Raw genomic sequence first — 57,671 nt, forward strand, 5'->3', positions numbered from 1 at the left:
CTGGTACAGCATTGTTAAGCTCGTGTATATGCTCCAAATAATTGCGACCAACACAAACGACCTTGGTTGGATACACCAATTCTTCATCAAGCTTAATCGAGTACATACTTTCTTCCTTGAACAACGAGAACATAAGGGGATGATTCTAGTCTAAGTATGTTAAAAATAAACGAAATTAAGCGCGAAAACCGGACCAAATACCCATTATTGTTTAAACAAAAAGCGCCTGCACATACGTACAAGCGCTCAATTATCATTAGCGTTACGTTAGGAAGGTTTAACCTATAGGAAGTAACGTGCACCTACCGTCCACAAGTCATCCTCGTCCTCATTAATGTCGTTACCTGCGTCAACCTGATAACCTGCAAATCCAACAAACTTAGGCGTGATAGTGTATTCCAACTGAATAGCTGCCTGACTGAATATGGTGTCACTAGTCTCTGAATTTTCTAGCTGTTCATAGTTCGCTATCAAGTTCATGCCGTACCCTAATCCATACGCCACCAACACCTCGAGGGCTTCAGATTCTTTAACACCATCCACATAATCATTCATGGCAAACACTGCTGCACCATAAAAACCGCTGCCATAGTCACCCGCGCTAACCGACACGGCGTGAGATTCTGCTTCAACCGTATCAGCAACAGTCACATCACCTACACTGTACGCATACCCTAACGTGAACATGTCCGTTGCTAGACCCAGAGCCACTTGAACTCTATCATCGTAGTTTTCTGTTACTCCATCATCATCGTAATCGTCTTCATTGTTACCTTGCCAGCCTAAGCCCACATTTAAATCACCAAGGCCGCCTAACGCTAGGGCTTTACGATAACTCACCATTTTTTCCGCACGTGCGGTACCTAAGTTGTAGTGATTTTCATAAAGAAAGTCAGTTGCAAACGCGATCGGTAAGTCTGTTACACCTGCCACGTCGTAATATGGTGACCATTGAGTGCCGACAACCAAACGACCATACTGATCATGAGTCGCACCAATGTAGCCTAAACGTGTCGAGAAGGATTGCTCACCACCATTTAGGTAGTTAAGTGCCCATTCACCTTTTGCATCGACAGTAACGCCATTGCCAAGGTCTTGAACACCGGCAACATTAATACGAGGTGATACTTGGTGGACTTTAACCTCACCGCTTGAGTCGTATTCGCCAACACCTACATCGACATACCCACCAATGGCGAGCGTCGTATCACCACTACGGTAAACTTCAGCTGCAAACGCGTTGGTACCACATGCTGTTGCCATCACTGCTATGGCTAATAATTTCATTTTCATAATATTGTGTCCGTAAAAAGGTTAAACCTCGTCCGAATAAGGCAAACGCCAAAACAACGTGAACACTAAAAAGCTAGTCGGTAAAAAGCGTTTGTGAAAAGCTTACCCCGTCAAATTTTCGTTAATTTATGAAGGTTCTCAAACAATATTCGTCACAACCATGAATAAGCAACTGATTTAACAGTCTAATTTTGTCCAAGCAACAATTCGAAGCTTTAAGTGATTTAACTCACAATTTTCATAATTTGCTATGAACTTTATTCTGGTTTGATAAAGAAAGTCCGCAATCACACAATAGGAAAAATTATTGTCTAGAAAGGAAAAAGAGAGTAGGCGATATCATATAAGCGCACGATTAACGGTCTTAAATAAACGAAAAAGCCGCCACTCTTATATAGATGGAGCGACGGCATAAAAATGTGTTTTCAATTATCGATATTGGCTATTTGTTGTTTTTAACCGCTGTGTAGCCATACTCTTCGATCAGCTGCGATGCTTCTTTGCTGCTTAGGTACTTAATAAAAGTTCTGATTTCATCATCTGCCTTGCCCTCTTTGTAAACAACAAGGAATGGACGTGCTAACTCGTATTTTCCGTTAGCGATCATTGCATTATCGGGTTTTACGCCTTCAAACGTAATCGGCTTAACAGATTGGTCGATTGACCCCGTAGAAATAAAACCAATCGCTTGTTTGTTATGGTTTACGATGGTTTTGACCATACTGTTGCTATTTACCACTAAGTTGTTTGGGCTGATGTCTGACACTAAGCGATTGTTAATTATCTTAGTTAACCCCATCAGACTTTCAAAGCTGTAACGAGAACCGGATGATGCTTCACGCGTGACAACCGCGATTGCCTGATCGTTGCCACCGATCTCTTTCCAATTGGTGATTTTACCTTTGTAAATATCAAACAACTGCTCTCTCGTGATATTTTCAACCGAATTCGACTTGTTTACGACAACCGCTAAGCCATCATACGCTATCAAGTTAACGGCTAGATCTTCATCCTTCTCACTTTCTGTCAAATAGCGAGAACTCATACCAATGTCAGCAACACCTTTTTTTACTAGTGTAATACCGGCTGTTGAACCAACCCCTTGCACAGCAATGTAACTTTCAGGATGAGTAGAGTTATAGGTTTCAGCCAATACATCCATCACACGTGCCACAGACGTTGAGCCAGATACATTGACCTCGCTAGCCAACGCAGGTTGAACCGCTAGGGTACAGGATAAGAGTGCAGCAGCCACAGTGCGAAACATAATTTTCTCCATTCAAATTCAAGTAGGTAACCTTAACCGCAGCCATCATATTGCGATTAGATTACATTTTTGTGAAATGATATACAGACGGCGAAATATCCAAGAAATACTATGCTTAGAGTATCTGTAGTTGGAGCCAATATGAGTGTTGTGAGTTTGCTACAAAGACAAGTTGAAAGTCGTGCTCAGCTCATCTGCAAGCAGCGAAATCAAAGTGTGCCCGCAGAGTTAGGCAAAGCCACCTATGAAACGATAGAAGACGGTGTCGTGTTTATAAAAGAGCACTTTCTGCTCGATTCGACGCATCGTGAATTTATAAACCGAGTGGCGAAAGTCGAGTGGAACGCGGATAAAATCCGGTGGGAGTTATTTATGCCAGATACTATCTATGCAGACCGTTGGCTACCCTACCCATTTTTATCCAGTAGCAGTGATTTGACGGCTATCATGCGCGAAATAGATAAAGATCCGAAGGCAATATTCTGGGAAGATTGAAATAAAAAAGGCACTCAAGGTGCCTTTTTAAAGATTAAATATCGCTTTAATCCGCTGCAACTTCCGGTTGTTCTATTGGTTTGACATCTTCAAACACTTGTACAGGCTTTGCCACAAGGCTGCGATTTTCTTGGTTCACATCGTTGAGAACCACTTCCAGCACATCACCTAATCGGTAAACCACTTCTTTGTCGATTGAGATAGTGCCATTTTCACCGTCACACGCCAGACGTTCTTTGTTTGCAAGAATCAAAGAGCCAGGTATAAATGCCGCCGCACCATTTTCCATCAGACGGATTCGTGCACCCGCACGCGAAATATCAAAGATCTCACCGTTAAATACGGTACCTTTCTCTACTTCATCCGCCAATGTACGAGCGTATAACCAATCACCGACATTGCGTTCTGCAATCTTGTGGTGCTTGCGGTGTAGCGCTAGTTCTTCACCCACGGTTTCGTCAGCCGTTTGCACTGGCTCTTTACCCAATACATGTGCTTTTAGAATACGGTGGTTGATCATGTCGCCGTACTTACGAATTGGGGATGTCCAAGTCGCGTAAAGCTCTAGTCCCATTGCGTAATGTGGCAGTGGCTGATTGCCGATCTCGCTGTAGGTCTGGTACTTACGGATACGGTTATCGAGGTAAGAGGTGTCTTGCTTCGCTAGCCAGCGGCGCAATTCTGCAAACCCTTCAAGCGTTGTAATCGATTCTGTGGTAAATGGCAGCTCACCCTCAGGGTTAATAAGCGCAACCACATCTTCAATCTTTTCAGGTTTAAAACCAGCGTGTGTGTTAAATACGCCTGAACCAAAGCTCGCTTGCAGTGTGCGACCCGCACAAATGTTAGCGGTGATCATGGCTTCTTCAACCAGACGGTTTGCGCAACGACGCATATCGGCATGAATCGCAACAACGTCGTTGTCTTCACTCAACTCAAAGCGATAGTCTGGACGATCTGGGAACACAACCGCATTCTTCTCACGCCACTCGGCACGCGCTTTCGAAAATTCATACAAATCACGAACAATTTCTGCGATATGTTCGTTTGGTTGCCATGCTTCACAGCCACCATTCTCGATCCAATCTGAAACGTTGTCATATACCAGGCGAGCGTGAGACTTGATGTTAGCAGCAAAGAACTGGATATCGTCGCCGATCACGCCGTCTTTACTTACCGTGACGCTACAACATAGTGCTGGGCGCACTTCGTTTTCAATCAGTGAACACAGTTCATCCGCGAGGTCGCGTGGTAGCATTGGGATGTTGCGACCTGGAAGGTAAATCGTGAAACCACGCTCACGTGCTACTTTGTCCATCTCGCTGTCAGGAGTGATGTATGCTGTTGGATCAGCAATGGCAATCGTCAGCTCGAAGTCGCCACTGTCGAGTTTCTTCGCATAAAGGGCATCATCCATATCTTTTGTTGACTCACCATCGATGGTCACAAAAGGAATGTGGGTCATATCTATACGCTCTAAATCAGCGTCGTCTTTCACTTCCCAGTTTTCGATACCCGCAGGTTCACTATTTGGTAGATCATTTTCCGCCAACGTAACCCACCAAGGTGCAATTTTATCGTTCGCATCTGTGATCTTTTCAGAGATTTCTACAAAGAAACCGTTATCACCTTTCAACGGATGACGCGTCAGATGTGCGACAACCCAATCCCCCTCTTTGAAGTCATCACTCTTAAGGCCTTTCTTGACATTAGCCTTTAGAGATAACTTCTTCATCTGCGGATGATCTGGCGCAACATTCAACTTGCCCTTAAACAGCTTTACACGACCAATGAAGCGCGTAAATGTTTGCTCCAATAACTCTTCTGGTTCTGCCACTTCACGCTCTTTTTCAGTGCGGATAATCGCTTTTACTTTGTCGCCATGAAGACACTTTTTCATATACGGTGGTGGAATGAAAAAGCTGGTTTTACTGTCTACTTCAAGGAAGCCAAAGCCCTTCTCAGTCGCTTTGATTGTCCCTTCCTTTTTAGGTAGGTTTTCTTGGATTTGCTGCTTAAGTTGAGCCAGTAGCGGGTTATCTTGGAACATCTCTACAATTTCTTACTGAAAAAATTGCGCACACTATAACATTGCGGCTATGGCCAAGCTACCTTGAGTAGATGACTATCTACAAAAGTGTTTATTTAATAGCCTGTTAAAAACGTAAAAAATGACCGCCATGAAGGTTTTATGAACACTTTTCTCTCATGTGAGAAAAATATGTGATGTATTTCAATTTTTTCTAGCTTTTTTTGTGCTTTTAGGGAATAATTCGCACCCCTTATATATGTCCCAAGCGGCTTGATGCGATTTACGACTTATCCGCATCTGAACGGATTCAGCGATAATCAGGATTGGTATTGGAATTGGTAGAGCTCGTGGGACCTTTTGTTGACATTAATTAGTAGGATCCCAATGACAGATTCTGTAATCCAGTTTAGCGATCTAGCGCTTAACGACTCTATCCTTTCTGCTCTTGACGGAATGGGTTTCGTTTCACCAACTCCAATTCAGGCGGCGGCTATCCCTCACCTGATGGCTGGTTCAGACGCACTAGGTAAAGCTCAAACGGGTACTGGTAAAACAGCAGCGTTCTCTCTGCCACTTCTAAACAAGGTTGATTTCTCTCAACGTAAGCCACAAGCGATCGTGCTTGCTCCGACTCGTGAGCTAGCAATCCAAGTAGCTGCTGAGATGAAGAACCTAGGTAAAAACATCTCTGGCCTTAAAGTGCTAGAAATCTACGGTGGTGCATCTATCGTTGATCAGATGCGTGCTCTTAAAAATGGCGCGCAAATTATCGTAGGTACACCAGGTCGTGTTCAAGACCTAATCAACCGCGATCGCCTTCACCTAGACGAAGTACACACATTCGTTCTGGATGAAGCAGACGAAATGCTAAACATGGGTTTCGTTGATGACGTAACAGCGATCATGGAACACGCGCCATCTTCTGCACAACGTGTTTTGTTCTCTGCGACTATGCCTCCAATGCTGAAAAACATTGTTGAGCGCTTCCTACGTGAACCAGTAACGATTGACGTTGCGGGTAAAAACCACACAGTAGATAAAGTAGAGCAACAATTCTGGGTTGTTAAAGGCGTAGAAAAAGACGAAGCCATGTCTCGTCTACTTGAAACTGAAGAGACTGACGCGTCTATCGTATTCGTACGTACTCGTCAGGATACTGAGCGTCTGGCTGATTGGTTATGTGCACGCGGCTTCAAAGCGTCTGCACTACACGGTGACATTCCTCAGTCTCTACGTGAGCGTACTGTTGATCACATCAAACAAGGTGTTATCGACATTCTTGTTGCAACTGACGTTGTTGCTCGTGGTCTTGACGTTCCTCGTATCACGCACGTATTTAACTACGACATCCCATTCGATGTTGAGTCATACATCCACCGTATCGGCCGTACTGGTCGTGCTGGACGTAAAGGTAAAGCGATCCTTCTAGTTCGCACAAACCAAATGCGTATGCTTCGCACTATCGAGCGCGTAACTAAGTCTTCAATGGAAGAAATCCAACTTCCAATGCGTGACAAAGTTGCTGAAGCTCGTCTAGTTAAACTAGGTGCTGAACTAGAAGCAGACAAAGAACACAAAGCGCTAGAGAAATTCTCTGAGCTAGTTGAAAAACTGCAAGAAACGCTAGAAATCGATGCAACTACACTAGCTGCTATCCTTCTTAAGCGTCAGCAAGGCAAACGCCCGCTATTCTACATTGGCGAAGACCCAATGATTGAAGCAATTGAGCGTGATAAGAAACGTCGTCAAGATCGCCGCGAAGGTGGCCGTGATGGTCGTCGTGAAGGTGGACGTGACTTCAACAGCAACCAAGATTGGGATACTTACCAGTTCCAAGTTGGTCGCGAGCAAGGCGTTCAAGTGAAAGACATCGTTGGTGCACTAGCAAACGAACTAGGCCTAACTAAAGGTTCTATCGGCGCGATCAAACTGGCTCAAGGCGAAACTTACGTTCAGCTGCCAAAAGCAATGTCTTCAGACGCAGCAACTAAGCTAAGCAAGCTTCGTATTCGTCAGAAACAAGTTGACGCTGTTGTTTGTGACTTCAACGATTTCCGTGAACCTCGTGGTCGCCGTGACGGTGGTCGTGATGGTGGTGGTCGTGGTCGCGATGGCGGTCGTCGTGAAGGCGGTTTCCGTAATCGTGATGGTAACCGTGAAGGCAACCGCGAAGGCGGCGGCTACCGTGGTAACCGTGAAGGTGGTCGTGGTAATCGTGAAGGCGGCCGTGATGGCGAACGTCGTTTCGACCGTAACCGTGGTGGTGATCACCGTGGTAACCATCGTGGTGAACGTGGTCATGGACGTGCTCGTCGCAGCGAAGGTTAATCCTTGCTGATACGCACATGAATACAAAAAGCCAGTAGCAATGCTACTGGCTTTTTTTGTTATTTTTTAATTAGCTCGGAAAGGTTAGTTCACGCGTTTCACGGTTTTACGCTCCACCAATGTAGGCTCGAGCTGTACCACTTGCGGTTCAGTTTCTCCGCCGTCCAACTTATTCAGTAACGCTTCTACTGCTGCTTTACCTAAGCGATATTTTGGCTGGTGAATCGTCGTCAACGCTGGGGTCATAAACTTCGCAATATGGATATCATCGTAGCCAATAATTGAAAGATCTTCAGGAATTCGAATTCCCCGCTCATTTGCCGCATTGATGACGCCCAGCGCCATCATATCGTTACAGACAAAAATCGCTTCTGGTAGCGCGCCTTTATCGCACATCTTGTGAAAAGATTCATAACCGCCTTCGCACTCAAAGTCTGACTCAATGATCCAGTTAGGATTGAACTCGAGTCCCGCTTCATTCAATGCGCGTTTATACCCTTCATAACGCATTTGCGCCTGATGTTTCACCAGCGGCCCGGTAATACAACCAATGTGTGTATGCCCTGCATCCACCAAATACTTCGCCGCCATGTAACCACCGCGCAGTGAGTTATCTTGAATTTTGTCACTGGTAAACAGAATGGGTCCCCAGTCCATCACTACGACAGGAATGTCTGGGTACTTCTCAAACACATCAATGCGCTCTCCTTCCAACGACGAACACATCAAAATCAAGCCATCGACGCGCTTTTGCAGCAAGGTATTGATCGATTCACGCATACACTCATTGTCGCCTTCCGTGTTACACAAAATCAGGTTATACCCTTTGTGATAACAGCTGCGCTCAACACCTTTTACCACTTCACCAAAAAACGGGTTGGTTGAGGTCGTGACCAGCATACCAATGGTTTTGGTACGATTGATTTTAAGGCTGCGAGCTAACGCGGAAGGTGCATAATTAAGCTCCTGAGCAGCCTTGTTGACTCGCTCAGAAATCTCTTCACTGACAAATCGCGACTTGTTGATTACATGGCTAACGGTCGAGGTCGATACCCCCGCCAGTCTCGCAATGTCTTTCATTGTTGCCATGTAATATCTTCCCTCTAACTGGCGTTATTAACGATTATTCGTGCTCGGTAAGAAAAGCGTCAACTTCTTCTCTGCTAGGTATTGAGGTTTGCGCGCCAAAGCGAGTTACCGAAATTGCTGCCGCCGCATGAGCAAACTTAATGGCTGATTTTAGAGGCAATTGTTCCAATAAACCAGTGACCAATGCCCCATTAAAGGTATCCCCCGCAGCGGTGGTATCGGTTGCCGCTACTCTAAAACCGGAGATCAGCTCCCCTTTACCATCCATGCTTAACCAAACACCTTTCGCACCAAGTGTAATCAATACGGTGTCGATACCCTTTCTGTGGAGAGCATTCGCAGCTTCTTGCGCAGTCCCATCATCCGTAACTTCGATTCCGGTTAATACTTCTGCTTCGGTTTCATTCGGGGTGATGATGTCGACACAAGATAGGAGCTCATCAGACAACGCTTTCGCTGGCGCTGGGTTAAGTATTACCTTGGTTTGCGCTTGCTTAGCGACTTGTGCCGCTTTTTCGATGCCGCAAAGTGGTGTTTCTAGCTGCATCAACAGATAGTCAGCCTGACGAATACGCTCTAGATCCGGCTCAATCGCCTCTGCAGTCAATTTGTCATTCGCTTCCGCGGATAGACAAATGCTGTTTTCACCACTGTCTGAGACTTGAATCATCGCGATGCCTGTTGGGCAGTTAGGCTGCATTTTGACCGCACCGATATCGATGTTATCCATTTTGAAGTTTTCGCGAATGTTGATGCCAAATGCATCGTCACCAACACAGGCGATAAACCCAGTATCTGCTTTTAGACGGGCGGCTGCGACCGCTTGGTTCGCCCCTTTACCACCTGGGATAACTTGGTAATTGCGACCATGAAGCGTCTCGCCTGGGCGAGGAAAAGAAGGCACTTGAAGAACATGGTCAGCGTTAACACTACCTAAAACCACTAACTTATTCATACGGTTATCCTCGGTTCTCTAGAACCTTTATACAATTTCAACAGTTAATAAGTTTGTGCTCTCGTAAAAGCACAAGCTTATTGGCCCTCCCCCTCTAAACGACAGATAATAACGAGGGAGAGGACGCAATTGGCTTACACCCGTTGATAAGGGTGAGTTCACCCCCTAGAGGGTGTTATTTACTTCGATACGACTTTTAGTGGTACTGGGATGTACTGCTCAACAGATTCGCCCTGTAGAACTTTCACCGCGGTTTCAATCCCTAACGCACCAATCAGATCAGGCTGCTGAGCAACCGTGCCCGCCAACTTGCCACGGTTAACCGCTGCAATACCATCTTCGGTACCATCAAAGCCCACGATCATCACGTCTTTACCCGACGCTTGTACTGCGCAATGCACCCAGTGCCATCTCATCGACCTATATCATTCACGTTTAGACAAACAAGAGCTTTCAAAATCTAGCCATTTTCATACTGACAGAAAACTCATCGAAACGTTTCGATGAATAATAATGCCTAGCTGAAAATTTGCGAACAGATGTACGAAAGAGTGTGAATTTGATCTTTTAAATGTAAAAAGTACGTATTAAAAGATGATCAAGGCCAACAAAACCGTATCCATGCTGGGAGGAGAATGACGAAATTAACGTGACCCAGACACACGTTCACCCACTTTTTGGGTATAGTCGCGCCATAAAGATTTTAGGAAGTAATGATGAAAAAACTGGCTTTTACTCTCTTTACTCTGCTTGCGTTGAGTGCATGTAAAGATGAAGTGGGAACTCAAGACTGGTGTGAGGCTATGGATCAAACACCAAAAACAAAATGGAACGCGCAAACAGCTGTGGATTACGCAAAGCACTGCGTCATTTTGAATCCAGTAGGCAGCGACGCCTGGTGTAACCAACTAGAAAACAAACCAAAAGCAGATTGGTCAACAAACGACGCGGCCAGCTACGCAAAACACTGCATTTTTTAACCTTATTTCGTGCGTCACTACACGTAGAGAAATCCAGAAATAAAAAAGCTGCACCATTTTTGCAGCTTTATTTATCAAGTACGCTCTTCCAGCGCGATATTCTCATTTGCCCACAATAAGGCTTGCAATCGATTTTTGGCGTGAATTTTTTTAAATATATTGTGCAGGTGAGTTTTTACTGTATTTTCACTGACGTATAACTCATCAGCAATCTGCAAGTTCGATGCACCGTGTCCAAGTAGGCGCATGATCTCTTTTTCTCGTTTCGTCAGATTCGCGTACGCCTGCGATGTCGTCACTGTGTTGGCGCCACGAAAGAACTCAATGTACTCCTGCGCAAGTTTACGAGACAGCCACATTTCATCATTCATGATCTTTTCCATGCCCTTGAGCAATAGAGAAAGATCATCATCAACATAAAATACACCGACTAAGTTTCGCCATCTGAACAACTGAGTAGAAGCCACATCTTTCGGACAGTTAATCACTATCTCCTTCACTGGCTTATCGCTCGTAGACTTGAGCTGACTATAAGCGTTGAGCTTTTCGTCATCCAAGTAATGGTAGTCAAATAATAAAAAATCACCGAGTAAACTGTCTACATCATCAGAAGTCTGAAGATCTTCGTCGGTTACTATATTAACCTTTAGCTTAAGTCCACTTTCGAGTGAGTCTTTAAACAAATTAGACTGCATACTCACATCAGACAAAAGAGTTAATCGGTGGGAATCACAATCCATCATGAAAAGAATCTCCAGCTTTTGCGTTTATTCTAAAACTATCGTTTAGTTGGAATTAGTCAACTTAACCAAGCGACTAGCCATTCAAAATACAAAGAAAAGCGCTTAAATTTCATATCATTATGCAACCTTCTTATTTATGAGAATGGGGCATTTTCAACCGTACAAGCGGGATTGACATACGAGAAAATACAACCAAGAGTAGCAAACCGAAAACATTCGCTAATGAAAAAGAACCGCCCGATTTTTGCGTGGCTAGCTGACTAGTCCCAGGAGGAAGCGATGTGGCCAATTGGCTTTTTACGAGTACTCGTTCCCCATTCTGCACATCAACGTAGATTTTGGGCTCGACTTCACCATTAAGCACTTGATTAATCCAACCTTGATAGTCGTATATGTCGGTAAATACTGAGGTAACTCGATACTTTGGATCTCCGCATGTCTCAAGACCAAAGCTGGAAATCCCAACTTGAATATACTCCCCACCATAGTAGTAATAAACCGGTCCTCCTGAGTCACCTGCACAAATAGAGTTTTGTGTCCCCCCTGTAACTTCAGGACTGCCAAAACAAAGTTGCTTATCGCTGATTTTTCCTCCAAATACTGACTCACACTGGGTATTCGACAATATGGACAACTGCGTTTTAAGTAGCTCTGTTCCACCGGGCTCATCAGTATTGATATACCCATGCCCCAAAGCATAAAATTCGCCATTCACTGGAAAGTTATTATTTATGCTTGAGTTAAGCAAATACTGCAAATCGTCAACGGGAAGTGGGGATTCTAGCTCAATGATGGCAATGTCATCACGCCACAACTCGTTTGGCGAATTGACAAAACTAGTCGGATAGTAAAACGCTCCTGCTTTTGCCTGAGCGCTAGAAAGAAAATCGCTTTCATCTTCTAGATTTGGTGAAACAACGGTATGAAGCAAAAATTCATCGTCTTGTTGTAGACAGTGAGCAGAAGTCAGTACAAACCGACTATTTATGATGGTCGCCCCACAGAAACTGCTCGGGGTGTAGTGCGTAGCCGTTCGATAAAAAAGGCTAGCAAATGAAGGATAATTAGAGATATTTACTATTGAGCCATTAACAATATAAGGCGTAACTTCAAGTGCCGAAGCAAAAGCACTTATAAACCACATCATCAGGACACTAGCTTGTTTAAGCATAAGTCCTCTCCTTTTTGTGAGTTATATCCACTAATTTGGAAGTTTAGATCACAAAAAGGAAAGTTATAAATGACAAAAGTATTATTTTATCGGGCGTCTCATAAACGAAAGTATGCCTAACAACGACAGCATGGCAAAACCCAATGAGCCTCCTCCGCCCGAAGACTGAGAACCAGAAGCTGACGTATTACCACTCACCGCGACTGCCGACGCCTGCTGCTCCAAGTGCGCATACCTCTCGCTATCTGTCACAACCACTTTAGGCGTTTCGTTACCGTTCATAACAGATCGAATCCAATCTTCGTATTGTGACACTTCTGTAAATACAGAGTTTGGAGTGACATTTGGGTTTCCGCAAGTGCGGGGGCCAAAGCTTGTAATACCTACTTGCTTACCTTGCCAATATAGCGGACCGCCAGAGTCACCTTGGCAGGTGGCATTGTCATATATGGAGTTACTCGCACTAGTATCCGCACCCGTCATACATAAATTTTTAGACGTACTTGTGCCATAGATATCGCAATATGCGTTAGGCACATAACTTAACTGTGTTTTCTGTACTTCCTGAGAGTTGTCTTGATTGGATTGGGTGTTTCCGTGGCCAACCGCGAAAAACTCTTCTGACGCTTTGCGGTAATCGTCAAAATTCGAATCCGCAAATACCGCATAACTGGTTACCGCAGTGATTGGCGATACCAGTTTTAAAACAGCAATATCATCAAATAGCGTATCGTCATTGTATGTGTCGGGATAGTAATACTCTTCAACCATCACACGCTGCAAAGCGGAATATGGAAAGTCATTTTCATTTTGCAACTGAGGAACCACAGACATAAACAATTGGCTGTCTCTGTCCCCATAGACACAATGCGCAGCTGTTAAAATAAATTGGTCAGAGAGCAGAGTCGCCCCGCAAAATGGGCGGAGACCGTAGACTCCATCGTAATCGATACGGTCATAAAAAAGACTGACAAAAGAAGGAAACTCAGATGAAACCTCAATAATATCTATACCATTTACTATATATGGAGTGACTTCTACCGCTGCCCCGACATTTGCAGTAAAAAACAAACTCGCAGCGAGTATACTTGTTCTCATTGTTTTGACTCTTACCTAACGCTGTTAAACGACCTTGACTATACACATAAAAAAAAACCTCTCAGTCGAGAGGCTTCATTGATATGCGTGATATGTTATCAGAGTTCGATTAACCGCGGTAGTAACGCTGAGGTACAAATGGCATTTTCTCTACCAGCATAGGGAGCTTTTTACCACGGACATCGGCAAACAACTCTGTGCCAATCGCTGCCAAATCGACGCGAACATAAGCCATTGAAACCGGTTTACCTGCATTCGGACCAGCTGTACCACTGGTTACTACGCCAACTTTGTTATCTTCTGCATCAAACAGTTCAGTTCCTTCACGAACAGGAGCCTTAGTTTGACCCACTAGACCAACACGCTTACGTGTTACATCCTTGGTTTCGATTTGGTTAAGGATAATATCTGCACCTGGGAAGCCACCTTCACGCTCACCACCAATGCGACGAACTTTTTGAATGCCCCAAAGTAGGCTTGCTTCAACAGGTGTAGTGGTTGTATCTAGGTCATGACCGTACAAACATAGGCCACACTCAAGACGTAGAGAGTCGCGAGCACCAAGGCCAATCCATTCCACTTCGGCTTCATCAGTCAGTTTGCGTGCTAGTTCTTCAGCATGAGAGCTTGGTACAGAAATTTCATAACCGTCTTCACCTGTGTAACCACTGCGGCTTACGATGCATTCAACGCCAAGAATATCCAGTGTCTTCACGTCCATGAACAGCATGTCGGCAACTTCAGCATTGAAGCGCTTCAGTACGTCAACCGCTTTCGGGCCTTGTAGTGCCAGTAATGCTCGGTCGTCAATGATTTCCAGTTCAACACCTTCAGGAAGGTGTGCTTTAAGATGGTTGATGTCTTGCTCTTTACACGCAGCATTCACTACGACAAACAGATGGTCGCTAAAATTCGCTACCATCAAGTCATCCATAATGCCGCCTTCTTCATTAGTAAAGAATGCATAACGCTGGTTGCCTTGTGGTAGGTCGATGATATCGACAGGTACCAATGACTCAAGGAATGCTGCTGCACCTTCACCACGTAAACGAAGCTGTCCCATATGAGAAACATCAAACAGACCCGCAGCATCACGTGTGTGTAAGTGCTCTTTCTTTACGCCAAGCTTGTATTGAACTGGCATATCGTAGCCTGCGAAAGGAACCATTTTTGCACCCGCTTCGATGTGAAGTGCATGAAGTGGTGTTTTTAGTAGATCTTGAGTCATTGTTGTCTCCATTTAATCAGGTCCGTTTTCCATTCAAGGAAACCTTGTTTCCAATAATAAACACGAGTGAAGCAGTTTTGCACCATTAACAAGTTTGGAACAGTTCAAAATGTGACATTTAACATTAAATTCACATCGAGAAGCATGAAACGGAAGCGCCATCTTGGGCTGCTAGAGCTCAAGACGGCGCTATTGTACTTATATAAAAACCAAAAGCAAACGTTTGCTTTCACTATAGGAAATTAAAGCTTTTCCTCGATTACTTGGCAGTAACCCATAAAATTTGAGCGTCTTCTTTACTGGTTGACACCAGCATATGACCCATATTGGCATCGTAGTAGACGCTATCACCTTCATGCAATTCTACGGGTTCATAAAACTCTGAATAGAATCGAACAGAGCCAGATAAGATCAGTAGAAACTCTTCACCATCATGTCTTACCCAATCACCGTACTCTTCAAATTGGCGTGCATGAATACAGCTCTTAAACGGCATCATCTTTTTGTTCGAGAGCTGTGTGGCGAGTAGTTCGTGCTCGTAAGTCGATGTTGGATGAGGCTTGCCTTGACCTGACAACGTAATGTCACGCCTACCCGCTGCAACTTTTTTCCTAGGTGGTTCAAACAGTTGCGGCATATCTATTTGCAAGCCTGCCGCTAATTTTTGCATTGCCTGAAACGTCGGTGAGATTTGCTCATTCTCTATTTTGCTCAATGTAGAACGAGCAAGCCCTGTTCTTTGACTTGCTTCTTCAAGCGTGATGCCAAGCTTACTACGTATGTCTTTTATACGTTGGCCTAGCTTTAGTGGCTCGATATTTTGATCTGACGACTCTTTAGATAGAGTCAATGACGGATAGTCGTCATAGAAATCTTCGGGCATGCTTCCCTCTTTAAACTGCTTACTTCCTGTTTCATTTTCATTGTGCACGAAGCCGATCAGAGAAAAAAGCGCCAAGGGATAAATAAACCGTGCTCTCGGTAACAAAATTAGAAACCGTGTTTCCAATAGGAAATTTTTGGTTGATTGTTCCTACAACAAACGCTATGTTACCAACTTGTTAGTTGAAGAGATGCTGTTACCGAGTTTATCGTTGATAGAATTAACATTTAAATTCGGTTTTGCCCCGCAGTTTTGGGGACATGGAAATCACGTTGTTTTCTATTATTAGAGAGCAATAAAAAGTAAGGACTAACGAGATAAATACCCTACATATAAATGAATCTCGTTAGCGCGATAGGAAGGTCTTCTACCATGAACAACACTTATCAGAATCACAGCCTAGAGAACTTTTTCTCTACCAACCTTTCTGCTACAGACGATGCGGTTTTTGCAGGTATCCAAGCTGAATTTTCTCGTCAGAATGAACAAATTGAGCTAATTGCTTCAGAGAACATCGTATCTAAAGCAGTTATGCAAGCTCAGGGCACTTGCCTTACAAATAAATATGCAGAAGGCTACCCAGGTCGACGTTACTACGGTGGTTGTGAACACGTTGATACCGTAGAGGCAATCGCGATTGAACGCGCTAAGAAACTTTTTAAGTGTGAATACGCAAACGTTCAACCTCACTCAGGCGCACAAGCAAATGGCGCAGTTAAACTGGCTCTTCTTCAGCCAGGCGACACGATTCTTGGCATGTCTTTAGACGCTGGTGGTCACCTAACTCACGGTGCGCGCCCTGCTCTATCAGGTAAATGGTTTAACGCTGTTCAATATGGTGTTGACCGTGAAACACTAGAAATCAACTACGAAGATGTGCGTGCACTTGCCATTGAGCACAAACCAAAAATGATCATTGCAGGTGGTAGTGCGATTCCACGTACTATCGACTTCGCTAAATTCCGTGAAATTGCAGACGAAGTGGATGCAATCCTAATGGTTGATATGGCACACATCGCGGGTCTTATCGCGACTGGTGCTCACCCTAGCCCACTACCACACGCACACGTTGTAACAACAACAACGCACAAAACACTGCGTGGTCCTCGTGGCGGCATGATCCTGACTAATCACGAAGACATCATCAAAAAGATTAACTCAGCGGTATTCCCTGGCCTTCAAGGTGGCCCACTGATGCACGTTATTGCGGCAAAAGCCGTGGCATTTGGTGAAGCTTTGGGGCCTGAATTTAAAACTTATATTGATTCGGTGATCACCAACGCAAAAGTTCTTGCTGAAGTATTGCAAACTCGCGGTTGCGACATTGTGACTGGCGGTACTGATACTCACCTGATGCTTGTTGACCTACGCCCTAAAGGTTTGAAAGGCAACAAAGCAGAAGAAGCACTAGAGCGTGCGGGGATCACATGTAATAAAAATGGCATCCCATTCGATTCAGAGAAGCCTATGATTACATCGGGTATCCGTTTGGGTACACCAGCTGGCACAAGCCGCGGCTTTGGCGCAGAAGAATTCAAGCTCATCGGTAATTGGATTGGCGATGTACTGGATGGGTTAGTAGAAAACCCAGAAGGCAACGCAGAAGTAGAACAACGCGTTCGCAAAGAAGTGAAAGCGCTGTGTAACCGCTTCCCTCTTTACCAATAAACAATTTAATCAAAGTTATTTTTTGGAGATTAAGCAATGGACAACACTTTGAAGTTTGCAGATAGCCACGAATGGGTACGTGACAACGGTGACGGTACAGCAACTATCGGTATTTCTGAGCACGCGCAAGAAATGCTAGGTGACGTAGTATTCGTTGACCTACCGGAAGTGGAAGCTGAAATCGAAGCAGGCGATAGCTTCTCACTGGTTGAATCAGTAAAAGCAGCTTCAGACATCTACGCACCAATCAGCGGTGAAATCGTAGAAATCAACGAAGAATTAGAAGATAGCCCTGAGCTAATCAACGAAGAACCATACGAAGGCGGCTGGATTGTTAAAGTGAAGATGTCTGACCCATCTGAACTAGACAACCTGAAAGACGCAGAAGAATACCTAAACTCAATTGAAGAAGAGTAATTAGGAAGATTAGGAAAGCTGCCCCCGCTCGGAAGGCAGCTTTTTTTCAATGTTCGGACGTATAATTAACCTTATCAGTAAGGGTGATTTCCGTTACCCGAACGATGGAGTAGGTAAAGGACAATGACTGAATTACTTCAAAGCCTCAGCACACAAAATGAGTTCGTTGCTCGCCACAACGGACCAAACAAATCTGACCAACAAAAAATGTTGGACGCGATCAACGTAGCAAGCCTAGACGCACTTATCGAAGAAACCGTTCCAGCTCAAATTCGCTTAGAGAAGCCTCTGAACATTGCAGAAGCAAAAAGCGAAGCGGATATGCTTGCAGCAATGCGTGAGTTCGCTAATCAAAACCAAATCAAGCGTACATTCATCGGTCAAGGTTACTACAACACCTTCACACCGAATGTCATTCTACGCAACGTATTTGAAAACCCAGGTTGGTACACAGCCTACACGCCTTACCAGCCAGAGATCTCTCAAGGTCGTCTGGAAGCGCTTCTAAACTACCAACAAATGGTCATGGACCTAACTGGTATGGAAATCGCGAACGCTTCTCTACTGGATGAAGCGACTGCAGCAGCAGAAGCGATGACACTGTGTAAGCGCGCAGGTAAGAGTAAAAGTAACGTATTCTTTGTGGCTGACGACGTTCACCCACAAACACTAGAAGTAGTAAAAACTCGTGCGAAATACATCGGCTTTGACGTACAAGTTGGTTCCCTTGAGTCGCTACCAGAACAAGACGTATTCGGCGCACTAGTTCAGTACCCAGGCACAACAGGTGAAGTTCGTGATCTAACGGATATCATCGCTAAAGCACAAGCAAACAAAACGCTAGTGACTGTTGCAACTGACCTACTAGCCTCTACTCTGCTAAAACCAGCAGGTGAGATGGGCGCAGATGTGGTCATCGGCTCGGCTCAGCGTTTCGGCGTACCTATGGGTTACGGCGGTCCACACGCAGCATTCATGGCAACGCGTGATAAGCATAAGCGAACAATGCCAGGCCGCGTTATCGGTGTGTCTATCGACGTAAAAGGCAACCAAGCACTTCGCATGGCAATGCAAACACGTGAGCAGCACATCCGCCGCGAAAAAGCGACATCAAACATCTGTACGGCGCAAGCACTGCTAGCGAACATGGCGTCTTTCTACGCGGTATTCCACGGTGCAGAAGGTTTACGCACGATTGCTCGTCGTACTCATCACATGACTGCAATTCTGGCTGCTGGCCTAACTAAATCTGGCTACGAGCTTGCTCACAACAGCTTCTTCGACACCATCACTATCAACTCTGATAGCAAAACAGAAGAGCTTTACGCGAAAGCACAGGCTGCAGATATCAACTTGCGTAAGCTAGATGGCAAACTAGGTATCAGCTTCGACGAAACAACAACCACTGACGACATCGACACGCTATTTGCCGTGTTTGGCGTAACACAAGACGTGAACGCACTATCTTCAGAAATCGCGAGCAACGAATTTGCAGCGATTCCAGAAGCGCTACGCCGCACATCTGAGTTCCTAACTCACCCAGTGTTCAACACACACCACAGCGAAACGCAAATGATGCGTTACCTAAAACAGCTTGAGAACAAAGACTTCTCACTGACTCACGGTATGATCCCGCTAGGCAGCTGTACCATGAAGTTGAACGCAGCAGCAGAAATGATCCCTGTGACTTGGCCTGAATTTGGCTCAATTCACCCGTTCGCTCCATTAGAGCAAGCGGCAGGTTACGCAGCACTAGCGAAAGACTTGAAACAGAAACTGTGTGAAATCACCGGTTACGACGAGTTCTCTCTACAGCCAAACTCTGGTGCTTCAGGTGAGTACGCAGGTCTTATCGCGATTCAACGCTACCACGAAAGCCGTGGCGAAGGTCACCGCAACGTATGTTTGATCCCAAGCTCTGCGCACGGTACTAACCCTGCGACAGCATCAATGGTGTCAATGAAAGTGGTCGTTGTTAAGTGTGATGAAGAAGGCAACATTGACATGAACGATCTTGCTGCGAAAATCGAGAAGCACAAAGACAACCTTTCAAGCATCATGATCACTTACCCTTCTACGCACGGCGTATACGAAGAGCAAGTGAAAGAAGTATGTGAAATGGTTCATGCTGCTGGCGGTCAGGTTTACCTAGACGGCGCGAACATGAACGCTCAGGTTGCGTTGACATCTCCAGGCTTTATCGGCTCTGACGTGTCTCACTTAAACCTACACAAAACGTTCTGTATCCCTCACGGTGGCGGCGGTCCAGGTATGGGTCCTATCGGTGTTAAATCTCACCTAGCGCCTTTCCTACCAGGTCACATTGAGAACGGTGTTGTAGGTAAAGAGTTTGCGGTTTCTGCAGCGGATATGGGTAGCGCATCTATTCTACCTATCTCTTGGGCTTACATCGCGATGATGGGTGAAGCTGGTCTAAAAGAAGCGACTAAAGTTGCGATTCTGAACGCGAACTACGTGATGGAGCGTCTACGCCCTCACTACCCTGTTCTTTACCGTGGTACAAATGGCCGCGTTGCGCACGAATGTATTATTGATATTCGTCCTCTAAAAGAAGAAACAGGCATCAGTGAAGAAGATATCGCAAAACGCTTGATGGACTACGGTTTCCACGCACCAACCATGTCATTCCCAGTAGCAGGCACGCTAATGGTTGAGCCAACCGAATCTGAAGATTTAGAAGAGCTAAACCGTTTCTGTGATGCAATGATCGCAATCCGTGAAGAGATGGCTAAAGTGAAGAACGGTGAATGGCCACTAGAGAACAACCCTCTGGTTAACGCGCCACACACTCAAGTGGATCTTTACGCTGAAGAGTGGGAGCGTCCATACTCTCGCGAACTTGGCTGCTTCCCATCGAAAGCAACCAAATCTTGGAAATACTGGCCAACAGTAAACCGTGTAGACAACGTTTACGGCGACCGTAACCTAATCTGCACATGCCCAAGCATCGAGAGCTACGAAGACTAATTTCTTATTAGTCTCATAAACTAACGTAAAGGCGAACCAAGTAGTTCGCCTTTTTGTTTTTAGCAATATGCTTGTGTTAGAACCTGAGCTACGTAGTGACTTGGATATGCCCAACAAACAATTCAGAGCAAGCACTTAATTATCTTTCGACCTATGTGCATTTACTCTACTAAAAGTTATTCGATAGAGCGCAGGGCAACGTGACTCACACCGTCACTATGAGCGTTTAACTAGTCAAAGTGATATCTTGAGTGGTGAGCTCAGGGGATAACTAATCTAGGAGTAGCAACATTAAGTACTGTATTTTTTGTGCCAACTGCTTTAACACTTGGTATTTTCGCTGTTAGTGCGTTTATTGTTGGAAATGAAATATCTAAACTAGATGACCGATATAAATTCACTGAACCGATGAAGAAACAAGTAGAGAAAACTATTGATGACTTATAATGAAAAATTTAACCGAAAGTTAAAAAGAAACCGTTGGCTAAAAGTAATAATTAGTTGGCCTCTTATGATTTTTATGGTTTGGTTAAGTTACAGCTCAATTAATGAGTTAGTGAGCATTAACAACTCAATCGGGACAATTCCTAAAGCAAAAATAGCGAGTTTAGTGAACAATGTAGCTTCTTTTGTTGGCCTGCTAATATTTGGTTTTATAGCGATCATTCCCATAGCCATGCTTCACCCCTCAACAGAGCCGTTACTAAAAGTACCATTTTTGACAAAAACAGGGCTATATACTGTAGCGATAATCGTGTTAAGTTGTATTGCCTCTGCCATATGGTTAGACAACGATACTAGGGAAAAAATAAAGCAATATAACTATATCGAATGCGCCTCTGAACGAGAACTTACATTGAAATCCTCAAGTCGAACGTATGTTTTAGACCCTAGCTTGTGTGATTAAATTAGCTTTTAATCTCTTGGCACACACCATCCAGCTAGCGTAAGTATGCATCATGCGCTAGCTTTCAATAACTCGGTTTGCAATACTTAAAGTTATTCATGATTCGCTGATATATCACCTTGCGTAAATGACTTTTATGCATTTTGTTTATTCATCGAACAATCGAATCAGCTACGTGCAATCGCTCCAAGTCAGATGGTAAACTGCTCCTCTATTTTCATTTAGTGTTTAAAGGTAAAGCGATGAACCCAATTATTGCAATGTTGAAAGAGAACAACATCAGCGACCAGCAGATCAGCGAACTTTTTGAAGTACTGACTCAGAACCCTCTTGCTGCCATGATGACAATCAGCCAATTGGGTCTGCCGCAAGACAAACTGCAATTGCTCATGGGTCAAGTGATGCAAAACCCAGCTTTGATTAAAGAAGCGGTTGAAGAGCTAGGTCTTGATTTCTCGAAAGTTGAAGCCGCGAAAGCACAGCTGCAAAAATAGTCGTTTCTGACTTCTAGCATAGATTCAATGCACAACTTCAAAGGTCGTTAAGAGGCATGCAATACGCCGTTTAACGACCTTTCTTACTTCTGGCTTTCATTAAATACCACTCGCTGAATTTTAACCCTTTCGCTAAGTGTGCACGTTACGCACCTTTCTACTACGATCAAAACTCAGGCTGTTCTTTGTAAGCAGTAGGAGCAGATTTGTTAAACACTATTACAGCAATCACAGTCATTCTCGTATCATGACTTTAGGTAAGCATGAGCCGATGATGACTATGATTGGTGTAAATAGCTACGCTAAGTAACACGTTGACTATGGTCGCTCTGAACACTGATTTTGCTTTGCTGAATGTTTACGCGTTCATAGTGAACACGTGAGGCAACTCGTATGAAAAACTTAGAAAAATCCAAAATCGATGGCTTCAAAAACCAGTTTAGCGGTGAAGTCATTTTGCCTACCGACCCATCCTATAACGAAGTTCGACAAATTTGGAACGCGATGATCGACCGTAAACCCGGCATGATTGCTCGCTGTACTTCCGCCGATGATGTCGTAACCGCAGTTAATTTCGCTCGTGATAATGGACTTCTCGTATCTGTTCGCGGAGGTGGACACAATATCGCGGGCAATGCGATGTGTGATGATGGCATTGTCATTGACCTTTCACTCTTAAAACAGGTTCACGTCAATACAGAGACAAAACGAGCCACTGTCCAACCAGGCTGTACATTGGCAGATGTCGATGCCGAAACGCAGAAGCATGCCTTAGCGTTTCCTGTCGGTATAAATTCCACCACTGGGTTACCGGGTCTCACTCTTGGTGGTGGATTTGGCTGGTTGAGTCGGAAATATGGTATGACGATTGATAGCCTACTGTCTGCCAACGTCGTGACAGCAGATGGACGTCAACTGCGCGCCAGCGAAACAGAGAACCCTGATCTTTTCTGGGGGCTACGTGGCGGTGGTGGTAACTTTGGTATTGTCACTCAGTTCGAATTCCAACTTCATCCAGTTGGGCCTGATGTGCTAAGTGGGCTCATTGTATTTCCATTTGATCAAGCAAAATCCATTCTCACACAGTTTGCCAGTTTCACTGAAAGTGCCCCTGAAGAGTTAAGTGTGTGGATGGTCTCTCGACAAGCTCCTCCATTGCCGTTTCTGCCTGAAGAGGTGCATGGTAAGGAAGTAGTGGTTCTAGCGATTTGCTATGTAGGAGACCCAGCCGAAGGTGAAAAACTCATTGAGCCTTTGAGATCATTTGGTACGGCCCATGGTGAACACATTGGCGTTCAACCATTTGTTGCTTGGCAGCAAGCCTTTGATCCTCTCCTCACGCCGGGAGCGCGCAATTACTGGAAGTCACACAACTTCACGCACCTCAGTGAAGACGTGATCGATGCGACGATTGAATACGCAGGCCAACTACCTTCACCACAGTGTGAGATCTTTATTGCCTCACTTGGTGGAGCTACGAGCCGACCTGCACCAGAATCAATGGCGTACTCTAGCCGAGATGCCAATTACGTTCTGAATGTACATGGAAGATGGGATTCAGAAGATGAAGACGAACGTTGCATTACTTGGGCGCGTGAGTTCTTTGCCAAAACTAAGCCGTTTGCCAGTGGTGGTGCGTATATTAACTTCTTAACCAACGATGAAGCTGACCGCACAGAGTCAGCCTTCGGCGCAAGCTATACACGGTTACAAGAGATTAAGAAAAAATTCGACCCAAACAATCTGTTCCGGATGAATCAGAACATCAAACCACTTTGATCGGCTCCTATGGTTCAAATAAAAACGGCTCCAAGGTTACGCCTTGGAGCCGTTTTATTGCCGAATTCTCGCGTTAATACTTTAACGACTCGATGAGGTAGTCCAACGTTGAAGGCGTTTTCTCAGCCGTATCCGTTGCTTCGTATTGCGGGTTGTAAATCGGTTGTTTCAACCAACCACGCTCCACCAGCTCATCCAGCAAATCGTGATAGCGGAAGCTACATTTTCCAAGGTACAAGCTGTCTAACTTACGACTTTTCTCAGTGTGTAGTGCCTTTAAGAAGCCTTTGAGATACAGGTGATCTTTGGTAAAACCGCCACCGCGATACACACGTGTCGTCAGTGAGAACGCCGTTTCTTTCTCTAGCCCCAGCTCATCCATCAGGTAGCTGTAGGTCATGTAGAATTTTTGCTCTTTGAGCATCGAATCGACCGCCAGCACTCGGATCGCAAGCGTATTTAAGCGCTCGTGCGACAAATGCCCTGACTTGTACTCCGCCAGAATCGCCAAGCCTTCTTGGGTTAAGGTGGAACCCGGCAAGCCCATTCTGAAGATGTTGAGCGGCTGGCAACGCGCGTTGTAGTTTGTCGCCATGTGCACACCGAGTTCATGCTCAACCAAGCGTTTAACTTCGGTATCGGTGAAATTCGCCTTCGCGTTCACAAACAGGGTCGGCGGGTTTGCAGACACCATCGCGCGCGCGGCCAGTGAATTCGACACCGTTACCTTACACTTCATCCCCATTTGTTGGGATGCTGCAAGCATACGCTCGCTGGCTTGGGTCGCACTTAGCTGTTCGTTGAACTCTTCTGGCAACACACGGGCGTAAAGCAAAAACTTGGCGTTATCGATGTCAGTCGTATCTGGTCTACCGTGATAGCGAAGCGCGTTGTATAAAAACGCCTCACTGCCCACCGAGGTCAGCAAGTCCATTTTGTCGTTCAGCTTCTGCACCATGTCGCCATACAGGTGGCGCATATCCGGATCGGAGATGTTCTCGATCGGCAGGCGATACAGCTTTTGCTTGAACTCATTCACGTGGATCGGCAACTGACGGTAACGATAGTTCGGTTTATAACGGCTAGGCGCCGCCTGAAAACGCTTGAACTCCGCATTGAGGTTGCTTGGGTTGACGTACTTCAGCGTTTCAACCTTACTCGCCAGCTGATAAAGCTGTTTATCGACCGAAAGGAGATTCGGCTCGATGTTCGAGCTCAGCATGTCCGATTTCACTACGCGGCGCTTTTTGCTGTGTTTACGTTGCAAGAACGCGCTGGTCTGACTGAATGCTTCTTTCAGACCGGACTGCAAGGCTTCCAGTACCAACGGGAATAGCGTGCCAGACTCTTCCTCCATGAACACCTTTTTCACCTCAGTCGGCAGTACTAAGGTACGGTCAAAGTGTGCATTGGTATGAGAGATCAGATACCCGCGACCTTCAAACACCGAGTCAATCTCCGCCGTGGTGGTAATGTTTGGCAGCTCCATCTTACCCAGCTCGCTACAAAAACGGTGCACACTGGTGCCCCAGCGTTCCATATCGATCTGCGACGAGCCGATGTTAAACACGGGCGCATCACTCTTTTGGCGCTTGTAGTTGTATGAGTGCATGTCGAACACCACCACGTTGTCGTGCATGGATTCGAGCTTAGCAATGATGGCTTCGTACACAGTATAAAAGGCCATGTGCTTACGATGGCTTTCAGCGCGGTGTCGAGTGCTGAGTGGCTTTTTCCACACCAAGCGGCTCCACGCAGACTTGTAGTAAGTACTCAGGGTCAACGCGCGGTTAAGGTCGTATTCAAAGCGTGAGTCCAGACCAACCATGGTGATAGGCTGGGAGGCGATCATATCGTCTGTAAACGGGTCTTCTTCGAAGAAGCGTTCACTCTCGTCCAATACGCAGCGATGGATTAGCTCGTCTCTCAGGCGCGAACCGGCGTGAATCGCGGTGCAGACCACAGGCAAGTATTCTTCTATTTTGACAAAGCAGCCCGCGTCGACCAACTCACCCGCAAAAGGTTGCCCTCGCTGGATCAGCGAGAGCATTTCAGCCAATGTGTATTGTTTATGGTTCAATGTGTGCATTCTTAACCGCCATTCGGAATGCACTCTTTCTCTGCTGTAGCAGGTCTTTCGAGTGAACAATGTTTTCGACAAAGTCGATCACAGGTTTTTGCAGTCTCACGCGGTTGAGCTTGTTGATACGCATGATGCCACCCGGGCTCATTACGTTCACTTCCACCAGCTTGTTACCGATCACATCCAGACCGGTGAAGTACAGACCATCACGCACCAATTTAGGACCGATTGCAGCACATAGGCGTTTTTCTTCTTTGGTGATGCTGTGTTTAACCACTGTACCGCCCGCGTGCACGTTAGAGCGGAACTCGCCAGACGCAGGTACACGACGCATCGCACCGATTGGCTCACCGTTCAGCATCAGGATACGTTTGTCGCCCTCTTCTGCCCCTTCAATGTAATCTTGAAGGATCACGTAGTTGCTCTGCTCGCCTTCACCAATGTAGAAATCAAGCAAAGAGCGGAAGTTTTGCTGCGCGTTTTTCTCGATAACGATCACACCGTGACCACCAAAACCGTTTAGCGGCTTAAGGATCATCTTCTCGCTGTCGCTTTCTTCCAGTACGCGCTGCAAGTAATCGCGGTTTTTCGATACGTGCGTAGCAGGAATGAACTCGCTTGCCGCGCCGCCCATGCTGGCCGTGTACAGCTTGTTGTTTGCCAAACGCAAACCTTCCAGATCGTTGATGATCAGAGTGTCATCTTTGATCGAATCAAGGAAGTTCAGTGCTAGGTTGTCTAGCGGTGGATTCGCACGCATGAAGATCACGTCAAAACCCGCCATTGGCAGACGCGCTTTTGAGAACTCGGCTTGACGGTAAAAAGATGGGATCTTGTCCGAAATCTTTTGTCCTTTCTTCAACACCTGACAAAAGCCGTAAACCGTGCTGTCACGGATTGTTAGCCCACTGGTGGTAGTGATTGCTACGGTATGACCACGGCTTGCACACTCATGGACAAGACGCAGTGTCGTATCAGTTTCTGGGCACACGCGCTCCCATGGGTACATTAGAAAGCAGATATTCATTTACGGTCATCCTCAATGCTGTATGCGTTGTCGTCATCCGACAGATTTGGTTTGCTGTTTAGGGTAGAGAAGCTCTTTTTACCTCTGGCAAGGTGCACGTATTTCATCCACGTACGTTCTAGTTTGGTTGAGGCTTCTCTGTTACCTTTCGTCATGTCTACAAAATCCGATTCCGTTTGATTCTCTGGTTCAAGCTGACCGTTTTCTAACGCTAAAAGAGTGGTACCGAAATAAGTGAGTATTTCGTCTTCAGCTAGCGTGAAGTCGCCCGACTTAGAAAAACCGCGGTAAAAATGAACATTGTCATAGAACCGAGCGTCACCTTGTCGAATATCTGTTGCAGACATAGATAAAGTCTCAAAAGTAGTAAATTTTTGGGAGGCGGAAAGATATGTGTTTTTGCCCCACCTATTCAACAAGGATATTTTGTCGTTATGATTGATTTTTGTTATTAACAAATCTGAAGATTGATGAAAACTTCATCAACACAGGCCTTGCGCGTAAAAAACAGCGACCGATGCTCCCGATAACCCAAAGGCAAAAAACACAAAAGCGAACCCGAAGATTCGCTTTTTAGTGGTGGCACTGCCCTTTATTCTTATTCATCGGCTGCCAATGGCGTCACTCCTGCGTATCGAATGCCCGACAGCTTCGCCATCTCCCGATTCCAAGTGGCTAAGTCATAGCGGTTAAACTGACGCAACTCGTTATGTCCGCATGCCCTTGCCATCACCTGCATCAACTCGGTGGAGGCGTCAAAAAAATTCTTTAACTGATGAGATGACTTCTCAATATCCAGCCTTTGACGCAAATCCTCTCTTTGGGTGGCGATACCTGCCGGACAATTGTTGGTGTTGCATATCCTCGCGGCCACACAACCAATCGACTGCATCGCACTGTTGGCAATCGCCACGCCGTCAGCCCCAAGTGCGAGCGCTTTGACAAAATCTATCGGAACACGCAGCCCGCCCGTGATAATCAGCGTCACGCGCCCACTTGCACCAATTTTGTCCAGATAGGCGCGCGCTCTGGCCAGCGCCGGAATGGTCGGCACGCTGATGTGATCGCGGAACATCACCGGAGCCGCGCCTGTCCCGCCTCCGCGTCCATCTAGAATAATGTAGTCAGCACTGGCATCGACCGCGAACTGGATATCCTCTTCAATATGGTTGGCACTCAATTTAAAACCAATCGGGATCCCGCCAGTGATGTCGCGGACATGGTTAGCAAACTGTTTGAAATCGTCCACGGTATGCAAATCGGTAAATGTCGGCGGCGAAATAGCTGGGGTGCCGGGCGTTAAGCCGCGTACCTTGGCAATTTTCCCTACATTCTTCGCTGCGGGTAAGTGGCCACCTGTGCCCGTTTTTGCACCTTGGCCGCCTTTAAAATGGAACGCTTGCACCTTTTTCAACTTCTCTTCGTCGTAGCCAAACTTGGCGCTGGCGAGCTCATAAAAGTAGCGTGAGTTAGCCGCCTGCTCTTCAGGCAGCATGCCGCCTTCACCGGAGCATATCCCCGTTCCCGCCAGCTCTGCGCCTGTGGCAAGAGCGATCTTGGCTTCTTCTGAGAGCGAGCCAAAGCTCATGTCTGACACAAACAACGGAATACTGAGTTTAAGCGGCTTTTTCGCTTGCGGGCCAATCACCAGTTCCGTTTTGACTGGCACGTCTTCAAGCAGTGGCTGCGTCGCCATTTGTGCCACCATGATTTGGATATCGTCCCAGTGTGGCAACAAATGCCGAGGGACGCCCATCGCCGTCATGGGCCCGTGATGACCAATCTGAGAAAGCCCTTCCCGTGCCAATTGATGAATCAACTCAACGGTCGGCTCTTCTTTGGTCGCGCTGGCGACAGGCGCACTGGCGGGTGATTGAGTTTGCACGCCCGGCCCTTCTTGGCCGACTTGTTCATTTGAAAACTGCTTGTGGGTACCATCGCAATACGGCGGATTTTGGGTATGCTTGCAACGACACAAATAGGCGTCACCGCTTTCTTCGGCGACAAAGCGTTTCGGTTTCAAACCTGTGCCCTTATGAGAACCATCACAAAAGGGCTGGTTACTGGAACGCCCGCACGCACAAAAGTAGTATTCCTCTCCTTGCTTGAGTGCCACTTTTATCGGCTTGTTGGCTGCAATGACTGGCTTGCTCATACGTTCCCCCTCCGTTTTGCGCTGCATCATTCAAGTCCTGCTCTTGTAGAGTAAAGGTGATGTCACCCACCATTTCAATTTCAGCCATCAATGACTCTGAATTTGGAGGCCTTGTTTAAAGACCCTTGCTTAAAGACCACAGCTTTCAAGCGATATGCTCAGAATTGACTAAACTTTTTAGATAGCAACCTTTTTAGATAGCAACCAACAAGTTAGAGGTCATGATGAAAAAGCAACTGCAGGTTGTGGTAACTGGAGGCCCAGGGGGCGGCAAAACCACCGCGCTGGATCTCTTTCGCCGAGAGTTATGCCATAAAATAGCGGTCGTCCCTGAAGCCGCAACGATGCTGTTTTCCAGCGGCGTTACCCGCTCAAACAATAAAAAGATCATCAAAATGGTGCAAAAAACCATTTTCCAACTTCAGAAGAATTTAGAAGACATCCATAAAGTCCAGTACCCAGAACGCCTGCTGGTGTGCGATCGCGGCTCGTTAGACGGCCTTGCATATTGGCCAGGCAAAGAGCAAGAGTTCTTTACCGCAGTGGGCTCCAGTTTTGAAGAAGAGATGGCCCGTTATGATGCGGTGATTTTTTTCGAGTCCGCCGCCGCAACAGGACAAGATATCAGCAGCAATAATCCGGTTAGAAAAGAGTCTTCGGAACAAGCGGCAGAACTCGATAAAAAACTGCAAAAGATTTGGTCAAGGCACCCTCACTTTTACTTTGTCGGCAGCTCGGAATCCTTCGTGCGAAAAATTACGTTTGGAATAATGACTTTAGAAAACGTGATTAATCAATGTCATGGACCATGAGATTGTCACACTTTCCACAATCCACTTTACCCGCCAGCACCATTGATCTAATACGAGCATTGATCGATTGAGGTGGACTTTTTAGTAAAACTGAACAAAACCAAAACATTCAAGAAGCCGGATAAACGACAAAATAGAAATAAAATAGGCAGATAAAAAGAGACAAATTAATAACATTAGATTCAATATTAATTATTGATCTTAATAAAAGATGATACTCTGACAATATCGTGGAGCACATAATTATATACAACGGAATTGATTGAGCGGTTATTTATGACGAGGGACATTGAGTTATCCAAACTTAGTCATCTGTACTGTAATTTAGTTACTATTATCATATAATTACTGCCACATAATAAATATAGGTCACTGTTAAGGGTAATGTCTATGCTTTCTGGTGTCGGTCGCACCTATGCGTTAATTCTCAGTTTCATCTTATCTTTTCTTCTATTCGTTCCATCGGTTTCCGCAGCTCAGCCAGTGAAAGCGTCTTCACGTGAAAATACGCTTATCATCGGAGTAATTAGTCATAACCCAAGAAAGGCATTTAAACGGACCCAACCATTTGCCGATTACCTTGCCGCTAATCTTCAACAGCACAAAATCACATCTGCTCGTGTTGTCGTGGCGAAAAGCATTCCACAAATGAAGCATTGGTTAAATAACGGTCAGGTCGATCTTGTATCTGATACTGTATTTGCAGCCAGTGAACTCACTCGCGACTCTGGCGTACATATCCTCGCCAGACGATGGAAAAGTGGCGTAAGTGAATACTCTTCTGTTTTCTTTACTAAGAAAAATAACCAGATCAACTCTTTCGACGATCTCGTTGGAAAAACGATAGTTTTCGAGGACCGAGGATCAACAAGCGCATTTCTTATTCCTGTGTCTATTTTAATCGAGCAAGGTTATAAGTTGTATGAATTGACTTCTCCCCGAGAGCAGCCCCCAGAAGGCGCAATTGGTTACTTTTTCTCTGATGAGTTTTCTAAGTCTGGCGGAGAATCCAACATGATGAGTTGGGTGCATAGAAACATTGTCGCTTCTGCTGCGTTTAGTGATAGTGACTGGAATAAAGAAATACCCGAACAGATAAAGAATCAACTCCAAATAATTTATACCAGCCCCCCTATACCACGCTCACTGATGCTGGCACGCCCTGATATGCCTGAAAAGTTACAAGACGACATTACACAACTGTTGCTCACAGCTCATGAAAATGAACAGGGTAAACACGCGTTAACTACATACAGAAAAACTAAAAAATTCGATGCTATCTCTTCGGACGTTCTGGCAAGTATAGAATGGGCTGGGCAAAGAAAGGCCCTTATCGATGCGTATATGGCACGTTAAATTTAGAGACTAGAGATGAAGTTAAAGAGCAAACTAGTCCTTGGGAATATGCTTATGGTCATATTGACTATGGGCTGCTTATCATTTTCGCAATGGATGATTTCATCATACTTTGGTGAAAAAATTGTGGCAGAGACGTCGGATAACATGTCTGAGAGCTTTAGCGACCATGCACGAGATAAAGCTGAACAGACGATAAATTATTTGTCAGACGCTCTGCTCAATCCTATGTACTTTTATGACATTGAAACCATTCAATCATTGCTCGAGCCCGCATTAAAAGACACTTCAACCATAGCAATTAAAGTTTTTGATACAAAAGGCGTCGTTATTCATACCGGAAGTGACTTAGTCAATGATTACGGTATGGCGCTTCAGATGCCTGCACTAGAGGAAGCGGTTTTAAGACAAAGACGAGCGTATTTTGAAAACGACATTGATACACTAGCCATTGCACGCCCTTTAACCCTAAACAATGAACTGCTTGGTGGCGTTGTTTTGGAATACTCCCTAAAATCGATGCAGGAAGACATTCAAGATAATAAAACCATCATTAAAGAGATTAACCAGCTAAGTAATCAATACAGTACACTATTGATCGCCCTAGTAACGGTTATCATGTGCCTGATCAGCCTACTCCTCTCTATGTTAATGGCAAATACAATCATTGGTCCCATCACCCAACTCGTCCACCACTCCAAGCGTATCAAAAAAGGGCAATATCAAACCCCAAACCGTATTCAAAGAGACGATGAGTTAGGTTTACTCGCTAAGTCATTTAATGAAATGGACGCCAGTCTAAAAGAGAGAAGCGATGCAATAGAGTTCCTTGCTTACAATGACCCATTGACGAAACTACCAAACCGGATGCAGTTTATTGATTTCTTAGAGCGGAAGCTTGAATCTTCCAATCCAGACTACAATCAATTTGCTGTATTTTTTATTGATTTGGATGAATTTAAGCGTGTAAATGATAATTTGGGGCACCAAGCGGGGGATGATCTCCTCTGTGAAGTCGCCTCCCGCATAAGCGATAGTGTTCGAAAAACCAGCGAAATAGAGAAGCAGAAGGTAACCAATTTACTTGCCAGAGTGGGTGGCGATGAATTTATCCTCTATGTCTCGGGTATTCATGACTTATCATTGGCGCATAAATTTGCAGCTGATGTGATAAGCGAACTCAAAAAGCCAATTTTTTTGCCAGAGCCGAGTGAGTCCGTCGTTGTTGGCGCCAGCATAGGTATCGCACTTTATCCCGAGTCTGGGGCAACGTCCGAAGAGCTGGTGAGAAATGCAGATATCGCCATGTATGCCGCTAAGTCTTGTGGGAAAGGCAGCTATCGTCATTTCACTCAAGAGATGGAACAGCAAGTGATTAATAAGGGGCAGATTGAACGCGATCTTCGTTCGGCACTGTCTGATTTCTCCCAGTTTGAACTTTACTATCAGCCAAAAATCGATTTAAAAACGGCGCAAATCGTTGGTGTGGAAGCGCTAATACGTTGGAACCACCCAAGTAAAGGAAGCATTTTACCTGGCGAGTTTATTCCTGTTGCAGAGGCAACCGATATTATCCATCCTCTTGGAGATTGGGTTATTGAACAAGCATGCCGAGATTTAAGCGTGTGGCGTGATTTTCTCAGCCCCTCCGAATTCCACGTTGCCTTGAATTTATCGGCTAAACAGCTTTATGCACAAAAAATATCGGACACCGTCAGCCTGTACCTTAAAGAATACCGCTTACCATCGTCTTATATGCATGTCGAAGTGACAGAAACCGCTCTCATGGTGGATAAGAACAGCGCCAAAGAGACGCTAGATACACTCCGAGCAATTGGTATCGAGGTTTGGCTGGATGACTTTGGTACGGGATACTCTTCGCTGGGTTATTTACGTGAATTTAGTATTGACGGTGTGAAAATTGATCGGAGTTTTATCTCAGATATACAAGATGACGCCAACGACAGAGCCCTGTGTGCCGCCATCATATCAATGGCTCACCAACTTGGAATCAAGACCGTTGCAGAAGGGATAGAGACACACCAACAATCCTCATTCTTAACACAAGAAAGCTGCGATTTTGGTCAAGGTTATTTGTATGGTAAGCCCATGCCTGCTGAAAAACTCACGCAAAAGTTACAACTAAACCACCAACAAAAAGCGGACAACATTGTACGAATTTCAGTGAAATGATAGCAAAGGCCCCGCTCAAAGTAATCGGGGCCTTAGTAATCGATCTAAGGTTTCAACGACATCTTCACTGGCACACTGGCTTGTTTTTATCTTCTAACAACCAAGAGACCCATCGTCTTTTCGCATTCAACGCAAAGCCTTCATCACTACTGATACCACTTACGATATAGCCATCAACTTCTTCTGTTGGGTCATGGGTAGCGCTTATCACCCACTCATCGCTCCGAATTGGGTCGCCATTTAAGATAGAATCACTGAGCGCTTGGCTCGTTACCGCCACTTTGATTCCGTCAGTGGGTTCAAATCCTAAGTCACTGCCCTTACTGTATTGCCCAATAGCCACAGGCACTTTTAGTGAACAAGTTTTCCCTTGAGCATTTAATCCCACGTAATAACCATCACCAACACGGCCTTTTAACCACAACAACTGGCCTTGAGTCATATGGTGAACCGTTAAAAAACCTTTTACGTTTGGATCTGAACTTTGCGCAAGCGCGGACCCAGTATTAGCAATCAGTAGCATCAAACTGATAGATAGCCATTTAACGCAATAGGCAAAAGATAAGTAAGGCTTCATGATGAAACTCCTTGTGATGGTTCTTGGCTATCTAAGGCCAATAAGTAGATCAGCCAAAATGGGCCAATCGCAGGGACAACAAACACCCACCCCCACCAACCAGATCGGCAAGTGTCATGTAAACGGCGGACGATAATCGCCACCATAGGCAGCATGCTCACGATGCCGTAAATCAGATCAGCCCACCCAAATTGGGGCCACGCAATATCCAACGCGATAAACAGCAACGTCACGACAAAGTGCACAAGGAAGAACATCCAAAACTCTTTCCTTGATGCTCGCCCTGTAAAATCCAAATAGCGCTGCCACGCCAGTAAATAAAAAGACATGTCGTCATTCCTTCTCGTTGTATAGGAGCCATCTAGTGTGCTCAACATCGCTTTCAAAAACGTCCTCAAACCCGTTTTAGGACGTGCTAAAACCCGTATTGGTCCTATCGCCCCTTCCCTAAATGCCTTTATGCAACTAAGGTTGTAACCCATACCACGCGCTCGAATGTTCATCTTTGGAATTTTTATGCTTTCTATTCCTATCCCTTTTGTTGTTTCTTTATTGCTGGTTCTACTCGCGGTGAATTTGTACCTACGTTTTGACGAACAAGCGAAAAGCTCCTGCTCGTTTTTGGCGGCATGCGCGTTAACCACCGCTATCGTTGGTCTGCGTTGGACGCTCAACTGGCCAATCTTTCATTACATCCAGCCCATCATGGCCTCAGTAATTCCAGTGTTTGCGTGGCATTTTTTTACCCGCGCCACAGCGCACAACCGACGCTTTGGTGTTCTGCACTTAATGCCCCCTTTGTTGGTCGCCCTAGCCGTCGCGATTCAAACTCTCTGGCGTGCACCGATAGATGAGTTAATCACCCTAATTTACCTTTGCTACGGTATCGCGCTGATTCGCGGCTCGGCTCAAGATGAATTATTAATCAACGTGTCTTTCAGTCATTGGGAAGGCGTAAAAAAAGCCGAAACCGTCGCGGGGTGGATGCTATTGTTCTCGGCTATGATCGACGCGGCGATGTCGCTCGATTTTGCACTAAGTAATGGTAAGCACTCACTATACATTCTTACGCTCGGTCACATGTTGTTGTTACCTATCCTCTCTATCGCGGTCGTGACGGTTGGGCTACACACTCAACAACAACCTGATACGATACCAACCGAAACACCGGAGCGTGACGAGGTAAAAGAGACGGTCAGTAATCCGGGAATGTCGACTGAGGATGCACAAGTTATTCTGACGGCACTGAATAATTTGATGGTTAACAAACACACTTATCTCGATCCGGATTTAACCCTGTCGAAACTGTCACGCAAACTCACTGTCCCTGCTAAGCAAATCTCGATAGCGGTCAATCTGCTGCACGGAAAAAACATATCCAAACTGATCAATGAGTATCGAATTGAACACGCCAAACAACTGATTAGTAACAGCGACGACAGCATCACTCAGATACTGCTCAGTTCAGGCTTTCAGACCAAATCCAATTTCAATCGAGAGTTTTCTCGGGTGATGGGTATGACGCCAAGCGCGTACAGGAAACAAAATAGAAGCAACACTCCAGGCAACGATTAGTGCTGTATGTCATTCACATAACTACGTTTTTTACCAAGGATAAGCCAAATTTTGTGCATTAAACGATGGTAAAACTCTCAATATATCAGTACGATCTATATAGACTAGTTGCCTGTAAATAAGGCATCGAGGCATGACAACGTATAATAGATTAAGTGTTTAGTAGCGATGAAACTCACCAAACAGGAATATGTCTCAACCAAGTCGGTGATATCCGTTATTACTTGGCTTTTTTGCGCCATGATCATCGTCGTCCTAGCTGGTATTTGGTATTTCCTCACAATATTGGACACACAAGCCGAAAATGCTCTAAAGCATCGAGTTGAATTAACGTTTGCAATTGAGTCTAGACATTCAAAAGATATCTTAGGGGAGTACACTTTTTGGGATGAATCATACGAAAAGATTTTTGTTAAGCATGATCCCAATTGGGTAGAGTTAAACTCTGGGTTGTACTTACTGAATGAGTTTGATTTAGATTTCAGTATCGCGGTAAATAAAGACTCGCAACAAGTTTATTTTATCAAAAGTGATGATGCTTCAAGTGTGAACTTTAATGATCTAATGAGCAACGGCTTGAGACACCTTATCGAAAAGTCATCCTCACGCGAGACCAAGAAAAGTGAAACAAGTGGCTTTATCCAATTGGGTGACAACCTTTATTTTGTTGTAGGTGGCCCACTCATTAGTGAAGAAACAGAGCTCCCGAGGAAAGATGCGTATCTTGCTATAGGAAAACGTATCGATCAGGAATATTTAGACGAGCTGGTTTCTAATTATCAATTAGTTGGGCTTAAACACAGCTTTATCGCTCCAGAGCAAGCTTATCGCTTGGCCATTCATAGCATCGACGGTAACCCAGCTGGTTACCTAACGTGGCAACCTAATTCACCAAGTGAAACAATACTGTTTCCTATTGCGGTCATTATTGTTCTCGTGTCGTTTGCAACAGCTCTTGTCACCCGCCGCATTTTAAATAAAGAGTTAGGTAATAGGCAGGCTTACGAAGAAAAACTTTACCTAGAAGCCACCACAGATCCACTGACAAAAATAAACAATCGACGTTACTTCATGGATGTAGGGAATAAGGAGTTTTACTTATACCAACGCCAAAAAAGCGTATTTACCCTTTTGTTGCTCGACATTGATCACTTTAAGTCAATTAATGATACCTATGGGCATCATGCTGGCGATCAGGTTTTAATACAATTTTCAGAGCTATGCGGTCAACACCTTAGGAAATCAGACATTTTTGGTCGAATTGGAGGAGAGGAATTTGGTGTCGTTTTGCCTGATACCGATATTGAGCAAGCGAAAGAAATCGCAAATCGGATTCGGTTAATCGTTTTGGACAATCCAGTTTTGGTTTCAAACACACCTATAGACGTGTCTGTCAGTATTGGAATGGCGACCTTACGAAGTCAAGAATGTTTTGACGTCCTACTCCAAGATGCAGATCAAGCCTTATATGATGCGAAAAGAGAAGGAAGGAATAGGGTCAGTATCAATGTCACTTAAGAGTTGAAAAATAATTCATGCTATTTGGCGTAAGTAGGCTTGTTTTATAACCCTTTACCACAAGTAATGAGAATCAATTGCAATAGCGTACGATATTGTCTATTCTTTTTCGCCCGACCCTCATAGTAGTAAGTACAACAAAATGGGTGAGCACTCGTTCTTTGAACACCTTTTCAAACACTCCAAAGCTGTAACGCCGTACCTTCACGGGCAAATAAAACCGCTTCCGGAAAATAGTATTGAACAGGCTATCATTCATATCGAACAGTCGAGTTCTGATAGTATTCAACGATTGTTCGACAACCTGAAGCAATCACATCCCGAGGCAGGAAGTGCTTACTGGTTAACTCGAACGTGGACTTTACTCTGTTGGCAACCCATCTATGTCGCCTTTATCGCGATTTATTCTTGCCGTGGACTCCCCCCGTTATCATCTATCGCACAGCACGTTCAGCCTAACTTCATAAGCGGGTATCAGTTTCCATCTGAATCCTATTATGAAGGAACTGAGCAAGAACTGATTGATCGCGCAGGTAAAGAGCTCAATCTGCTCTTCGATTACTTTCGCCAAGAAATGAATCAGTGGACGAGAATTCGGCCTGGTTTTACGCGCCACCTTTTTGCAGATGGCGTATTGGGATGCTTGGTAAAACTCAACCAGAATATTCCAGATCTTTCCGACGAATACCTTCTTAATCAAGCACAACAGTGGCTAAAGGCGTGTGAGTTACCAGAAAAGTTAATCCGTTCCCTTAGCTACTGCGAAAGCACTAAAACGCTCACTTTAGTCAGAACCAGTTGTTGCTTGGTCTATAAGTGCCAAGGGCGTCAACTGTGTCGCGATTGTCCAAGGCATCCGGAAAACAAACGCTAAGCATATTCCGCAACTCAGTGCTTTTCTTTCCGAGTGGCCAAATACAGCATCGCTAATATATCTGCTGCAAAACACTTCATCACATTGAAAAACTAAAATATTAGAAAATTTCAACATTAGATACGACATTCACACTTATCATAAGTGATTATGACAATAATTATCATTATCTTTTTGTTGTGATAACATTAACGTCTTGTATCTACTCACTCTGCTTCGTATCTATTCATGTACCAACTTGTTAATGCGTCGTTCGAAATCGACGGTAAGATGATTCTTCCTCCTATTAGCCTGACTTTCGAACCCGGAAAAGTTACGACACTACTTGGTCATAACGGCTGTGGGAAATCGACGTTGATTAAGCTGTTAAGTCGACAAAACACGCCGACTCAAGGCGAAGTTTTCTTCGATGAAAGGCTTTTATCCACCTTCAGTAATCTAGAATTAGCCCACCAAGTTGCGTACCTACCCCAGCATCCACCGATAACAGATGGCGTCACCGTGCGCGAGTTAGTCTCTTTTGGGCGTTACCCATGGAAAGGCGCATTTGGGCGCTATAGTGAAAAAGATCACGCCATTATCGACGAAGCAATCCAAAAAGTAGGTTTGAGCGACTTTTCAGATCGGTTCGTCGCGACTCTATCCGGAGGCGAGAGACAAAGAGCGTGGGTGGCGATGTTACTTGCTCAACAAAGCCGATGCATTTTACTGGATGAGCCAACCTCAGCATTGGATGTGGCTCATCAGTACGAGTTATTAGCGTTGATCAGAGAGCTTAATCAATCTTTAGGGCTAACCGTCATTATGGTGCTTCATGATGTCAACATGGCGGCAACGTTTAGTGATCACCTTATAGCGCTTCATTCAGGAAAAGTGATCGCATCTGGCTCTCCACAACACTTAATGACGCCAGAAACACTGATGCGAATCTACGGAATGGAAATAGCGCTGTTTCCCCACCCAGAAACGGGCCAACCAATCAGTTATATCCCGTAATCCAAAAGGAATTTGTTGTGAAAAAGTTTGTTCTGATGCTGTCGGCAGCATTCACATTTAATGTTCACTCTATGGAAATTGCCCATGAGATGGGCGTTGCCTCTTTTGAATCCACGCCTCAAAAAGTTGTCGCTTTAGATTGGGCATTAACAGAAACGGTTTTGAGTTTAGGAGTCAAACTTGACGGCGTTGCCGATTCCAAAGGCTATCAACAATGGGTCGTAGAGCCTACGTTGAACGAAGACGTCACTGATGTTGGTTCCCGCCGCGAACCAAACCTTGAATTGTTAACGGAATTAAAGCCCGACGTCATTCTAATCAGTCAACATATGGCAACAGCATACGAACAGTTAGATCGAATTGCCCCAGTACTTGTTTTTAGTATTTACGGCGAAGACAAACAACCCATTAAAGCGGCTCAGTCTATCACTTTGTCGTTGGGCAAACTGTTTAGCAAAGAGCAACAGGCGCAGGAAATCATCACCCAAACCAGCAAACGTCTGAATGACAATGGAGATAACATTCGTTCAGCTGGTAAATCAGATAAACCCCTTCTCTTCGCCCGTTTTATCAATGACAAAACGCTACGAATCCACAGCCAAGGCTCTTTGGCACAAGCGACTATTGAATCCATGGGGCTACGTAACGACTGGAATAAGCAGACAAATCTTTGGGGCTTTACCACTACAGGTACGGAAAAACTCGCAGAGCATCAAAAAACGAATGTGATTCTCTTTGGCCCTCTCAAACCAGAGCAACGAGAGGCATTGACGCAATCTCCCCTTTGGCAAGCGATGGAGTTCACTCGCACAGATTCCGTTTACGAACTTCCAGCGATTTGGACATTTGGAGGGCTGATTGCGGCTCAGCGTTTTAGTGATCACATTACTGAGCAGCTGACTAAACAATAATGGACACCATAAAGCATACAACCCAAACGGTTCAGCAGCTCCATGTTAAGTTGGTGATCTTGCTGACAGGCGCAGTGTTCATGCTATGTGCGTTGCTTCAAATAACCGCGCCATATTCCCAAGGTTTAGGAATAATTTGGGACACATTGTTTCACTTTGACTCAGCCAACTACCAACACCTGATCACACATTTGACCTACCTGCCAAGGCTCGCAATAGCGATTGTTTGCGGGTTTGCACTCGCCGTTGCGGGAAGTGTCATGCAATTCGTGTTACGCAATCCTATTGCGTCGCCGACAACGTTAGGTGTCGCCGCTGGCGCTGAGCTTGGAATGGTGCTTGGTATTCTAATCCTTCCTGTCAGTTGGACAGTTCCCAGCTTTATTTCTGCGTTCATTGGCGGTTGTATGGCGACTGGCCTTGTCTTTACACTCAGTGCAACAAGAGGGTTTGCTCCGATACACATGGTGTTAGCTGGAATGGTTGTGAGTCTGTTCTTAGGTTCGCTAAATACCATGCTATTGATGCTTAACGAGCAAAAGCTCACAAACATTTTTGTCTGGGGGGCAGGCGTTCTTAACCAAAATGATTGGTCCAGCGTAGAGGTTTTGTTGCCTTTAGTTTCATTGCCAACAATTCTGCTATTGGCATTACAGCGGCCATTGTCAGCACTTCAGTTTGGAGACAACGTCGCAACCTCTCTAGGTGTCAATATCAAACAAATCAAAGTGGTTTGTTTGTCTTTAGCGATCTTCATGACCGCCGCTGTAGTGAGCGAAGTTGGGCTAATCGGATTTGTTGGCATTGTTGCTCCCGCTATCGCAAGATTGCTTGGCGCAAGAACGCTCAGAAAACAAATCATCGTAAGCGGCTGTATGGGTAGCTTGATCCTGTTGATCGTCGACCTCATGATTCAGCCGTTTTCTGGAGTTGGTGGAGAACTCTTACCAACTGGCGCAATGACGGCACTTATAGGTGCGCCCTTTTTGCTTTGGATGCTTCAAAAAACGAAACTACAATCCAACCTAAAAACACGAACAGAGCACATTGAGCGTTACAAATTAACGAGTCCATCAAAAATCCTTATCGCTATGACTCTCGTACTTATCTCTATTACGGGGTTAGCGCTTATGATTGGCAAAAACAACGCTGGTTGGACTTTTGGCATTAACCAATCTTTGTTCGATCTCAGAGCACCAAGGGTATTAGTTGCGTTGCTCGCAGGTATTGGTCTCGCATTCGCGGGGACAATTATTCAGCGTATTTCAAACAACCCAATGGCGAGCCCAGAAGTGTTGGGAATCAGCTCTGGTGCTGCTCTCGCTATTGTCCTTGGAACCATTTCTGGCGTTGCCATAGGGCGAGAACAACAAATGTTGCTCGGCACCCTTGGAGCCCTTTTCGTCACGGCCTTAGTCTGGCTTATGGGTAAAAAACACAACTTCGCGCCAACTCAAACTCTCTTAACTGGTATCGCACTCAGTGCTGGCCTTGACGCATTACTGAGAGTCGCTATGAGTTCTGGGCACGATAACGCAATAGCCCTGCTAACGTGGCTTTCAGGTTCCACCTACTTAGTTGCGAACCAAGACGTGGTGTTACTTGCTATAGGTATCGCCATCATTGGTGTCATCGCCTTGTCGCTTCACCGCTGGATAGAGCTGATTGGGCTCGGAGAAGTGACCGCTAACAGTATCGGTTTGAACGCCACATTAGTGCGGTTGGTGTTGCTGTTATTAGTCGCCGCTTTAACCACACTTTGCACAATTGTAATGGGCCCTTTGAGCTTTATTGGTCTTTTAGCCCCTCATATGGCGCGATCGCTTCACCAGTATCGTGCTTTACCTCAATTGCTTACGGCGGCACTGTTAGGCGCAATGATTATGGTCAGCGCAGATTGGATGGGGCGAATACTATGGTTCCCGTGGCAGTTCCCAGCAGGCTTGTTGGCATCATTGATGGGTGGCGGTTATTTCTTATACCTAATGCGACGTTAATTCCACGAGAAGAAACATTTTTACCCTACACTAGCCTTCATCATCGGAGACCATCATCTTTGGTCTCCCATCTCTAGGGCACACCCAAAAAACAGTTGAACATGATAATACGAATAATTATCATTGCGTAATTATTTAAATGATAGGGCGTTAATTACATCCGCGTACAGACCTAAAAGTCTTCGCCTGTATAACCCATGACCTTTATAACCCATGACTTAGACGGGAAGGCTTATGGACTAAACATCCATTCAAGGTGATCACACAAAACTAAGGATTTGTGGAGCCTTGCCTATAAACATAGAGAAAAAAATGAGAATTAAACAAGGCAGTTTAAAATTTTCTACTGTTGCTCTGGCTGTTGCTGCAGCAAGTACAGTCGTTCCAGCCCATGCGCAAGATTTGACGACTCACGAAGAAGTGGTCGTCGTAGCAAGTCGCCTGCCAAAAACGATCAGCGAGATTCCCGGAACTGTGTGGTATATCGACTCTGATCGAATCGAACAGGAGTACCGAGGAGGAAAGAATCTCGATGAGATCTTAGCCGCGGCCGTTCCTTCACTCGACGTCAGTAGTGGTGGACGCACGCAGTCGGGTCAGAACTTGCGTGGTCGCAGTATCATGGTGATGATCGACGGCGTATCTCTACAGTCGGTTCGCTCAATAAGTCGTCAGCTTGATTCGATTGACCCGTTTAACATCGAACGTATTGAAGTATTGTCAGGCGCAACCTCAATTTACGGTGCCGGGGCAAGTGGCGGGATCGTCAACATTGTCACGAAAAAGGCAGAAGGTGACGTTCTCGAATTTGAATCTTATGTTGGAGGCACGTCTGGCCTGAATTCAAGTGATGATTTCGACTACAAAGTAGCGCAATCTATTGCCGCAGGTAATGAGCGAGTTCAAGGGCGAGTATCGGTCGCGTACACCGAAACACAAGGCTACTTTGATACTGATGGCGATATCGTTACCCCAGATATTTCACAGGGTTCGACACAGTATAATGAAACTACCGATTTGATGGGTTCCCTACAAATTAAATTATCTGAAGGACAAAATCTTAACCTGCTAGCTCAGTACTACGACAGTCAGCAAGATTCCCCGTACGGTCTGTATTTTGAAAAAGACGGTGGCGGGAACTACCAATTTGTAGATGTACGCGATGGCTACTCAGCTGACCGTCAGCAAGGCACAGAGCGCTATATGGTCAGTGCTCAGTACAGCAATGATGACTTCCTGAGCCACCACCTCATTGCAGAAGTCTCTTATCGTAAAGAGGATCATACTTTCACACCTTATACGTCAGGCGGGCGTTCAACACTGGTCCTTAGCTCATCCACTCAAGACACAGACCTCCTGTCGATAAAGACCGCGCTAAATAAATCATTTGGTGAATTCAACCTAACTTACGGTGTTGATGGTTTTCTTGATCGCTTCGATAGCGACAATGCGATTTATAATCAGGTAACAACGGAAAACACAGGTGGCTTAATCAACAACATTGATCGTATTGAAGGGCGCTACCCAGGGGTCGACACCGATGCATTTGCTGGTTTCATTCAAGCAGAATACGCATTAACGGAAGATTGGATCATTCAAGGTGGATACCGTCACCAATATCTGAACACTGAAATTTCAGACTTTAAGAAAAACAGCAGCTCAGATTTTGTTCCAGGTGGCGAAACTGACTATTCTGAGAATCTGTTTAACATCGGTACTATCTACCACCTAACCTCATCGTCACAGGTTTGGGCAAACTTCTCTCAAGGCTTCGACCTAGCAAACCCTGCGAAATATTACGGGAAAGACGCTTCTGTCAATGTGAATGACACCACGCTTGAAGGTATTAAGACGGATAGCTATGAGATCGGTTACCGCAGCGACTGGGAAAAGGTTTCCCTGCAAACAGCGGCTTACTATTCCTACTCTGATGGCGCGATTGAATACGAAGATGATCAAACCATTAAGGGTGTGTCTGACTCAAAACGTTTTTACGGTTTAGAAGGTGAATTAAGCTATTGGGCAACGGACAACTTACTATTGGGTACATCTGGCCACTATGTGGTTTCCGACGTAAAAGGAGACTCAGGTTGGGAAGACTACGAAGCAATGCAAGCCAGTACTTCCAAAGCAAGCGCTTGGGTTGGTTGGTATGAGTACGATTACAACGTAAAGCTGCAAAGCCTAACCACATTCGACTATACCGATGCTGACGATCGTAAGCTCAATGGATACACCGTCGTTGATTTTGTCGGTAATTATCAGTTGCCAATCGGTAGCCTTGGCTTTGGTATTAAGAACCTTCTGAACGAAGACTACCTGACCACATGGAGTCAGCGTGCGCTATACTGGTACGGCGATTCTCCAATCTTCGAATACAAAGGTCGTGGCAGAACCTACTCCCTAAACTATCAAGTTAAGTTCTAAGCGAATTGCATTTAGGGCGACCAAGTTAATAGTGACTACTTTGGCAGCAATCATGAATGGGTTCCTGATTGCTGCCGTATCTGCTTTATGTTTTCTATAAAACACTCGCCTATTCGGTTGGTTTCGATACAATCGATAAGTTAGTTACCAAAGTTGTTGCAGGTCGAAGGGTTTCTATCTCGCTTTGGTGACTCATCCTTCATTTGGAGAAACACCATGAATAAAGGTCTGACTATTCGAGCATTAGAGCGCTCAGATCTACGTTTTATCCATGACCTCAACAACAATCGCAATATTATGACTTACTGGTTTGAAGAACCGTATGAGTCATACGATGAGTTGGAAGAGCTATACCAAAAGCACATCCATGATGACGCAGAGCGTCGTTTCGTGGTGGAAAATGAAAACAAAGAGCTGATTGGTCTGGTCGAACTTATCGAGATTAACTACATCCACCGCAGTGCTGAGTTTCAGATCATCATTGCGCCAGATCACCAAGGTAAAGGCTACTCAAAAGAAGTCGTGCATCGTGCGCTGGACTACTCGTTCTCTATCCTGAACCTACATAAAATCTATTTGCTGGTTGCACTTGATAACGAAAAGGCCATTCACCTCTACAAGAAGTGTGGCTTTATCGAAGAAGGGCATTTGGTCGCGGAATACTTCATTAATGGCCGCTACCGAGACGTAAAACGCATGTACATTTTGCAGCATCAGTACTCGCAGCAAAACAGTATCAATAAAAACGAACGCTAATACTGACTAATCATTGACCAGCATCAAACAAAGTCCAATTTATAAAATTCTCTTGTTCAAGCCAAACTAAACTTCTAATGAGCAGTAGTGAATGGCTCTAAGGAGATGAATATGAGCTTGGTACCCAGAGATAATTGGACTGATTTCAGCCGCTTCTTTGATCACGCTTTTCCTACCCTACGCTCGAGATTTGAAACGGACAGTTTTTCTCCCCGTGTTGATATTGTCGAGAAAGATGAGAGCTTCGAAATCCGAGCAGATTTGCCGGGAGTGAAAAAAGAAGACATTGCGTTGAAATGCCAGCAAGGCGTGTTGTCAATCGAAGCCAGTATGGAGAGCAGTAAAGAAACTGAAAAAGAAGGGAAAGTGATTCATAGCGAGCGTTACAGTGGGAAAATGTCTCGTAGTTTTGACTTAGGTGCGAGTATAAAAGTCAACGAGATCAGTGCCGAGTTCAAAGATGGCGTGCTAACCGTCATTGTGCCTAAGAGTGAGGCACCGCCTTCAGAACAACACCAAATCCCAGTGAGATAATTCTCATATGATAATGCCTAAGCCCCTAACTACTATGAATAATAGTTAGGGGCTTTTCTTAGTGACTAGTATTAGCGGTTGGCTTGGGTTAGCGGTTTACTCAGTAGAACATAAACGAGCGCATCGAAACTGAACCCAAATCAATCCCTTCCGCCAGAGTAATCATCTCATCTCGATCATCCGACGCACCGGCAATCGTTAACGCTGGCGAGTAGTGCTCCAAGGTTGGATTAGACATCTTCATCAAGCTTCCCATCGAATTCAAATCAGCCAGCGAGCTAAAGTTACGTTCATTCAACTTATGAGCAAAGTAAGCATCAAACTCCAGTGCCCAATCATGATCCTGACCATCGAACCTCAACTGACGCAAGTTATGGACTATGTTCCCTGAACCCAAGATCAGCACGCCACGATCTCTTAGCTCTGACAGCACTTTACCCATCGCCAGATGCCATTGCATATCACGTGTTACATCAACAGACAGTTGAAATACTGGCACATCAGCATTGGGATACATGGACTGCAACAACGCCCAAGCACCGTGGTCCAAGCCCCAAGCGTCATCAGTATTGCTGTTGAAGTCGCTTAGCATGTTTGCCACTTCTCCAGCTAATTTAGGATCACCTTTAGCGGGATATTTCTGCTGGTACAGCGCTTCCGGAAAGCCGTAAAAGTCGTGGATAGTACGCGGGTTGGCAGAAACATCCACCAGCGTTGAGCCAGAAGTCATCCAGTGCGCAGACACAACCAGAATCGCTTTAGGCCTAGGCAGTGTTCTACCTAGCTCTGACCACATTGCGCGATAAGCGTTATCTTCAATGATGTTCATTGGCGAGCCATGACCAAGAAACACCAACGGCATACGCGCTGATAACGGCAAACGCTCTTTCAATTGTTGTAAAGCAGATAAACTCACACTCAATTCCTTAGTTTATGGCCGTATAACAATTAACTTTGATTAAGCTAACCGCTATCGCAAATTTCGTATGTGAAGAGTATGCGCTCGCGCATCATTCAACACAATGGAGATTATATGGAATCATATTGAACAAAATGTTCTCAATACTTCAATGCCAACTTGAGTTACGAACTACACTAACTACCTTTCCATTCACGAAATACCACGTAAAGTCCGCCTAACCTCGCTTACCTCACTGAATTAAATACCGAATATTTATACAATAACCACTTGTATAAACAGTGAAGAATTTTTGCATGGGAAACGCACTTTCAAAGGAATGGAAATCGGTCAAATACGTTCTGACCGACGTTGATGACACACTGACTTGGCACGGAAAGCTGCCACCAGAAACGCTGCTCGCATTAAACAAACTCCAGCAACACAATATTCAAGTTATCGCCGTCACCGGAGCGTGTGCGGGTTGGTGCGATCACATCGCGCAGCTTTGGCCAGTCAATGCGGTATTGGGTGAAAATGGCGCGTTTATCATGGAGAAAAGCGCATCTGGGTTAACACTCAAGTCCGGTGTCGACCTAGCGTTTATGCGTCAGCAGCAAGAGAAACTCAAAGCGTCCGTCGAATCGATTCTAGAACACTATCCCGACGTCGACCTGACATTGGATCAAGCCTATCGCCTGTGTGAAGTCGCGATTGATATAGGCCAGAACCGTGCGCCACTGGCGAGCAATATCGTCCAAGCCATCGTAAGTCAAATCCATGAGTTAGGTGCACACGCCACCGCCAGTTCAATCCATATTAACGCTTGGTACGGCGAGCATTCAAAGAAACTGACTTCGCTTGGCTATCTGGCGGAGAAAGGCTTATCGGAGCAACAAATACTGGCGCAATGTTGCTACGTTGGCGACTCGCTTAATGACCAACAAATGTTTGAGACACTCCCACTCACTATCGGGGTTAAGAACATAGAGAACTATTGGCAGCAGTTACAACACAAGCCGTCACTGGTAATGACTCAACCTGGCGGCTATGGATTTGCAGAATTTGTCGATCAGCTTATCGCCCTTAAGCACGGCGAATAAGGTCAACTTTGCCGAGCCCAAAATAATAATTCCCGACTACGATGGAACTCGCAGTCGGGAATAACAGAACTTAACCTAAGGACTCAAGAAAGGAAAAGTTCCGATTCTTAAAACGATTTAAATAAGTTTCTTACGGATATGTACGACGAGCGCTTCAGCAACGATCACCACCGCAAAAATACTGACCAGTACCATCGACACTTTCTGCCACTCGAATAGGTTTTGCGCGTCGTTAAGCACCACGCCGATACCACCCGCGCCCACCAAACCTAATACTGCTGACTCACGTACGTTGATGTCCCAACGGAACAACACAATAGAGTAAAACGCTGGCATCACTTGCGGCCAGTAACCTTTCAATAGAATACTTGCCCAAGAAGCGCCCGTTGCACGCAGTGCTTCGATTGTTCCCATGTTCGCCTCGGCGATGGCTTCTGCAAGCAGTTTACCGACGAAGCCGACACTGCGCACCGCGATAGCCATGATCCCTGCCAATACACCCGGTCCAAACAGCGCAATAAACAATAGCGCCCAAACTAGTGAGTTAACCGAACGCGATGACACCAAGAAGAACTGAGCGATCCAGTTTAAGGTTTTGCTTGGGGTAATGTTTGGTGCATTCAGTAATGCCAAAGGAATCGCAAAAACCAGTGTAAACAGCGTCCCTAACGTCGCAATGTGTAAGGTTTCAATCAGCGCGGCGTGAATGGTTTCTGGGTAGAAAGCGTAATCCATTGGCACCATACGCTGGAACATATCGGCAAATTGAGCTGGCGCGTCATACAAGAACTCCGGAATCACCTCTACCGTTTGCCATGACCATACAATCGCAGAGACCATACACAAGTACACCGCGTAGCGAGCCATGCGCTCACTAAAAGTAAATCGCTGCCATTCTTTATCAATTGAAGCTGTCGTCATCAGAAGATTCTCCTTACTACATTAGACAAAAACTCCCCGACCAGAATCAGCGCAATAATGGTGATCAAAATCGCCGCAACAAAGTCGTAGTCGAAACGTTGGAAAGCTGAAAACAGAGTACCGCCCAAACCACCAGCACCAACGATACCCACCATGGTTGAGTTGCGTAGGTTCGAATCGAGCTGGTAGCTGGCGAAGCCGATAAAACGGGTAAAGACCTGCGGCATGACGGCGTAAAGGATGACGCTGACAAAACTTGCGCCAGTCGCTCGAATCGCCTCTACTGGTTTGAATGAGATCTCTTCAATCGCCTCGGCAAACAGCTTGGCGATAAAACCAATCGACGCAAAAATTAGCGTCAATATCCCCGCTAAAGCACCAAAGCCAACCGCTTTCACAAACAGAATCGCGATGATGACCGGATGAAACGAGCGACATAACGCGATAAAGCCACGAACAGGCGTTGAGATGATTGACGGCATCATGTTTCGAGCCGCGAGCAATCCCAAGAACAGCGAAATAACGATGCCGAAAAAGCTCGAAATAATCGCGATCTGCAAGCTTTCCGCCAAACCGCCCAGCAGCAGATTGGTACGCGAGAAATCCGGCGGGAACATTCGCGCCAGTAAGCGCTCGCTCTCCACCAAACCAATCATTAAACGGTCAAACGTCAGCCCTAGCGTCGATAAGCTGTAAAACAGATACACGATGACTGCGGCGAAACCGACTCGCGTTGCCCATGACGCTTTAAACGGGTTTTCTACTTTGCCATCGGCAGTTAATCCAGCCATGACTCACCCCCGTAGATGACCTTAAGATCGTCTTCTGTAATGCCTTCTGGACTGCCGTCGTAGTGCACCTTTCCGTTACACATGCCGATAATGCGAGTAGCAAAACGCTTAGCGAGATTCACATCGTGGATGTTGACCAGCACAGGGATTTGCTTCTGCTTGGCGAACGTTTCCATTAGCTCCATGATTTCCACTGCGGTTTTCGGGTCGAGTGACGAAGTCGGCTCATCCGCCAATAGGATGTATGGGTCTTGCATGACCGCACGGGCGATACCCACACGCTGTCTCTGACCACCTGACAAGCTATCCGCGCGCTGATTGGCAAAGTCCTGCAAACCAACGAACTCTAGTAGTTCAAAGGCTTTTTTCAGATCTTCCTGTGAATAGTTCCTGCGCCATGCATTCCAAGCACTCATGTAACCTAAGCGACCGCTGAGCACGTTTTCGATCACCGTTAAACGCTCTACTAAGTTGTACTCTTGGAAAACCATACCAATGTGGCGACGCTGCTTACGCAAAGCTTGACCTTGCAGTTTGGTTAGGTCTTCGCCTTCAAAAATGATCTCGCCGCTGCTTGGGTCGTTAAGGCGGTTGATACAACGCAGTAAAGTACTTTTACCTGTACCTGAAGGGCCAATGATGGCGATGATGCCCGGCTTATCAATGTTGATATCAATGCCTTTAAGGATTGGCTTGCCTGCCACGTACTCGTGAAATAGGTTGTTTATCTTTATTCCGTCATAGCTTGCTACGGCCATACAACTGTTCCTTGTAATAAATTTGGGGTGTACAGTGCCCTACTCGTGAGAGCACTGTACGAATTGACGTTGAAAGTTAAGTAGGGATTACTGGCTTTTCGCCTGCTTTGCTAGCTCGTCTGCTTTTTGCTTTGCGCGCTTAGCGGCGTCTTTCTCAGCTAACTTTTTCAGACCCGCTTTGGTGTAAGCAGTACCGGTTGCGTGCGCGATATCGCGAATCACAGCCCAGTCTTCTTTGTAGGTAATTGGAGAGAAACGGTCTGCGCCTTTAAACGCTGCGCTCATTTCTGGTGTGAAACGGTAGCTAAAGAACGCTTCGTTGATCTTGTCGACCAACTCCGGTTTTAGGTTGTAAGCGTAACCAAACGCCGAGGTAGGGAAGCGTGGACTACGGTAGATGATTTTCAGGTCTTCGCCGTCAACACGACCTGCTGCAACCATGCGATCATAAACATCCGATGCAACTGGAGCCGCATCGTAGTCGCCGTTGTAAACGCCAAGGATTGATTGGTCATGTTTGCCTGAATACAACACTTTGTAGTCTTCATCAGGAACAAGGCCTTGATCTGGGAATAGAGCACGCGGTGCAAGGTTGCCAGAGTTGGATGATGCAGAAGTGTGGGCAACACGTTTGCCTTTTAGATCCGCCATAGAATCAATGCCGCTGTCTTTACGCACGATGGTGATCAGATTGTAACCTTGGAAGCCTTTCTCATCGCCTTTTACCGCGATAGGCACATAACCCGCTAGGTTAACCGCGTAGCCCGTTGGGCCGGTCGAGAAACCTGCCACGTGAAGACGACCAGAACGCATCGCTTCTACTTGAGCCGAGTTTGAGTGTACCGTGTAGTAAATCACTTTCTTGCCCGTGACTTTGCTCAGGTGCGCCTGAAAATCAGCAAACGCATCTTTGTAGAGCGCAGGATCTTCCACTGGCGTATAGGTAAACACGAGAGTACTTGGATCGATCCATTCCGCAGAATCTTTTGGTGAATCCGCAACTAAGTCGTTGTTCTCATCGCAGTAGCGTTCATCCAAAACTCCGTGATTCGCGCAGTCATTAGCCAGTACAACTGAAGGCAGCAGCAGAGAGCCAGCGATTAACAATCCTTTTACACTGTTTTTCATATTAAAACCTTACATTCACGTTATTGTATTATTCACTTTCTTACACTGCAGATGCTGTGCCAGTTTTTATTTTATTTAAATTCAATAACTTAACAAACAATCCAATATCCCAACTTAGATTTGGGTCATTTATGTCCTGCTCAATTTTATCGGTTTGGGTCATTGTTGTCCTATTCAAATTTAAGGCATAAAAAAAGGGCCTTTCGGCCCTTAGCATGCAAGTTTTTAAGATCTTAAATATCCATGCAGTTTGCGTAGTAAGTGACGGTTGACGGCCAGTCACTGAATACGCCCATCACGCCCACATCTTTCGCCAGCACATCAAGCACTTTCATCATGTCGCCGTCTTGGTCAATTTGCTCGCTCACGCTTTGGTAGTACCAACCACCGCCTTGCGCCAGCGGGCCAGAACGTTCAAGCGTCCACGCGATAATGTCTAGGTCAGCTTGCTTGGCCAGCTTCGCGTACTCTGACGGAACAATCTTCTTATCGTTATCCAGCGCCAACAACGCGTAGAGCGGTGGAGCGATGATGTTCACGCCCGCATCAGATAACGCTTTCATGTTGTCCAATGTTGCAACAAAGCCCTCTTTCTCGTACATACGGTCATCCAAATACACCGCTTGCTTACCGAATTCAGGCGTTTTGTTGATCCAGTATTTGACGTCATCCAGATTGAAAGACTGCACATACGCCTCTTTCGCACTAAAGCCCGCTTGCTTCAGCTCATCCACCAGCTTCTGCGCGTACATCTCTTGGCTAAAGCCGTTGAATGGCATCTCAACCGCAGCAGCTTTCAGCTCTGGCGTCACTTTTACGCCGTACTTCTTAAACAGTGCCGCACTCTCGGCGTGTGTCATCAAAGTACCCGTTTGTGAATATAGATCAGTACGCCAACCTGGAGTGCCTTGCATGTACTCTTCAACCGTGGTTGCTTTCGGGTTTGCGCCGTCCATCTTACCTTTCAGCGTCTTAAACTCAGCTAAGGTAAAATCAGACGTGCGGCACTCTACTTGTGCATCTTCGCCCGTTGCCGGATTCGCTGGTTTAAAAGGAACAGAACACTTTTTCGCAAGATCAGGGTGCGCCAAAACATCAGTCGTGGTGTGCAAGTCACTTTGCGAATGGCGACATACCAACTGCTTGTCTTTGGTAAACGTCACGTCACACTCCAACACGCCTGCACCCATCGCGATTGCCGCGAGGTAAGACTCCTTGGTGTGCTCAGGGAACTGCATCGCAGCGCCGCGGTGGCCGATAGAAAAGTCGGTACGATGAAAAGGGCCAGCACTGCAGCTTTGAAGTTTGTTTTTGAGTTCGCCGTCTTCCATGTCGTTAACCAGATACAGAGGTCGTGGGCCAACTTGCGCGGGCTCGTTGCCTGCCATAGCCAGTGAGCTGACGCCTAGCAATAGAGCGATACTACTCGTTAATATTTGCTTCATCGGTTTCTCCTTGCAGCAAAATTGTTTTATTTGATTTTTTAGCGCCCGTCACTAAAACACCCTTATATTTCAGTTTAATAACAGTATCGGATGTTTTATTCCTGTAACCGAGCAACCTCTCAATTAGCAGACTCTATGCCAAAAAATATAATCAATCTTTTCAAGGAGATAAAAACAAAAACGAATTACGTCACGACAATTGGGTCATTCGTGTCTCAAGGCCGATTTTGCGGTGTGATTTCCCGATTAGGCTTAAAACTTTCTTTATCCAGTTGGTGCTTTTTCATTTTACGATACAGCGTCTTACGAGGAAGGTTCAAACGTAGCGACACCTCGTTGATGTTGCCCGCCATCTCAATCAAAGCCTCGGTCAGCACGTTACGCTCGTACTGCTCCATTTGTTGCTCGAACGCAAAAGGCTGCCGCGATGAATAACTCTCTTCAGCTGACGTCGCAGGCGTTTGCAGATCAAAGCCATCACCGACAATGCCGAGAACAAATCGGTCCGCGACGTTCCGCAACTCGCGCACATTTCCCGGCCAATCGTGGCGGCATAGCTGCTGGATTTGCTCAGCGTAAAGGCTGGATGGACGGGTTTTGTATTTCTGACTTGCTTGCACTACAAAGTGCCTAAATAGGGCTTGAATATCTTCTTTACGCTGCCTTAGAGGTGGAAGGTTTAAGCTTGCGATATTCAGGCGATAAAAGAGATCAGAACGAAACTCACCGCTTTCACTCAACTTCGCTAGATCGGCTTTGCTCGCAGCTACCACGACAATATCCACCGGGATCAAGCTATTCCCACCGACACGTTCAATCACCCGCTCTTGGATCACACGGAGCAGCTTGATCTGTACCGCGATTGGCATACTTTCGATTTCATCCAGAAACAATGTACCGCCGTGGGCCTGTTCAATTTTGCCGATGCGCTTTTTATTCGCGCTTGTAAAGGAGCCCGCCTCATGGCCGAACAGCTCGCTCTCAATAATACTCTCTGTCATACCGCCACAGTTAATAGCGACAAACGGTTTATCTTTACGGTCACTGTACTCATGAAGCGCGCGAGCAATCACCTCTTTACCCGTACCCGTCTCACCGTTGATGATGGTATCGACGCCAGTGCGAGATAGCGCAAGCACCTGACTGCGAATCCGCTCCATCGCTTGCGATTCGCCAATCACGACCGATTCAATCGGCAGGTCTTTGGCGTCATTGAGATCCGGATGAGCCTGAATATGTTCAATCGCTAAGTTGAGCTTTTCGATCACTTCGTCGCTGTCGAGCGGCTTTTCGATAAAGTCGAATGCACCCTGCTTCATTGCTTCAATCGCCATCGGAATATCACCGTGACCACTCATCAAAATTACTTCGCAACCCGGCGCGCGATTTTGCACCGCATCGAGCAGCATTAAGCCATCCATCTGTGGCATTTTGACGTCACATAGCACAACGTTTTTCGAGTTTGACGAAAGGTACTTCAGTCCCTGTTTGGGATCGGTAAAGTAAGTGACGTGAAAACCCTCTAGTTCCAGCATCTCACTGACCGCTTCAACTACATCTATTTCATCGTCTATCAGCGTGACGTGCTTTTCCATATTCATGAGTTCTCGCCTTGTTTTAGTTGTACTTTAAACTCTGTGCCTTGCTTTGGCTGTGATGACACCTTAATCGAGCCACCAAAATCTTTAATGATGTTAAACGCGATCGACAGTCCGAGCCCGAGCCCTTTGCCGACTTCTTTACGGGTGTAAAACGGGTCAAAGATATGCGGAAGATCGTCTTCGGCGATTCCTTTACCGTTGTCTTTGACCGAGATGGTTATGTCGTTCAAGTGATGTTCAATACGCACCACGATGAGCGGATTCTCTTTATCACTCACCGCGTCCAGCGCGTTGCTTAATAAGTTCACCAAAACCTGTTCCAGTCGAATCGCGTTCGCGCGCACCATCTCATCTGCGGGAATGCTGCACTCGAGTTTGATTGGTATCTCGCGGTTAGCAAACAGTTCAATTGCGTCACTGACCACGGGCAATACGCACGTGGCCGAGACTTTGCCGTCGCTTTTACGAGAAAACGCTTTTAAGTGATGGGTTAACGCGGCCACCTTTTCAAGCAACTGCTCGATCTTTTGCAGATTGATCACCGCTTTGTCGGCACGTTGCTGTTTGAGCCATTTCTGCGCGCTTCTGACGTGGCTATTGACCGCGGTGAGCGGTTGATTGATTTCGTGCGTGATGCCAACACTTAGCTGACCAAGCGCAGCGAGCTTACCCGCTTGCACCAACTCATCTTGAGTAACACGTAAACGTTCCTCCGCGAGTCGGCGCTCTTCTACTTCCGCTTCCAATTTTTGGTTGGTCTGTTTAACCACTTTCGCCGTGGCTTGGAACACTTGCAGTGATTTAGCCATTTGCGTGATTTCGTCGTTACCTTTTACGGCGATTTTGGTATCGAGGTGACCGGTTGAAATCGCAAACATGTCGTCTTTCAGTCTCAGCAAACGCTCCAGAATGTTCTTACGCACGTAGAACCAAGCAATCGCCGCCGCCGCGAGCAAGCTAAACAGAGACAACGCCAGTGAAAGCGTTCTGTTGGATGCGAGCGAGCGCTGCGCCCTGACGATGGAAGCATCTATTTCCAGATTCACTTTCGAGGTGTTGCCTTCAATTTGGATTGAAAGCTGGTTGAGATACTCTCGGCTGTTTTGCAAAAAGTACTCTTGTTGATAATGATGCTCTAGGGCTTGGTTTTTTAGCTGATAGAGCTTACTGGAACGAGAAGCAAGGGTGTAAATCACCGACAGCTTTTCATCCAGTTCCGGACGCAGCTCCGATACGCCACTCGCCTGCCACAACCCACGCCATTCACGCCCGACTTGCTCAAGGCGGTAACTGGTGTAATCCAGCTCGTTGAAACTGCTATCGTTGTAAAGCTTTTCCACCAAACCAAGTTGATAATAGAGCAACGCTTTCAACTGGCTGTATTGGATCTTCTCTTTCTGCTCAGGCGGTAACAAATCCAGTTCATCACTCACTTGTTGCAGTAGCGGGTAAAAGCCTTCGAGTAGGTTTCTTAACTCTTGATTGAGTTGGCGGGATTCTTCACCGCTCTGATACAACAGACTCAAACTGTTACTCACCTGAGCGATGATGTCTTTAAAATAGGCGTAATATTCTGGAAAGCTCTCCATAGTGTTAGTCATTTGTTGGATATTGCTTTCGATACTCTGGATGGCTTGGCGACGCTCTAAGTTAGAATCGGCTTCGGTCAAGATCGAAGAGTCGGTGATCACCAGTCTCACCATGTCATTTAACCGAGCGGCTTGCTCTAAAGCGGGAATGTCTTTCTCTTTTAACTCCACCAGCGCTTGGTCAAGTCGATCAAAGGTGAACGTCGAGAACAGTGCCAGCAACAACGTGGTCATCGAAAGGATCGCCAGCGCAAGACCAAGGCGCAACTCAATTCCCTTCCATCGAAGCCAACGTTTAGACTGTGAGAAAGTGGATATGGTCGTTTTTGATTGCTTCATTGGGTGGCAGGTCAGCTGATTCACAACACCCTCTCCTTTTGCTCAGTACCGCACGTTGTCTACCTGTTTGGGATAGATGTGTACCAAATAGGAGTCGTTAACAAACTTAATAAAACATCACTACAATTTATTAATAAAGATGACAGTGCTCGTTTTGTGCATCAGATTCGTAGAAAGTTATGAAACCGATACTTTAATCAAACTTATTAGCTCGTCCCTTTTCTACTGATGTACCTTTTCTATTGATACAATAAAGGCTTACCGAAACTTAGGTACGTTAGTCATGCTTTAAATTTGCTCAACGTAGGCATAGATTATGTTGTATCATAACGTTTCATTCTGTTAATTATTTCGCTCACATGCCTTCTTCAATTTTTTCTGGGATCCCGGTTGGGGTCAGATACATGATTTTATCTGCCATGGGATTCGCCCTAATGTCAGCGTGCGTAAAGTACGTCAGCACGTACGGCATTCCTGTTTTTGAGATCGTCGCTGCCAGGGCATTGGTTTCGCTGATCCTGAGCTACCTAGATGTGAAAAGAAAACGCATCTCGATCTGGGGAAACAACAAGCCACTACTTTTCTTACGAGGCGCGGTTGGCACCGTCGCACTCATGTGTGTGTACTATTCAGTGACGACGCTCCCGCTAGCAGAAGCGACCATTCTTCAGTACGTTCACCCGGTGTTTACCGCCCTACTTGGCTTGTTGTTTTTGAAAGAACGCGTACAAGCACCAACCATTGCGTGTATCGCGCTGTGTTTGCTAGGCCTATTGGTCATGGTGCAACCGGCATTGAATGGTAATCAGGTGACTGAGTTACCACTATTTAGTATTGCCGCTGCGTTATTGGGCGCGTTCGGTAGTTCAATCGCTTATGTGGTGGTTCGTAAACTCAGCCAAACCGAAGACAGTTCGGTAATCATTTTCTACTTCCCACTGGTCGCGCTGCCGATTTCATTGCTGCTCATTGGAGACAACTTTGTCTGGCCAAGTCTGTTCCTGACTATGATGCTGATACTGGTAGGGATATTCACCCAAATTGGTCAATACGGTTTAACCAAAGCGATGCAAACCCAAGCGGCTGGGCAAGCTTCAGCATACTCTTACGTACAGATCGTATTCTCAGCTTTGATCGGAGTATGGCTGTTTAACGAGATCCCTTCCGTCTGGACGTATATCGGCGGTTCATTGATTGTGACAGGCGCATTGATTAACGTATTTGGAAAACAGGTCGTCAGACGTGCCAAAGCGCAATAGTTTGTCTGCCCAATTCGGAAAGGTATAAAAGTTAAGGCGAAGGCTGTAGATATTATGGAAGATCAGTCAAACAAGATTGCACAACTTGAACACACTATTGAGCAATTGAAAAAAGCGAACCAACGTCTCGAGGAAAAGCTCAACGCCGCGTTAGACGGTACGGGATTGTGTTTGTGGGAGCAACACGTCCCGACAGGTAGGCTCACCATCTTCAACATGGAATGGGGAAAAAT

The 57,671-nt window shown here is 45.7% G+C and carries 49 protein-coding genes and 1 pseudogene (2 of these 50 only partly in view); 24 read left to right on the top strand and 26 right to left on the bottom strand.

Annotated elements, in window-relative coordinates; translation table 11 throughout:
- From NP165_RS15785 to NP165_RS15795, 3 genes are all read right to left on the bottom strand, one after another.
- Positions 1–106 carry the start of a fumarylacetoacetate hydrolase family protein gene (locus tag NP165_RS15785; protein ID WP_257086709.1) on the bottom strand. 509 nt of this gene lie to the left of the window's left edge, so the window shows 106 of its 615 coding nt (coding positions 1–106); it begins with the start codon at positions 104–106; its stop codon lies beyond the left edge, outside the window.
- 176 nt (positions 107–282) lie between these two features.
- Positions 283–1,293 carry a porin gene (locus tag NP165_RS15790; RefSeq protein ID WP_257086710.1) on the bottom strand — a complete coding sequence of 337 codons (1,011 nt, stop codon included), beginning with the start codon at positions 1,291–1,293 and terminating at the stop codon, positions 283–285.
- A gap of 442 nt (positions 1,294–1,735) precedes the next feature.
- Positions 1,736–2,560, bottom strand: coding sequence for a phosphate ABC transporter substrate-binding protein (locus NP165_RS15795; RefSeq protein ID WP_257086711.1), 825 nt, complete (start codon positions 2,558–2,560; stop codon positions 1,736–1,738).
- A gap of 141 nt (positions 2,561–2,701) precedes the next feature.
- On the opposite strand from NP165_RS15795, the gene NP165_RS15800 reads away from it, so the two are divergent.
- A complete protein-coding gene (locus NP165_RS15800) occupies positions 2,702–3,055 on the top strand; it encodes a DUF3024 domain-containing protein (protein ID WP_257086712.1) in 354 nt (117 codons plus the stop codon).
- Between the two features lie 46 nt (positions 3,056–3,101).
- Here the strand turns inward: NP165_RS15800 and rnb are convergent, their stop codons facing one another.
- Complete coding sequence (rnb, locus tag NP165_RS15805; RefSeq protein ID WP_257086713.1) at positions 3,102–5,105, bottom strand: exoribonuclease II; 2,004 nt, start codon at positions 5,103–5,105, stop codon at positions 3,102–3,104.
- A gap of 366 nt (positions 5,106–5,471) precedes the next feature.
- On the opposite strand from rnb, the gene NP165_RS15810 reads away from it, so the two are divergent.
- The gene (locus NP165_RS15810) at positions 5,472–7,415 is read left to right on the top strand and encodes a DEAD/DEAH box helicase (protein ID WP_257086714.1); all 1,944 of its coding nucleotides are present in this window, start codon (positions 5,472–5,474) and stop codon (positions 7,413–7,415) included.
- 84 nt (positions 7,416–7,499) lie between these two features.
- Here NP165_RS15810 and NP165_RS15815 read toward each other — a convergent pair whose 3' ends face one another.
- From NP165_RS15815 to NP165_RS15825, 3 genes and pseudogenes are all read right to left on the bottom strand, one after another.
- Entirely contained in the window at positions 7,500–8,504 is a 1,005-nt protein-coding gene (locus NP165_RS15815) for a substrate-binding domain-containing protein (RefSeq protein ID WP_257086715.1), read from the bottom strand.
- Between the two features lie 34 nt (positions 8,505–8,538).
- Positions 8,539–9,459 (bottom strand): ribokinase, encoded by a 921-nt coding sequence (gene rbsK / locus NP165_RS15820; RefSeq protein ID WP_257086716.1) that lies wholly within the window; start codon positions 9,457–9,459, stop codon positions 8,539–8,541.
- A 179-nt stretch (positions 9,460–9,638) separates the two neighbouring features.
- Positions 9,639–9,876: pseudogene (locus NP165_RS15825) on the bottom strand (substrate-binding domain-containing protein); the annotation flags it as partial.
- 299 nt (positions 9,877–10,175) lie between these two features.
- Here NP165_RS15825 and NP165_RS15830 point away from each other — a divergent pair.
- A complete protein-coding gene (locus NP165_RS15830; protein ID WP_257086842.1) occupies positions 10,176–10,439 on the top strand; it encodes a DUF3012 domain-containing protein in 264 nt (87 codons plus the stop codon).
- 74 nt (positions 10,440–10,513) lie between these two features.
- Here the strand turns inward: NP165_RS15830 and NP165_RS15835 are convergent, their stop codons facing one another.
- From NP165_RS15835 to NP165_RS15855, 5 genes are all read right to left on the bottom strand, one after another.
- Positions 10,514–11,182, bottom strand: coding sequence for a LuxR C-terminal-related transcriptional regulator (locus NP165_RS15835; protein ID WP_257086717.1), 669 nt, complete (start codon positions 11,180–11,182; stop codon positions 10,514–10,516).
- Positions 11,183–11,312: 130 nt separating this feature from the next.
- Positions 11,313–12,353: a S1 family peptidase gene (locus NP165_RS15840; protein ID WP_257086718.1), complete on the bottom strand. Its 1,041-nt coding sequence runs from the start codon at positions 12,351–12,353 to the stop codon at positions 11,313–11,315.
- A gap of 81 nt (positions 12,354–12,434) precedes the next feature.
- Positions 12,435–13,451, bottom strand: coding sequence for a S1 family peptidase (locus NP165_RS15845; protein WP_257086719.1), 1,017 nt, complete (start codon positions 13,449–13,451; stop codon positions 12,435–12,437).
- 109 nt (positions 13,452–13,560) lie between these two features.
- Positions 13,561–14,679: a glycine cleavage system aminomethyltransferase GcvT gene (gene gcvT, locus NP165_RS15850; protein ID WP_257086720.1), complete on the bottom strand. Its 1,119-nt coding sequence runs from the start codon at positions 14,677–14,679 to the stop codon at positions 13,561–13,563.
- Between the two features lie 259 nt (positions 14,680–14,938).
- Positions 14,939–15,562 carry a helix-turn-helix domain-containing protein gene (locus NP165_RS15855; protein ID WP_257086721.1) on the bottom strand — a complete coding sequence of 208 codons (624 nt, stop codon included), beginning with the start codon at positions 15,560–15,562 and terminating at the stop codon, positions 14,939–14,941.
- Between the two features lie 372 nt (positions 15,563–15,934).
- Between NP165_RS15855 and NP165_RS15860 the strand changes: the two genes are divergently transcribed.
- The 6 genes from NP165_RS15860 (at position 15,935) to NP165_RS15885 (ending at position 23,815) form a co-directional block, all read left to right on the top strand.
- Entirely contained in the window at positions 15,935–17,230 is a 1,296-nt protein-coding gene (locus NP165_RS15860; RefSeq protein ID WP_257086722.1) for a serine hydroxymethyltransferase, read from the top strand.
- A 36-nt stretch (positions 17,231–17,266) separates the two neighbouring features.
- Entirely contained in the window at positions 17,267–17,647 is a 381-nt protein-coding gene (gene gcvH, locus NP165_RS15865; RefSeq protein WP_257086723.1) for a glycine cleavage system protein GcvH, read from the top strand.
- Positions 17,648–17,770: 123 nt separating this feature from the next.
- The gene (gene gcvP, locus NP165_RS15870) at positions 17,771–20,635 is read left to right on the top strand and encodes an aminomethyl-transferring glycine dehydrogenase (protein ID WP_257086724.1); all 2,865 of its coding nucleotides are present in this window, start codon (positions 17,771–17,773) and stop codon (positions 20,633–20,635) included.
- 436 nt (positions 20,636–21,071) lie between these two features.
- Positions 21,072–21,542: a DUF1240 domain-containing protein gene (locus NP165_RS15875; RefSeq protein WP_257086725.1), complete on the top strand. Its 471-nt coding sequence runs from the start codon at positions 21,072–21,074 to the stop codon at positions 21,540–21,542.
- 242 nt (positions 21,543–21,784) lie between these two features.
- A complete protein-coding gene (locus NP165_RS15880) occupies positions 21,785–22,036 on the top strand; it encodes a DUF2999 family protein (protein WP_257086726.1) in 252 nt (83 codons plus the stop codon).
- 393 nt (positions 22,037–22,429) lie between these two features.
- Positions 22,430–23,815, top strand: a complete 1,386-nt coding sequence (locus tag NP165_RS15885; RefSeq protein ID WP_257086727.1) for an FAD-binding oxidoreductase — start codon at positions 22,430–22,432, stop codon at positions 23,813–23,815.
- 73 nt (positions 23,816–23,888) lie between these two features.
- On the opposite strand, the gene NP165_RS15890 is transcribed toward NP165_RS15885, so the two are convergent.
- The 4 genes from NP165_RS15890 to NP165_RS15905 all read right to left on the bottom strand — a co-directional run bounded on the left by NP165_RS15890 (position 23,889) and on the right by NP165_RS15905 (position 29,080).
- Complete coding sequence (locus NP165_RS15890; RefSeq protein WP_257086728.1) at positions 23,889–25,904, bottom strand: flavohemoglobin expression-modulating QEGLA motif protein; 2,016 nt, start codon at positions 25,902–25,904, stop codon at positions 23,889–23,891.
- The gene (gshB, locus tag NP165_RS15895) at positions 25,885–26,925 is read right to left on the bottom strand and encodes a glutathione synthase (RefSeq protein ID WP_257086729.1); all 1,041 of its coding nucleotides are present in this window, start codon (positions 26,923–26,925) and stop codon (positions 25,885–25,887) included. Before gshB ends, NP165_RS15890 begins: the two co-directional genes overlap by 20 nt.
- Positions 26,922–27,272 (bottom strand): MaoP family protein, encoded by a 351-nt coding sequence (locus NP165_RS15900; RefSeq protein WP_257086730.1) that lies wholly within the window; start codon positions 27,270–27,272, stop codon positions 26,922–26,924. Before NP165_RS15900 ends, gshB begins: the two co-directional genes overlap by 4 nt.
- 251 nt (positions 27,273–27,523) lie before the next feature.
- Entirely contained in the window at positions 27,524–29,080 is a 1,557-nt protein-coding gene (locus tag NP165_RS15905; protein ID WP_257086731.1) for a glutamate synthase-related protein, read from the bottom strand.
- Between the two features lie 221 nt (positions 29,081–29,301).
- Between NP165_RS15905 and NP165_RS15910 the strand changes: the two genes are divergently transcribed.
- From NP165_RS15910 to NP165_RS15920, 3 genes are all read left to right on the top strand, one after another.
- Positions 29,302–29,892, top strand: a complete 591-nt coding sequence (locus tag NP165_RS15910) for an AAA family ATPase (protein WP_257086732.1) — start codon at positions 29,302–29,304, stop codon at positions 29,890–29,892.
- A gap of 390 nt (positions 29,893–30,282) precedes the next feature.
- Entirely contained in the window at positions 30,283–31,248 is a 966-nt protein-coding gene (locus NP165_RS15915; RefSeq protein WP_257086733.1) for a phosphate/phosphite/phosphonate ABC transporter substrate-binding protein, read from the top strand.
- Between the two features lie 54 nt (positions 31,249–31,302).
- Positions 31,303–33,441: a bifunctional diguanylate cyclase/phosphodiesterase gene (locus NP165_RS15920; protein WP_257086734.1), complete on the top strand. Its 2,139-nt coding sequence runs from the start codon at positions 31,303–31,305 to the stop codon at positions 33,439–33,441.
- A 64-nt stretch (positions 33,442–33,505) separates the two neighbouring features.
- Here the strand turns inward: NP165_RS15920 and NP165_RS15925 are convergent, their stop codons facing one another.
- Entirely contained in the window at positions 33,506–34,018 is a 513-nt protein-coding gene (locus tag NP165_RS15925) for a hypothetical protein (RefSeq protein WP_257086735.1), read from the bottom strand.
- Entirely contained in the window at positions 34,015–34,347 is a 333-nt protein-coding gene (locus NP165_RS15930) for a DUF805 domain-containing protein (protein WP_257086736.1), read from the bottom strand. The genes NP165_RS15925 and NP165_RS15930 overlap by 4 nt, the downstream gene beginning before the upstream one ends.
- 187 nt (positions 34,348–34,534) lie before the next feature.
- Here NP165_RS15930 and NP165_RS15935 point away from each other — a divergent pair, with 187 nt between their 5' ends.
- The 9 genes from NP165_RS15935 to NP165_RS15975 all read left to right on the top strand — a co-directional run bounded on the left by NP165_RS15935 (position 34,535) and on the right by NP165_RS15975 (position 45,606).
- A complete protein-coding gene (locus NP165_RS15935; RefSeq protein ID WP_257086737.1) occupies positions 34,535–35,593 on the top strand; it encodes a helix-turn-helix domain-containing protein in 1,059 nt (352 codons plus the stop codon).
- Between the two features lie 168 nt (positions 35,594–35,761).
- Positions 35,762–37,111 carry a sensor domain-containing diguanylate cyclase gene (locus tag NP165_RS15940; RefSeq protein ID WP_257086738.1) on the top strand — a complete coding sequence of 450 codons (1,350 nt, stop codon included), beginning with the start codon at positions 35,762–35,764 and terminating at the stop codon, positions 37,109–37,111.
- A gap of 142 nt (positions 37,112–37,253) precedes the next feature.
- Positions 37,254–37,985 carry a siderophore ferric iron reductase gene (locus tag NP165_RS15945; protein ID WP_257086739.1) on the top strand — a complete coding sequence of 244 codons (732 nt, stop codon included), beginning with the start codon at positions 37,254–37,256 and terminating at the stop codon, positions 37,983–37,985.
- A gap of 228 nt (positions 37,986–38,213) precedes the next feature.
- Complete coding sequence (locus tag NP165_RS15950) at positions 38,214–38,981, top strand: ABC transporter ATP-binding protein (protein ID WP_257086740.1); 768 nt, start codon at positions 38,214–38,216, stop codon at positions 38,979–38,981.
- A gap of 17 nt (positions 38,982–38,998) precedes the next feature.
- A complete protein-coding gene (locus NP165_RS15955; RefSeq protein WP_371133752.1) occupies positions 38,999–39,892 on the top strand; it encodes an iron-siderophore ABC transporter substrate-binding protein in 894 nt (297 codons plus the stop codon).
- Positions 39,892–41,889: a Fe(3+)-hydroxamate ABC transporter permease FhuB gene (gene fhuB / locus NP165_RS15960; RefSeq protein ID WP_257086741.1), complete on the top strand. Its 1,998-nt coding sequence runs from the start codon at positions 39,892–39,894 to the stop codon at positions 41,887–41,889. The genes NP165_RS15955 and fhuB overlap by 1 nt, the downstream gene beginning before the upstream one ends.
- A gap of 312 nt (positions 41,890–42,201) precedes the next feature.
- A complete protein-coding gene (locus tag NP165_RS15965) occupies positions 42,202–44,316 on the top strand; it encodes a TonB-dependent receptor (RefSeq protein ID WP_257086742.1) in 2,115 nt (704 codons plus the stop codon).
- A gap of 216 nt (positions 44,317–44,532) precedes the next feature.
- Entirely contained in the window at positions 44,533–45,072 is a 540-nt protein-coding gene (gene speG, locus NP165_RS15970; RefSeq protein ID WP_257086743.1) for a spermidine N1-acetyltransferase, read from the top strand.
- Positions 45,073–45,183: 111 nt separating this feature from the next.
- Entirely contained in the window at positions 45,184–45,606 is a 423-nt protein-coding gene (locus NP165_RS15975) for an Hsp20/alpha crystallin family protein (RefSeq protein WP_257086744.1), read from the top strand.
- Positions 45,607–45,706: 100 nt separating this feature from the next.
- Here NP165_RS15975 and ygiD read toward each other — a convergent pair whose 3' ends face one another.
- Complete coding sequence (gene ygiD / locus NP165_RS15980; protein WP_257086745.1) at positions 45,707–46,522, bottom strand: 4,5-DOPA-extradiol-dioxygenase; 816 nt, start codon at positions 46,520–46,522, stop codon at positions 45,707–45,709.
- Between the two features lie 299 nt (positions 46,523–46,821).
- Here ygiD and NP165_RS15985 point away from each other — a divergent pair, with 299 nt between their 5' ends.
- Positions 46,822–47,607, top strand: a complete 786-nt coding sequence (locus NP165_RS15985) for an HAD-IIB family hydrolase (RefSeq protein ID WP_257086746.1) — start codon at positions 46,822–46,824, stop codon at positions 47,605–47,607.
- A 117-nt stretch (positions 47,608–47,724) separates the two neighbouring features.
- Here NP165_RS15985 and phnE (NP165_RS15990) read toward each other — a convergent pair whose 3' ends face one another.
- From phnE (NP165_RS15990) to NP165_RS16020, 7 genes are all read right to left on the bottom strand, one after another.
- The gene (gene phnE / locus NP165_RS15990) at positions 47,725–48,528 is read right to left on the bottom strand and encodes a phosphonate ABC transporter, permease protein PhnE (RefSeq protein WP_053409171.1); all 804 of its coding nucleotides are present in this window, start codon (positions 48,526–48,528) and stop codon (positions 47,725–47,727) included.
- Entirely contained in the window at positions 48,528–49,319 is a 792-nt protein-coding gene (gene phnE / locus NP165_RS15995; protein ID WP_257086747.1) for a phosphonate ABC transporter, permease protein PhnE, read from the bottom strand. The genes phnE (NP165_RS15990) and phnE (NP165_RS15995) overlap by 1 nt, the downstream gene beginning before the upstream one ends.
- The gene (gene phnC, locus NP165_RS16000; RefSeq protein WP_257086748.1) at positions 49,307–50,077 is read right to left on the bottom strand and encodes a phosphonate ABC transporter ATP-binding protein; all 771 of its coding nucleotides are present in this window, start codon (positions 50,075–50,077) and stop codon (positions 49,307–49,309) included. The genes phnE (NP165_RS15995) and phnC overlap by 13 nt, the downstream gene beginning before the upstream one ends.
- Positions 50,078–50,164: 87 nt before the next feature.
- Positions 50,165–51,205 (bottom strand): phosphate/phosphite/phosphonate ABC transporter substrate-binding protein, encoded by a 1,041-nt coding sequence (gene phnD, locus NP165_RS16005; protein WP_257086749.1) that lies wholly within the window; start codon positions 51,203–51,205, stop codon positions 50,165–50,167.
- Between the two features lie 233 nt (positions 51,206–51,438).
- Complete coding sequence (locus NP165_RS16010; RefSeq protein ID WP_257086750.1) at positions 51,439–52,650, bottom strand: glycerophosphodiester phosphodiesterase family protein; 1,212 nt, start codon at positions 52,648–52,650, stop codon at positions 51,439–51,441.
- 215 nt (positions 52,651–52,865) lie between these two features.
- Positions 52,866–54,251, bottom strand: coding sequence for a sigma-54-dependent transcriptional regulator (locus NP165_RS16015; RefSeq protein WP_257086751.1), 1,386 nt, complete (start codon positions 54,249–54,251; stop codon positions 52,866–52,868).
- Complete coding sequence (locus NP165_RS16020; RefSeq protein WP_257086844.1) at positions 54,248–56,179, bottom strand: ATP-binding protein; 1,932 nt, start codon at positions 56,177–56,179, stop codon at positions 54,248–54,250. The genes NP165_RS16015 and NP165_RS16020 overlap by 4 nt, the downstream gene beginning before the upstream one ends.
- A gap of 359 nt (positions 56,180–56,538) precedes the next feature.
- On the opposite strand from NP165_RS16020, the gene NP165_RS16025 reads away from it, so the two are divergent.
- Positions 56,539–57,438: a DMT family transporter gene (locus NP165_RS16025; protein WP_257086752.1), complete on the top strand. Its 900-nt coding sequence runs from the start codon at positions 56,539–56,541 to the stop codon at positions 57,436–57,438.
- A gap of 54 nt (positions 57,439–57,492) precedes the next feature.
- Positions 57,493–57,671, top strand: the start of a protein-coding gene (locus NP165_RS16030; RefSeq protein WP_257086753.1) for a GGDEF domain-containing protein. It continues 775 nt past the right edge of the window; only the first 179 of its 954 coding nucleotides appear in the window; the start codon lies at positions 57,493–57,495; the stop codon falls past the right edge of the window.

The organism is Vibrio japonicus (genome assembly GCF_024582835.1).
Classification (GTDB): Bacteria; Pseudomonadota; Gammaproteobacteria; order Enterobacterales; family Vibrionaceae; genus Vibrio; species Vibrio japonicus.

What these genes read in the sequence shown, in the direction of transcription:
- NP165_RS15940 (WP_257086738.1), top strand. Translation starts at nt 35,762, where the DNA reads ATGAAACTCACCAAACAGGAATATGTCTCAACCAAGTCGGTGATATCC.
- NP165_RS15845 (WP_257086719.1), bottom strand. Translation starts at nt 13,451, where the DNA reads ATGAGAACAAGTATACTCGCTGCGAGTTTGTTTTTTACTGCAAATGTC.
- NP165_RS15790 (WP_257086710.1), bottom strand. Translation starts at nt 1,293, where the DNA reads ATGAAAATGAAATTATTAGCCATAGCAGTGATGGCAACAGCATGTGGT.
- NP165_RS15945 (WP_257086739.1), top strand. Translation starts at nt 37,254, where the DNA reads ATGGGTGAGCACTCGTTCTTTGAACACCTTTTCAAACACTCCAAAGCT.
- gcvP (WP_257086724.1), top strand. Translation starts at nt 17,771, where the DNA reads ATGACTGAATTACTTCAAAGCCTCAGCACACAAAATGAGTTCGTTGCT.
- rnb (WP_257086713.1), bottom strand. Translation starts at nt 5,105, where the DNA reads ATGTTCCAAGATAACCCGCTACTGGCTCAACTTAAGCAGCAAATCCAA.
- NP165_RS15880 (WP_257086726.1), top strand. Translation starts at nt 21,785, where the DNA reads ATGAACCCAATTATTGCAATGTTGAAAGAGAACAACATCAGCGACCAG.
- NP165_RS15925 (WP_257086735.1), bottom strand. Translation starts at nt 34,018, where the DNA reads ATGAAGCCTTACTTATCTTTTGCCTATTGCGTTAAATGGCTATCTATC.
- NP165_RS15860 (WP_257086722.1), top strand. Translation starts at nt 15,935, where the DNA reads ATGAACAACACTTATCAGAATCACAGCCTAGAGAACTTTTTCTCTACC.
- NP165_RS15965 (WP_257086742.1), top strand. Translation starts at nt 42,202, where the DNA reads ATGAGAATTAAACAAGGCAGTTTAAAATTTTCTACTGTTGCTCTGGCT.
- NP165_RS15875 (WP_257086725.1), top strand. Translation starts at nt 21,072, where the DNA reads ATGACTTATAATGAAAAATTTAACCGAAAGTTAAAAAGAAACCGTTGG.
- NP165_RS16015 (WP_257086751.1), bottom strand. Translation starts at nt 54,251, where the DNA reads ATGAATATGGAAAAGCACGTCACGCTGATAGACGATGAAATAGATGTA.
- NP165_RS16010 (WP_257086750.1), bottom strand. Translation starts at nt 52,650, where the DNA reads ATGAAGCAAATATTAACGAGTAGTATCGCTCTATTGCTAGGCGTCAGC.
- NP165_RS15795 (WP_257086711.1), bottom strand. Translation starts at nt 2,560, where the DNA reads ATGTTTCGCACTGTGGCTGCTGCACTCTTATCCTGTACCCTAGCGGTT.
- NP165_RS15855 (WP_257086721.1), bottom strand. Translation starts at nt 15,562, where the DNA reads ATGCCCGAAGATTTCTATGACGACTATCCGTCATTGACTCTATCTAAA.
- NP165_RS15975 (WP_257086744.1), top strand. Translation starts at nt 45,184, where the DNA reads ATGAGCTTGGTACCCAGAGATAATTGGACTGATTTCAGCCGCTTCTTT.
- NP165_RS15815 (WP_257086715.1), bottom strand. Translation starts at nt 8,504, where the DNA reads ATGGCAACAATGAAAGACATTGCGAGACTGGCGGGGGTATCGACCTCG.
- NP165_RS15985 (WP_257086746.1), top strand. Translation starts at nt 46,822, where the DNA reads ATGGGAAACGCACTTTCAAAGGAATGGAAATCGGTCAAATACGTTCTG.
- NP165_RS15885 (WP_257086727.1), top strand. Translation starts at nt 22,430, where the DNA reads ATGAAAAACTTAGAAAAATCCAAAATCGATGGCTTCAAAAACCAGTTT.
- NP165_RS15835 (WP_257086717.1), bottom strand. Translation starts at nt 11,182, where the DNA reads ATGATGGATTGTGATTCCCACCGATTAACTCTTTTGTCTGATGTGAGT.
- NP165_RS15930 (WP_257086736.1), bottom strand. Translation starts at nt 34,347, where the DNA reads ATGTCTTTTTATTTACTGGCGTGGCAGCGCTATTTGGATTTTACAGGG.
- NP165_RS15935 (WP_257086737.1), top strand. Translation starts at nt 34,535, where the DNA reads ATGCTTTCTATTCCTATCCCTTTTGTTGTTTCTTTATTGCTGGTTCTA.
- phnC (WP_257086748.1), bottom strand. Translation starts at nt 50,077, where the DNA reads ATGGCCGTAGCAAGCTATGACGGAATAAAGATAAACAACCTATTTCAC.
- fhuB (WP_257086741.1), top strand. Translation starts at nt 39,892, where the DNA reads ATGGACACCATAAAGCATACAACCCAAACGGTTCAGCAGCTCCATGTT.
- NP165_RS15905 (WP_257086731.1), bottom strand. Translation starts at nt 29,080, where the DNA reads ATGAGCAAGCCAGTCATTGCAGCCAACAAGCCGATAAAAGTGGCACTC.
- phnE (WP_053409171.1), bottom strand. Translation starts at nt 48,528, where the DNA reads ATGACGACAGCTTCAATTGATAAAGAATGGCAGCGATTTACTTTTAGT.
- NP165_RS15800 (WP_257086712.1), top strand. Translation starts at nt 2,702, where the DNA reads ATGAGTGTTGTGAGTTTGCTACAAAGACAAGTTGAAAGTCGTGCTCAG.
- phnD (WP_257086749.1), bottom strand. Translation starts at nt 51,205, where the DNA reads ATGAAAAACAGTGTAAAAGGATTGTTAATCGCTGGCTCTCTGCTGCTG.
- gshB (WP_257086729.1), bottom strand. Translation starts at nt 26,925, where the DNA reads ATGAATATCTGCTTTCTAATGTACCCATGGGAGCGCGTGTGCCCAGAA.
- NP165_RS15950 (WP_257086740.1), top strand. Translation starts at nt 38,214, where the DNA reads ATGTACCAACTTGTTAATGCGTCGTTCGAAATCGACGGTAAGATGATT.
- NP165_RS15840 (WP_257086718.1), bottom strand. Translation starts at nt 12,353, where the DNA reads ATGCTTAAACAAGCTAGTGTCCTGATGATGTGGTTTATAAGTGCTTTT.
- NP165_RS15900 (WP_257086730.1), bottom strand. Translation starts at nt 27,272, where the DNA reads ATGTCTGCAACAGATATTCGACAAGGTGACGCTCGGTTCTATGACAAT.
- NP165_RS15910 (WP_257086732.1), top strand. Translation starts at nt 29,302, where the DNA reads ATGATGAAAAAGCAACTGCAGGTTGTGGTAACTGGAGGCCCAGGGGGC.
- gcvH (WP_257086723.1), top strand. Translation starts at nt 17,267, where the DNA reads ATGGACAACACTTTGAAGTTTGCAGATAGCCACGAATGGGTACGTGAC.
- rbsK (WP_257086716.1), bottom strand. Translation starts at nt 9,459, where the DNA reads ATGAATAAGTTAGTGGTTTTAGGTAGTGTTAACGCTGACCATGTTCTT.
- NP165_RS16020 (WP_257086844.1), bottom strand. Translation starts at nt 56,179, where the DNA reads ATGAAGCAATCAAAAACGACCATATCCACTTTCTCACAGTCTAAACGT.
- NP165_RS16025 (WP_257086752.1), top strand. Translation starts at nt 56,539, where the DNA reads ATGCCTTCTTCAATTTTTTCTGGGATCCCGGTTGGGGTCAGATACATG.
- speG (WP_257086743.1), top strand. Translation starts at nt 44,533, where the DNA reads ATGAATAAAGGTCTGACTATTCGAGCATTAGAGCGCTCAGATCTACGT.
- NP165_RS15915 (WP_257086733.1), top strand. Translation starts at nt 30,283, where the DNA reads ATGCTTTCTGGTGTCGGTCGCACCTATGCGTTAATTCTCAGTTTCATC.
- NP165_RS15920 (WP_257086734.1), top strand. Translation starts at nt 31,303, where the DNA reads ATGGTCATATTGACTATGGGCTGCTTATCATTTTCGCAATGGATGATT.
- NP165_RS15830 (WP_257086842.1), top strand. Translation starts at nt 10,176, where the DNA reads ATGAAAAAACTGGCTTTTACTCTCTTTACTCTGCTTGCGTTGAGTGCA.
- NP165_RS15810 (WP_257086714.1), top strand. Translation starts at nt 5,472, where the DNA reads ATGACAGATTCTGTAATCCAGTTTAGCGATCTAGCGCTTAACGACTCT.
- gcvT (WP_257086720.1), bottom strand. Translation starts at nt 14,679, where the DNA reads ATGACTCAAGATCTACTAAAAACACCACTTCATGCACTTCACATCGAA.
- NP165_RS15890 (WP_257086728.1), bottom strand. Translation starts at nt 25,904, where the DNA reads ATGCACACATTGAACCATAAACAATACACATTGGCTGAAATGCTCTCG.
- phnE (WP_257086747.1), bottom strand. Translation starts at nt 49,319, where the DNA reads ATGGCTGGATTAACTGCCGATGGCAAAGTAGAAAACCCGTTTAAAGCG.